This is a genomic window from Bacteroides sp. AM07-18 (genome assembly GCF_003602695.1).
GTDB classification, from domain to species: domain Bacteria; phylum Bacteroidota; class Bacteroidia; order Bacteroidales; family Bacteroidaceae; genus Bacteroides; species Bacteroides uniformis.
On the sequence record NZ_QTLM01000009.1, the window covers coordinates 73,187 to 129,985 of the forward strand.

Here is a 56,799-nt window from a genome sequence, read left to right on the forward strand (position 1 = left end):
TTCCCAAGAAGATGAGGAACGGAATGCAGACAAGCAGGAAAATGAAGCTTGTTTTATTGTCTTTCCATGACAGATTCTTGAATTTGAGTGAGAACATTGGAATCTCCGATACAAGCAGCCATGAGAAAAGGCAGACCAGCAGCAACAGATAAACCGGATGGAAATTGCTGCTCACCAGCCAGTCGTGAGCGCCCGTCACCAATGAAGCCCAGAACAAGGCGTTTGCCGGGACGGGAAGTCCTACGAAAGAGCTCGTCTGGCGGGTATCGTTGTTGAACTTGGCAAGCCGCAGTGCAGAGAATACGGACAAAAGAAATGCGAGATAGGGGAAAACGCCGGCCAAGCTTTCCATTGCGCCCGAATAGTCCATTTCCTTGAACAAGGAAAATACAATCAGGGAAGGGGCCACTCCGAAACTGACATCATCTGCCAGAGAATCCAAATCCTTGCCGATAATGGAGTGTGCGTCCAGTGCACGTGCCATCATGCCATCGAAGAAATCGAATACGGCACTGAAGATAATGAAAGCGAGTGCCCATTCATATCTGGCTTCGAATGCCATGACACAAGCAATACACCCGGAGAATAGGTTCAGGCAGGTCAGAGTATTTGGAATATGGCGGGTAATGCAGTTTGCCATTGTTGTTCTTTTATTATTTAAGTTTGGCTATCACAGTCTGATTGCCGGTAGTCAGTTGTCCTAGTTTAACGAATACTTCGGTGCCCAACGGTAGAAAGACATCCACGCGGGATCCGAATTTGATGAAACCCATATGTTCGTCAATATAGCATTCCTCGCCCGGTTCGGCATAGGTCACGATGCGGCGCGCCATGGCTCCGGCTATCTGTCGTGCCATAATCTCCACGCCTTCCGGAGTTTCTATTACTACGGTGGAACGCTCGTTGTCGGTGCTGGCTTTGGGCAGCCAGGCTTTCATGAACTTCCCGTTTTTGTGCCATACCTTCTTTACCGTACCATCTACCGGATACCAGTTGGCGTGTACATTAACCAGACTCATGAATATAGATACCATGATACGGCGGTCGTGGAAGTATTCGTTTTCCTCCACTTCTTCCACCACTACGATTTTACCGTCGGCAGGAGCTACCACGACTTTCTCCGTTTCTTGTCCGAACAAACGGATGGGGCAGCGGAAGAAGTTCACGAGTATGCCATATACTATGAGGCTGATGACCGCTACTACGTAAAAAGGAACTTTGCATTCCAATCCGAAGTAAAGGGCAGTGTTGACAGCCAGAATCAGAACCAGGCTGCCTGCCAATGTATGTGTTCCTTCACGGTGTATGCGTATCTTTTTTAATCTTTTTAATCGACCCATGTATATCGTATTTGCTAATTTAGATAGAAATTATCTGCAAAAATAGGCTTATTTTGAAAATCTAACAAGGATTTGGAGAGAGAAATGTGCATGTTGATAACTTTTTGGGAAATATTTTTGTTAGCTGTGATAGAGGTTGTAATTTTAGGCTCTCAATAGAAAGGATATATATGCAAGATTTTGTTCATTTACATGTCCATACCCAATACTCTCTTCTGGATGGTCAGGCAAGTGTCAGCAGGCTGGTTGACAAGGCCATGAAGGATGGTATGAAAGGCATTGCCGTGACCGACCATGGAAATATGTTCGGTATCAAGGAGTTCACCAACTATGTCAACAAGAAGAACAGCGGGCCAAAGGGGGAGATAAAGGACCTCAAGAAAAGGATTGCCGGTATTGAAAGCGGTGAGATAGAGTGTGAAGACAAGGAAGCGGAGATTGCCGATTGTCGTGCCAAGATGGCAGAAGCGGAAAGCAAGCTGTTCAAGCCGATTGTAGGCTGTGAAATGTATGTGGCCCGCCGAACCATGGATAAGAAGGAGGGGAAGCCGGACCAGAGTGGCTATCACCTGATTGTGCTGGCAAAGAATGAGAAGGGGTATCACAATCTGATAAAACTTGTATCGCATGCCTGGACAAGGGGATACTATATGCGTCCGCGTACAGACCGCAGTGAACTGGAAAAGTACCATGAGGGGCTGATTGTCTGCTCGGCTTGTATCGGTGGCGAGGTTCCTAAGAAGATTATCAATGACCAGCTGGAAGAGGCAGAAGAAGCTGTACGCTGGTATAAGAATCTGTTTGGCGATGATTACTATCTGGAGCTTCAGCGCCATAAAGCCACTGTTCCCCGTGCCAACCACGAAGCCTATCCGCTTCAGCAGAAGGCGAATGCCAAGTTGCTGGAGCTTGCCCGGAAATATGACATTAAGGTTATCTGCTCCAATGACGTCCACTTTGTGGATGAAGAGAATGCAGAAGCGCACGACCGCCTGATTTGTCTGAGCACGGGTAAAGATCTGGATGACCCTACCCGAATGCTTTATACCAAGCAGGAATGGATGAAGACAAAGGCTGAGATGAACGCCTTGTTTGAGGATGTTCCCGAAGCCTTGTCCAATACCTTGGAGATTTTGGACAAGGTGGAATATTATTCCATCGACCACGCTCCTATTATGCCTACGTTTGCTATTCCGGAAGATTTCGGAACGGAAGAGGGCTATCGGCAGAAATATACCGAAAAGGACTTATTTGATGAGTTTACCCAGGATGAAAACGGCAAGGTGGTGCTGGATGAGGATGCCGCCAATGCCAAGATAAAGCGTCTGGGGGGCTACGACAAGCTGTACCGTATCAAGCTGGAAGCCGACTATCTGGCAAAGTTGACATTCGACGGTGCCAAGAAGTTGTACGGTGACCCCTTGTCCGACGAGGTGAAGGAGCGTCTGGTCTTTGAGCTGTACATCATGAAGACGATGGGGTTCCCGGGATACTTCTTGATTGTGCAGGACTTTATCAATGCCGCCCGCACACAGCTGGGCGTTTCGGTAGGACCGGGACGTGGCTCGGCTGCCGGATCGGCGGTGGCCTATTGCTTGGGCATCACGAAAATAGACCCGATTCAATACGACCTTCTGTTCGAGCGTTTCTTGAATCCCGACCGTATCTCTTTGCCTGATATCGATGTGGACTTCGATGATGACGGGCGTGGAGAAGTGCTCCGCTGGGTGACGGAGAAGTACGGGCAAGAGAAGGTGGCGCACATCATTACATATGGCACGATGGCGACCAAGATGGCCATCAAGGACGTGGCGCGCGTGCAGAAACTGCCTTTGAGCGAATCGGACCGTCTGTGCAAGCTCGTGCCGGATAAGATTCCCGACAAGAAACTCAACCTGCCCAATGCCATTGCCTACGTGCCCGAATTGCAGGCTGCGGAGGCTTCGCCCGATCCCCTGGTGCGCGATACGATGAAATATGCCAAGATGCTGGAAGGTAATGTACGCGGTACGGGTGTGCATGCCTGCGGTACTATTATTTGCCGTGACGACATCACGGATTGGGTACCCGTCAGCACGGCGGATGATAAGGAGACGGGCGAGAAGATGCTCGTTACCCAATACGAAGGTTCCGTCATCGAAGATACGGGACTTATCAAGATGGACTTCCTCGGACTGAAAACCTTGTCCATCATTAAGGAAGCCGTTGCCAATGTACGTCTGCACCGCGGCTTGGAACTCGACATCGACAAGATATCCATTTCCGACCCTGCTACCTATAAACTCTATTGCGACGGCCGCACCATCGGTACGTTCCAGTTTGAATCGGCCGGTATGCAGAAATATCTGCGTGAGTTGCAACCGAGCACTTTCGAGGACTTGATTGCCATGAACGCCCTCTACCGTCCGGGACCTATGGATTATATCCCCGACTTCATCGACCGTAAGTGGGGACGCAAGCCCATCGAGTATGATATCCCCATCATGGAGAAGTATCTGAAGGATACCTACGGCATTACGGTCTACCAGGAGCAGGTCATGCTTCTGTCTCGTTTGCTGGCAGACTTCACCCGTGGTGAGTCCGATGCCTTACGTAAGGCGATGGGTAAGAAACTGCGTGACAAGCTGGACCACATGAAGCCGAAATTCATTTCAGGCGGACAAAAGAACGGCCATGACCCGAAAGTGCTCGAGAAAATCTGGGCCGACTGGGAAAAGTTTGCATCCTATGCCTTCAACAAGTCACATGCCACTTGCTATTCGTGGGTGGCCTATCAGACGGCTTTCCTCAAGGCCAACTATCCGGCCGAATACATGGCGGCGGTCATGAGCCGAAGTTTGGCGAATATTACCGATATAACCAAACTGATGGACGAATGCAAGGCAATGGGCATCAATACATTGGGGCCGGATGTGAATGAAAGTAACCTGAAGTTCACCGTGAACAAGGAAGGCAATATCCGTTTTGGTCTTGGCGCGGTGAAAGGGGTAGGCGAGGGTGCTGTGCAGAGCATCATGGAGGAACGCGAGAAGAATGGTCCTTTCAAGGGTATATTTGATTTTGTGCAGCGTGTCAATCTGACAGCCTGCAACAAGAAGAACCTGGAATGTCTTGCTTTGGCGGGCGGGTTCGACAGCTTCCCGGAGCTGAAGCGAGAGCAGTATTTTGCCGTAAATTCCAAGAACGAGGTCTTCCTCGAAACCTTGGTGCGGTATGGTAACCGTTACCAGGCCGACCAGGCTGCGGCTGCAAACTCCTTGTTCGGCGGTGAGAATGTGGTGGATATCGCCACTCCGGAAATACCGGTAGCGGAACGTTGGAGCGACCTCGACCGTTTGAACCGGGAGCGCGATTTGGTAGGTATCTATCTGTCCGCACACCCGTTGGATGAGTATTCCGTAGTTCTGGAGCATGTTTGCAACACTCACATGGCAGAGCTGGAAGATAAGACGGCACTTGTGGGACGCGAAATAACAATGGGTGGCATCGTGACCGCCGTGCGTCGCGGTATCAGTAAAAATGGAAATCCTTACGGCATAGCCAAGATTGAAGACTATTCCGGTTCGGCAGAGCTTCCTTTCTTCGGAAATGATTGGGTGACCTATCAGGGGTATCTGGGTGAACGTACCTTCTTGTTCATCAAAGCCCGTTGCCAGCCCAAGCAATGGCGGCAGGATGAGTTGGAGCTGAAGATAACCTCCATGGAACTGTTGCCTGACGTCAAGGAGAAACTGATTGAGAAGATCACCATTCTCATTCCGCTGAGTGTGCTGAACAAGGCTTTGATAACTGAACTGGCGGAACTGACCAAGGAACGTCCGGGCAGTACGGAGCTTTATTTCAAAGTCAGAGATGAGGATAGCAAGATGACGGTCGATTTGATTTCCCGTCCCGTGAAGCTTTCCGTGGGGCGTGAACTGATTACTTATTTAAAAGAGCGTCCAGACCTTGAGTTCAGGATTAATTAGTTATCTTTGTTGGAAAACGAAGATAGGCTGCACCTCGGCATAAAAAATGAACAAGTTCATTTTGTTTTGCATTCGGTTTGCACTATCTTTGCTTCGAAAGCGAAGGTTGATAAAACGCAATTGACAGTAAATTAATAATTATAGTTGACATTTAATATTAAAAGAAATGGCTTTAGAAATTACAGACAGCAATTTTCAAGAAATCCTGGCAGAGGGAAAGCCGGTCGTTATGGATTTCTGGGCACCTTGGTGCGGCCCTTGTAAGATGGTGGGACCAATCATCGATGAATTGGCTACTGAATATGAAGGAAAGGTGATTATTGGCAAATGTGACGTGGATGAGAACGGTGATGTGGCTGCCGAATATGGCATACGCAACATCCCTACAGTCTTGTTCTTCAAGAATGGAGAGCTGGTGGACAAGCAGGTAGGTTCTGCTCCGAAATCTGCTTACGTGGCCAAGATAGAAGCGATATTATAAGGTACTATTTGACGATTTACGATTTACCCTTTCGGCATCATGGCGCCGCCAAATAGTAAATAGTAAATCGTCAAATAGTCAATAACATTAACCCTTTAAGCAATAGTAAGTATGGGAATGGAAGACGATTTTTTGCAGAATGATGTCGATGATGAAAAGACCATCGAGTACATCAAGAATTATTTGCCGCAGGAGTTGAAAGAGAAGTTCTCTGACGACGAGTTCTATTATTTTCTCGATTTGATTGACGAGTACTATTCCGAGAGCGGCATCCTTGATGCACAGCCGGATGCGGATGGGTACATCGAGATTGATTTGGGGAAAATCGTGAACTATATTGTCAAGGAAGCCCATAAGGATGAGATGGGTGACTATGATCCGGAAGAAATCCTTTTCATCGTACAAGGTGAGATGGAATATACGGAATCTTTGGACGAAGAATAGTCTGTATCAAAAGTATAGTAAAATCGCGGATGAGCATGGCTTCATCCGCGATTTCTTGTTTTTATGTGACCGGTGGCGTATTCAGAAAAAAGAAGATGGACGTGCCGATGAGAATGACACCCAATACACCGTAGAACAGGCGAGCTTGTCGCCGCCCTACATTTTGTACGATAAACTGGGTGTTTCGGGCAGTAAAGAACCAGTTCCAGTCCAATATGGCTGCCAGCAAGGCGATGATGCCTGCGACGGCGAAAATCCCTTGAACGATGTATTGGCTCATCAGAAATAAGAATTAAGAATTAAAAATTAAAGCGGGGGAAAAGCATGCCTTATTCAAAGCTCTCTAACGTGACTTCCCGCTCTCCGTTCTCCACTTCTTCGATGGTGACCTTGATGGTGTTGCCCGGCAAGAGTTCCTCTACCAGCTCCGGCCATTCTATGAAGCAGAGGGCGCCGCTGTAGAAGTAATCTTCGTAACCCATGTCATACACTTCTTCCAGTTTCTTGATGCGGTAGAAGTCGAAATGGTAAATCAGTTCGCCGGCAGTGTCGGAACGGTATTCGTTGACAATGGCGAAGGTAGGGGAGGTGATGACGTCGGAAACGCCCAACTCCTCGCAAACGGCTTTGATGAAAGTTGTCTTGCCCGCCCCCATTTTTCCGTAAAGAGCGAAGACGGTATTATCACCCATTTCAGCGATGAACTGGCGGGCGGCTTCGTGAATCTGGTCTAATGACTGAATTTTGATTTCCATTGTGTCTTTTGATTTAGCGTTGCAAATATAGCCAAAAACTTTTTCCTGTCTTGCAAATGGCATAGATAATGATGGAAAAGAATATGATGGATGCACCCGAGGGGACATTCAAGTAGAAAGAAATCATCAGCCCGCCCAGGCAACTGAGGTAACCGATGCCGATGGAAAGCCAGATGATGCGGTGGAACCGGTGCGAGAACAAGTTGGCGGTCATCTGCGGAACGGTGAGCAGCGAAATGACCAGCACGATGCCCACCATGCGCAGGCATGCCACGATGGTCAGCGCAATGAACATCATCAGTACATATTCGAATACCTGCACCGGAATACCTTGCGAGCGGGCAAACTCCCGGTCGAAGGCTACGTAGATGATGGGATGGAGATACAGCGCGAAAAACAGTATCAGCAGCAGGGCAAGCCCTCCCAATAGAGCGATGTCGCTCCAGGTAATCGTGAGAATGTTGCCGAAGAGATAGGCGGACAAGTCGGGTGCGAATCCCGGCGAGAGGAAAGTGAACATGATGCCCAGTGCCATGCCCAATGTCCAGAATACGGCAATGGCGGAGTCTTCCCGCATGTCCTTCCGTTTGCTGAGCCACTCTACACCGAAAGCGGACAAGACTGCAAACAAGGCTGCCGACAGAATGGGGGAAATGCCGGTATACAATCCCAGGCCGATACCGCCAAAAGATGCATGCGTCAATCCGCCGCTGATGAACACTAGTCTCCGGGTAACGATGTACGTGCCTATCAGCCCGCAAGCAATGCTTGCCAGCAGACTGCCGATGAGGGCATGTTGGAAAAAAGTGTATTGCAGTAGCTCCATTTATTCAATTAAAAATTAAGAATTAAAAATTAAAAGTTGGATGTGGAGTGTTAGGAATGGGGGGTGAGACGGCGTTCGCCGATGATGAGGAACACTTCATCCTTGATGTTATCCGGCAAGGCTATGCCACGCAGTTGCAGGCTGCGCACCCATCCGGCTACGTCCGTGTCTTGCATGGTGTAGAACACGTCGCGGAACTCGTCTTCCTGCTCGGGAGTATAGGCATCGGGAGCGGTGCCGATGTATTTGTCCAGTTCTTCGTCATCGTAATATTCTATTTGCTTGCTGACGGCTGCCAGCAGGCTGTCACGTTCGCAGATTTCATGCTGTCCGCAGCACTCGGCATCCACTTCCTGCACTTCGGGCATGGCGTCCAGTTCGCCGCGGTCTATCTTCTTCTGCAGTTTCCGGTTGCGTATAATTCCGGCTGTGGCTGCCACGAGGGCAAGGACAATCAGGCTAATAATCAATATCCACATGGGCTTCCTTTTCTTGAAAAACATGTTCCATTAATAGAACGGACAAAGATACACATTGTTTTGTACACGACAAAATAATGAGTCAGATTGCAGGTAGGCAGATTACTTCCACCCGACGCAGGCATTACTTGCCTGGAACGCAGTATAAAACTACTTTGGATGCATCCTAATCTTAGAATGTATCCTTTATTCCTAAGAATAAAGGTTATATTCTTAAGAATAAAGGCTGTATTTCTAAGAATAAAAGCTTTATTCTAAGATTGCATTGCATCTTGGCAGACTTTAAATCCCGCCTTTTGCAAGTCTTCCCAGTAAGCAGGGTAAGATTTGGTAACGACCTGTGGTTCATTTATCCGTATTTGGGGCAGTACAAGGCAGGCGGGGGCAAATGCCATGGCCATACGGTGGTCTTCGTAGGTGGCGATGACGGGGTCAGCGTCTGCCGGGCAGCGTTCGCCATCCCACAACAAGATGCTGTCTTGCTCGGAGCGCACGACGTAACCCAGTTTACGCAGTTCCGTAATGAGGGCGGTGATACGGTCGGTCTCCTTTATTTTGAGGCTTTGCAGTCCAGTGAAGCGGAAAGGGATGTCCATCAGGCAGCAGGTGACGACAAAGGTCTGCGCCAGGTCCGGGATGTCCACCATGTCTTCGTCGAGACGGGTGGCGGGAGTACCCTTACGGATCAGTTTTACTCCCCGGTCTGTATATTCGGTATGGACGCCGAGGCGGGCAAAGACTTCCGCGCCGCGGCTGTCGCCTTGATAGCTGTGGGCGAAGAGACCGAGCAGTTCGATTTCTGCCGTATGCGCTTCTTCCTTCGTGCTGTCTTCACTTTCTTTCGCGCTACTTCTGTCTCCCCCTTTCATTTTTATTTTTTCATTTTTAATTCCTTCTATTGCCATCATCTGATACCAGTAAGAGGCGGCGCTCCAATCGCTTTCCACGGTGAAAGGAGTATCTGTGTATCCGCCGGGGCTGACGGTGATACAATCTTTGGAGGCCCAGTCGGTTTGGGCACCGAAGTCGCGCATCAGTTGCAGGGTCAGGTTGATGTAAGGGCGGGAGATGATGTCGCCCGTTAGGTGCAGGCGTAATCCTTGGGGGAGTACGGCGCCAATCATCAGCAGGGCGGATATATATTGGGAACTTACATTTCCGGCAAGGGATATTTCTTCGCCTTTCAATGCTGTGCCGGTGATGCGTAGTGGGGGGAAACCTTCGTTCCCGACGTATTCAATCTGAGCACCGAGTTCGCGCAAGGCGTCTACCAGTATGCGGATGGGGCGTTGCTGCATGCGTTGTGTACCGGTGATGATGCGGGTGCCCGGAGTTACGCTGAGGTAGGCGGTGAGGAAACGCATGGCGGTGCCGGCGGCAAGGATATCTATATGTCCGGGATTTCCGTCGAGGGCGCGAGTCATCACTATGGTGTCGTCACAATCGCTCAGATTGCGGGGCAGGATATTGCCGTGGGCAAGGGAGTGGAGGATGAGTGCCCGGTTACTGATACTTTTGGATGCCGGGAGCTGTATGGCTGCGTGCAGTGAGGCAGGAGCGGAAACGGTATATCGCATGGTCGTATTTGTTAAGTTACGGTGGTAAGGAGTTTTTTTATTGTCACTGCAAAAGTAGGATAAATCTTTGGGAAATGGAAAAAAGGAAACTTGTTTCTGTGGTTTCAATCTTTCGTTTATCTTTGCGGAGGTAAGTCCTGCTATCGGGACGGATAGATATAATTAAGCATCATTCTTATGGAAATAGATTTAACCACCCCCGCCTTGCTGTTTTCGGCCATATCGCTGATTATGCTGGCCTATACCAACCGTTTCTTGTCCTATGCCCAACTGGTGCGCACCTTGAAGGAACAGTACATGGAGAACCCGTCTTCGGTGAAGGCGGCGCAGATTGCCAACCTGAGGAAGCGGCTCTACCTGACGCGTGCCATGCAGGTGGCGGGCATCGGCAGCCTGCTGCTGTGCGTGGTCAGCATGTTCTTTGTCTATATCCGTCTCCATCTGCTTTCGGCCTATATCTTCGGTTTGGCGCTGATATTGCTGATTATTTCGCTGGCCATATCGGTGTACGAAATATATATATCGGTGAAGTCTTTGGAGATACATCTCAACGATATGCACGAGTAGAGGCTCTACGGGATGATGTTCCGTACGGGGAGTTCCAGTTCTCCCCAGTCAATCATGGCATTGAACAGCCTGACAGTAGAGAATGAAGGCAAGTCTTCCGGTCTGATATCTTTTTCCTGCAAGATTCCTTCTTCCAGCAAGGCTGCCCGTTTGGTCCCTTTCAGCAGGGGATGTGCCGGCGTGTACCAGTGGGTACCGTCGGAAAGGGCGATGTTGGCGATGGAGGTGTCTGTCAGCAGGCCTTGTTTCACAATCAGAATGTCGTCGCATGCGCCGCGCAGGGCAAAGAGGCAGTTCAGCGGTTCGCGTCCGGCGCTTTTGTAGGTGTAGTCGATGGTATCGGCCTGCATCAGTGCCAGCGAATGCACGTGCCGCACGGCGTAGGGGGAGTAGCTGAGGTCTTCAATACCTTTTTCACCATACACTACGCGTGCCTTGACGATGCCCGCCCCGGTGATGCCTGCTCCACAGCCGGGAGACGACAGATAATCGGACAGTTGCAGCGGTGTGCTTTCCGGCCAGAAGTGGGCGCGGGTATCGTTCAGCCTTCGGTTGTGGCGGGAAAGGTTGCAGACCCTTCCGTGGTCGATGCGTATGGTTTCAATAAATAGGCACATATATTTTCTGTATTACTTCGTTGTATTCGCTTTCCCACCGGCTTTTGGCGGTGATGCCGCCTCCTGCCTTGAAGTGGAGCTGGCCGTTTTCCTGCTCGATGAAGCGTATCATGACAGCGCTGTCCAGCTGTCCGTCGGCATAATGCCCCATGATGCCGGTGTAGAAGCCCCGGCGGTAGTCTTCGGCCTGGGCGATGATTTCTACGGTTTTGGGCTTGGGGGCGCCGGTGATGGAGCCGGCAGGAAGCAGGCGGAAGATGATGTCGCCCAGGTGTGCGGTGTAGTCTTCGGGCAGGGTGCCGCATATCTCGGAGCTGGTCTGGAGGATGGGGCCCTTATTGGTTTGCAGGCGGTCTATATAGCGGTAGGAGGTCACTTCGACGTGTTCCGAAACCATGCTGAGGTCGTTGCGTATCAGGTCGACGATGGTGGCGTGCTCGGCTGCCTCTTTGGTGTCCTGCATCAAGAGCTGTTCCGCATCGGGCAGGGTAGCGTCGATGGTGCCTTTCATGGGGAAGGACTTTATCTTGCCCTTCTCTATGCGGACAAAGATTTCGGGGGAGAAGCAGACGAACCGGTCTTTCAGCCACAGCTTGTACAAGGCTTCGGAGTGGAGGAATATTTCTTCCAGTGTCAGATTGGTGGTGACGGGTACCCGGCAAGTGAGGTTCGTCAGGTAGCTGTTGCCTGCCAGCAGGTTTTGCTTCACGAGGTCGAACGAATGTCTGTATGCGGCGGGGGAAGGGGGAGTGATGTCCCACTGGATAGGGCCGGCGCATCGGGCGGCTGTGCTTCTGGCAAGGGCTGTTGCAGCCGCCCCCGCGTTGCCTGCCTTCGGGAATTGGAAAAGGCAGGTGGCGGGGTCTATCCGGTCGAGGGGCTCGATGTGCGACTGCTCTTGCGCGTAGTCTACGATGAAGAGGAAGGGCACATTGGCTCCGGCCAGTGCGTTCATGCGGGCGATGGTTTCTGTCCGGCTGTACGTCTTCATGCGTCAATAGACTGCGGAGGCTATCACCTGGATTATCAGAATGAGGAACACCATGGCAATGGGATATACCGTGGCATAGGCCACGCTCGGTATGTTGCTGTCCGTCATGGAGTCGGCGGCGGCAAGGCCGGGCGTACTGGTCATGCCGCCGGTGATGGTGCCCAGCAGGTCGAGAATGTTTATCTTGAACACGAACAGGCCTACGCATACTGCCACCAGCATGGGCACCAGCGTGATGGCGGCGCCTACGCCGAACAAGAGCCAGCCGCTTTCCTGGAACGTGGCCATCAGATTCCGTCCTGCCGATGTCCCTACTTCGGCAAGGAAGAGCAGCAGTCCCAGCTGGCGCAGCAGTTGGTTGGCAGGGCCGGACATGGACCACAGAATGGGGCCGGTCTTTCCGATGGCGCTCAGGAACAAGGCGACCATCAGGATGCCTCCCGTCAGTCCCGGAGAGAACGACAGACTGTCCGAGAAGGAGATGTTGAGCTTGCCGAAGAGCACGCCCAGCACGATGCCCAGGGCGATGGGGAAGAAGTCGGTGTCGGACAGTTGCTTGGTGTCGTTGCCCAGCAGGCGTGCCACTCCCTTGATGCCGTCCTTCTCGCCCACCACCATCAGCTTGTCGCCGAATTTCAGGGCGAGGTCGGGCGAGGGGGAGAGGTCGATGCCGCTTCGGCGGATGCGGGTGACGGTGCAGCCGAAGTTCTTCATCAGGTTGAGGTCGCCCAGCTGCTTGTTTATCATATCCTTCTTGGTGAGCAGCAGGGATTCAATCTCCTGCATGTCTACGAGTGGCAGTTCGCCTTCTTCGCGTTCGCCCACGAGGACGGCGAGCTGGTTTAAGGCCTCTTCGCTACCCACGGCTTGTATGTAGTCTCCCTCGTGCAGGATGGTCTGGGCGGTGGGGATGGCTATCTGCTCGTTGTGCTTGTGGCGTGAGATGACGGCTCCGGTCATGGCGCGCGCATTGATTTGCATCAGGCTCCGGTCGAAGACGGCGGGGTTGGTTACGCGGAACAGACAGGTTGTCAGTTCCGGGAACTGGCTGCGGCGTTCCTTCTCCAACCGGCGCGCCTCCTTGTCGAGGTCGATGCGCATGATACGGGGCAGCAGCTTAACGAAGAGAATCACGCCGATAACGCCGAAAGGATAGGCAATACCGTAAGCGATGGATGCCAGTGGGGAATGGGTGCTGTCAATGGCAACGGCGAGTCCCGGCGTACTGGTCAGGGCACCGGCTATCAGTCCCACGACACTGGGAGTATCGATGTCGAAGGCATATTTCAGTCCTACTGCCGTCAGGGCGGCGGAGCAGATGATGAGCAGGGTGATGATGATAAGCGTCTTGCCCTTGCTCCGGAAGGAGTCGAAAAATCCGGGACCGGCCTGGATGCCGATGGTGAAGATGAAGAGCACCAGTCCGAAGTTTCCTAATTCTTTGGGGATGATGACACCGAAGTGTCCGAACAGCAGGGCAATGAAGATGACGGCGGAGACGTCGAGCGAAAGCCCTTTAATCTTGATTCTTCCCAACATGAAGCCTAAAGCCACAATGAGAAAGAGCGCGAAATAGGAGGAGTTTAACAAGTCAGCAAACATAATCAGTTAAAGAGTTAGGAATTTATGTCACAAAGATAGTGCAAAAAAGTGAGATAGAAAAAGTCTTGCTTCCTTGTGGCATATAAAAAAAGATGATGTGCCATCAACCGTTTTGACACATCATCTTAATATATATATCGGCCTATATGACCGGTATTCCTGCGTGGGGCAGGGCGGTACTTATTTTTCGAGTTCCTTCAGCAGTTCCTCTACGGCAGCTTTCAGCTGTGTGTCTTCTCCCTTCACGATGGTCTCGGGTGAATTGGCTACTTTGATGTCCGGCTCCAGCTGCGAGTTCTCCAGATAGCTGCCGTCCGGTAGGCGGTAGCCCACGACGGGGATGCCGAATACCAATGACGGGTCTTGCAGGCGCTCCCACGACACGCTGGTCATGGTTCCCGGCACGGGCATGCCTACCAGCTTGCCCAGTCCGCGGTGGCTGTAAACCCACGGCGTGCCGTGCGCATTGGAGTAGTTGGCCTCGCACATCACCATGATGGAGGGTTTGTTCCAGCGGCGGCTGGGCATGTCGCACGTCTCGCGACCGCGCACCACTTGGGTGAAGTATTTTTGTCCACTGAAAAGTATTTCTATATCCTCGTGCAAGCGTCCACCGCCATTGAAACGGGTGTCGATGACGATGCCTTCGCGGTTGTTGTATTTTCCCAGGATGTCCGAGTAGACGGAACGGAAACTGTCGTCTCCCATAGACTCGATGTGCACGTAACCCAATCGGCCACCCGACCATCGGTCAACGTCTGCCGCACGCTGTTTCACCCAGCGGCTGTAGAGTAAATCGCTGAACGCACCGTTCGTAATGGGGATAATGACCTCTTCCCAGTGCTCCTTGGTCTGCGGGTCGAAGAGAGAAACAAGTGTTTTCTTCCGTGCCTTGTTGTTGAGCAGCGTGTAATAGTCCGCATCGGGGGTGATTTCCACGCCGTCTATCTTTTCGATGACTGTGCCGGCTTTCACCCGGGTGTTGGCTGTGTCGAAGGGGCCTTTCTCCACTACTTCGGCAATGAGCATGCCCTTGCCCGTGTAGTTCCAGTCGAAGAACAGTCCCAGGCTGGCAGTAGGTTCGGATTGCCCTTTGGGATAGAAACGGCCGCCGGTGTGAGATACGTTCAGCTCGCCCAGCCATTCGCTCAGCAGTTCGGCAAAGTCATAATTGTTGTCGATATGGGGCAGGAAGCGGCGATAGGCGGCGGTCATCTTGTCCCAGTCCACTCCGTGCATATTGGTATTGTAGAATCGCTTCTGCTGTTGGCGGTACACGTGGTCGAACATGTATTCGCGCTCCGCAGCCAGGTCCATCTTGGCATCTACCTGGAAGGTGATGGGGGTCAGCGCGTCGGATGAAGTGTCCATTTTCTGCATCTTGTGGCTACCCAGCAGGAAGAGGCTCTTGCCGTCCTTGTCCAGCTGCATGTCCGCCCATCCGGCATCCATCTTGTGCAGCAGGCGGGTCTCTTTCTTGCGCAGATTCATCTTCCAGAGGTCGTAGCCGCCTTCGAAGGCTGCCAGGTAGTAGAGTGTCTCGCCATCCTTGGAGATGATGGTGCTGCCCATGTCGGAAGAATTCGGGGTGAGGCGCACCACACGGTCTTCGATGCCTTTCAGCTCTACGACGATGTCTTTCGGCTGGTCATCTTTTTCGTCAGCATTGCTGTCTTTCTTGTCGTCTTTCTTCTTTTTATCCTTGTTTTTGTCTTGGGGGGTGTCTTTTCCGGCAGACTTTTTCTGTTCCTTCTCCAGCTCCTTGCGCAGTTCGTAGTCTTCCTTGCTCAGGCAGTATTTGTCGTAGGCGTCTTGGTTGAGGAAGACGAGCATGGCGTCGTTCAGCGAGCCCCATGAGGCGTGGGCACGCATGCCGTAGCGTTCGGTGGTGAAGAGGATGGCGTTGCCGTCCAGCGCAAAGCGGGGATAGCCGCTCATGTAGCCGCTATTGGTGAGGTTGATGATGTCTTTGCCTCCCTCTGCGCTGACCAGGCCGATGTCGGAGTAGGGGTCGTGCTTGTTGCCGGTGAACTCAAGTGTAAACCACTTGCCGTCCGGTGACCATGCGTAGTCAAATCCTCCGCCGGTGCTGTACCAGGTGGAGCCGTCCGTAATCTGGCGCACCTTCTTCGTCTCCAGATTGAGCACCATCAGCCGGATGCGGTCTTCGATAAAGGCGAGTTCCTTGCCGTCGGGCGAGAATTGCGGATAGGCACGTTCCACGGTGGTGGAGGGCAGCAGCACTTCTTCTTCAATCAGCGTGGCGTTCGGGAAGTTAGGGTCTTCCTTGCGGGCTATCTTGGCAAGGTAGAGCTGCCAGTTGCCGCCTCGCTCGCTGGCGTAGGCCAGGGTGCGGTTGTCCGTCGCAAAGGAGAGGCCCGCTTCGCGTGCCGGTGTGTGCGTCACCTGCTTGGTAGTGGCATAGTCTGCCGAAGTGACAAAGACTTCTCCGCGCAGCGTGAAGGCAATCTGTTTTCCGTCCGGGGACACAACGGCAGAGGTGGCTCCGTCGGAAGACTGCAGGTTGGCGAATTGCGGCCGGTCATCGCGCACCAGTTCTATGGCGACTTTCTTCGGGGTGGCATCCGGCTGCTGGGTATAGATTTCGCCGTCGTAACTGTAGCACAACGTCCCGCCGTCACTCATGGAGAGGAAGCGCACGGGATGTGTCTTGAAGCTGGTGATGGGCTTCACCTCTCGGGGCTGTGCCAGCGGGAAGGCATACACGTTGAATGAGCCGCCGTTTCTCTCACTCAGAAAGTAAACCGTTCTTCCATCGGGTGACAACACCGGGTTGCGGTCTTCGCCCGCGCGGTCGGTGAGGTTGGTATGGGTACCCGTCTTTGCATCATACAGCCAGATGTCGCGGGTGATGGAGGAGATGTGATGCTTTCTCCATTCATCTTCAAATCCCTTGCGGTCTTGGTAGAGGAACTGATGGCCCGCCTTGTCGAAGCAGACCGCTTCGGCAGGGGTGCCCAGCACTTGCTCCGTACGCCCTCCCGTTGCAGGTACTTTGTAAAGCTCGGTCATGGCCGAAGTGGGGAAAAGAGCGCTGCTTGCCGGGTCCTGGATGGATGCGGAAAACAAGATATACTTTCCGTCCGGAGTGAATGTGGAGGGTATCTCACCGGTGGAGTGGGTAGTGAGCCGTTGGGCGGTTCCGCCGTCTGCCGGCATCACGAATACGTCGAAGTTGCCGTATCTGTCGCTGGCAAAGGCTATTTGTTTGCCGTCCGGCGACCATATGGGGGTACATTCGTAGCTCTCTTGGGTAGTAAGCTGTGTGGCGGTTCCACCTTTGGCCGGCACCTTGTAGATGTCTCCTTTGTAGCAGAATGCGATTTCCGTACCGTCGGGAGAGATTTGCACATCGCGCATCCAGAGCGGCGTGGCGGCATGTCCGGCAATGGCAGTAAGGCCTAGTGCAAGGATTGCAAGGGTTTTCTTCATAAGTGTGTGGGTTGATGTTAATATAGAATGTTTATAAACGTCATGATGCTGTCCACAAGGCAAGGAGCGAGGTACGTCATTTCATACCTCGTGCCTTGTATATCTGTTCTTTGGCATTGTTGATGCTTTGGAACTTCTCTTCTGCGGCTTTCTTGATGTCTTCGCCCAGTGTTGCCACCCGGTCGGGATGGTGTTTCAAGGCTAGGCGGCGGTAAGCGGCACGCACTTCGTCATTGGTGGCAGTGGGTTCAAGTTCAAGTACTTTGTAGGCCTCGTTCAGTGAGCTACCGCCCAGGTTGAGCATGGATTCCACTTCCTTGACGGATAGTCCCATGTACATGGCCACTTCTTTCAAGGCTTCTATCTCTTCGTTGCAGACGTGTCCGTCGCTTTTGGCAATTTCTACCAAGAATACCAGCAGTTGCAAGCGTTCCTCGTATGTCAGGTTGGCGGCAATCTGCGTTCCGCAGTCACGGATGGTGTTTTTAAATGCCAGTGGGTTTTGTCTGTCCATCTGCTTGCGCTGTTCGAAGAGGTTGAGTAATATCCGTTCTCCCTCGCCCACGGCAGCCTCACCGAATGTGCTTCTCAGAAAGCGGCGGACGAATTCCATTTCACTATGCATGATGCGCCCGTCTGCACGGATAATGTACGAAGCCATCACGAGCATGGAGAAGAGGAAACTGTTCCGTTGCCCGGTATAGGTAGTGCCGTGCGTTGGTTCTTCTCCATAATAACTGCCTGCGTCACTTGAATCGGTGTCGAACAGTGAACCGAATACAAAACCTGCCAAGGCTCCCAGCGGTCCTCCGGCCATGAAGCCGATGATGCCGCCTATCCATTTAGCTGCTCCCATAATTTTTCTTGTTTAAAGTGCAAAAATAGAGATTTCTTACGAGAATTCCAGTAATTTGATGAGCTATTCCCGCTGAAGCGAATAGGCACCGTCTTCTTTTTGTACATATTCAGCATATTTATGGCAGCAAGTCTGTCATTAAAAAATACTATAAAAATTAAGGAGTTAAGTCTTAGACTTAACTCCTTAATGCTCAACAGTCGGGATGACAAGATTCGAACTTGCGACCACACGCCCCCCAGACGCGTACTCTACCGGGCTGAGCTACATCCCGAATTGCGGGTGCAAATGTACGGCTTTATTTTAAAATAGCAAATATTTATAGTGCTTTTTTTATTGAATGAACCTATATTTTGCAGTTTCAAGGCTTTCGGTCAACGTGTCCTGCTCTCTTTTTACTTGTATGCCTGCTTCGCAAGGCAATGGCTTTGAGCGGGCAGGCATACTTTGAATGAAGTTATTGCAGGTTTAGGCTGTTTCTTACGGAAGTGATAGCCGGACTTTCGGGCGTTACGGATTTCCGGGTACAATAATCGAATTCCGCAGATTTTTCGCCGCTAAATGATTTCCACTTCAGTTTCAATTTAACGGTCTTGCCTTCTGTATCAGGCAGGGCATCCAACTTGAAAGCAACCAGTCCGTCCGCATACCTGCCGTAAATGTCGCCCTTGGCATTGTGGCGGAATTCTACTTCATACGGGTTTTCCGGATTCTCGCTCAGCAGCAGATTGACAAAGTGCTTTGTTTGATAGTCTCCTTGCTGAGTTCTAAAGCGAAGGGTCAGATAACCGTCTTCTGCGATGGTTACCCAATCGTTCACTATTTCCACCGGGTCGGTGCCGTATACGGTATCGTTCTCTTCACCCAAATCCGGGGCGATGGGTTTGGTAAGGATACTGTCTATCCAGTTTATATGTACAGCTTGGGTGTAGATATCGCTGGGCTCGTCCACTTCCTTGTAGTTTACCAAAGCGCGGACTTCCTTCTCGCCGTAGGGAGATTTTGTCATGTTGGTAGGCAGCAGAGTGGTCTTGTCATCCAATTGCAGAAAGACTGTCTGGTCTGCATCGGTCTTTACCGTTACCAGGGCATTGGGGAATCTCATGGCATAATTATCATCGTCGTCCAGGCACGATTGGAGGCTTAAGGAGCTGATGGTTGCAATAGCGATTAAAATTTTCTTGTTAAAGATTGACTTCATTTTCATAGTGTACTCTTTTAAATTAAACATTTGGAATAGGTCTTGCTTTTATAGAAATAGCATATTTGCGAAAACCCTGCATGCAGCATTGTTAATTAATGATAAGAGCCGGAGTAAGCTGGTGCGGAATATTATTCCCCGATACATGAAAGATATTTGTATATCAGGTGGAATATGATTACCTTTGCTGTATGAGATGCACATCTCGCGTGTGTTGAGATGTATGTCTCGAACTGCATGAGATGTGCATCTCGCGTGTGTTGAGATGTATGTCTCGAACTGCATGAGATGTGCATCTCGTGCATGTTGGGGAATAGCTGTCCGGCCGTATGGAAACTGGCTTTCTGTTTAGGGGAAGTAACCTTCGGGTGGGGTGTCAGCAGTCTGGTTGCAGTAAGAAACATTATGTTCATTGTGAAAAGAGTATGAGTATAGTCTATTTGGTTCGAAAGAAGGTTTTCCGCACGGCAGAAGGGGTGAAGCAACTCTATTATGCTGTGCAGCGTGTGTTACAGCGGCGTGGAGGTGTGACGGCAGAGCTGCTGGCGCAGCGTATGGCATCCAGAAAAGGGATGAGTTCGGGAGACGTGCAGAGTGTATTGATAGATTTGCCGAAGTTTATAGAGGAAGCGCTGATGGAGGGAGAGTCGGTGACCATTAAGGGGCTGGGTTCCTTCCATGTGGCGGTGACGAGTGACGGGTTTGAGCATCCCGACGATGTGATGCCGGGCAAGGTACGCTTATCCCGTGTCTATTTTCGTCCGGATAAGTCGCTGGTGGCGAGGCTGAACAGCGGGATGGATTTCTACCGTTATCCGCTTAGCCGATATTTCCCTCACGATATGTTGCGACCGGAAACGCTGCGAAAGGAGCGGGCCGAGGGAAAGACGGGAATTCCGGATGAAGACCCAGTTGGGATGGAAAATGATACGGAGGACTTTTCGGGGGAGGAGTGAGCGATGAATGTGGAAGAATTCAGAGAATACTGTCTCTCCTTGCCGGGAGTGCTATGCTCCCATGCACTCCCTATAAAAGTCGAACATTTCGAAGATAGTCTCCTTGTCTGCCGTCTGGTTGAGACAGATGTCACCCACTTCTTTCAATAGGGTGAAGTTGATGACTCCGGCGGTATTCTTCTTGTCATGCTTCATCAGTTCGTACAGCTGGTCGTACTGTTTGCAGTTGAAGGTGAAGCTGCCATAATTCTCTTTGACGAATTGGATGGTCTGGCGCATCTTGTCCTTCGGGAATCCGGTCTTTATATAAGAAAGGTAGAGTTCGCAGACCAGCCCCCATGCCACTGCATAGCCGTGCAGCACCGGACGCCTTTCGGCAAGGGCGAGGCTTTCGAAGGCGTGTCCCACGGTGTGCCCCAGGTTCAAGGCTTTGCGGATGCCATGTTCCAGTGGGTCCTCTTCTACGATGCGTTCCTTTACCTGCACGGAACGTCCTACCATGGACTTCAGCAAGGCATAATCTATCTTCTCCGTATCGAAGGCCAGCAGTTCCGCCAGATGTTCCGGGGTACTGATGAGGCCGTGCTTCAGCATCTCCGCATAGCCGGAGAAGAAGTTATGGGCATCGAGGCTGCGCAGGAACTCGGTTTCCAGCAGCACGCAGGCGGCAGGAGCAAAGACGCCGATTTCATTCTTCAGACCGTTGAAGTTGATGCCCGTCTTGCCTCCCACGGAAGCGTCGACCATGGCGAGCAGCGTAGTGGGAACGTTGATGTAGGCGATGCCCCGCTTGAAGGTGGAAGCGGCAAAACCGCCAAGGTCGGTCACCATGCCACCGCCCAGATTGATGAGCAGGGAGTGGCGGCTGGCCCCTTTCTCACTCAGGGCTTGCCATACGGCAGCCAGCGTTTCCATATTCTTGTGCACATCTTCTGCCCCGATAATAATCTCTTCCGCTTCTTCCAGGGCGGGGATACCGTCCAGATGCGGGCGGCAGAGGCGGTGGGTATGCTCGTCGGTAAGGATGAAAAGCTTGTCATGGGGACACTTCGCTATGGCATGCGTCAGGCTGTTTGCCAGTCCTTCGCAAAGGATTACTTCTTGTTTACTCATCTTGTTAATTACAAATTACGAATTACCAATTACTGATGTTACGGATTATGAAGGAAAGGGAGCCTTCTTCATTATATTGTGGCACAAAGATAGCTCTTTTGGCAATAAAACGTTATCTTTGTCCCGCGAAATTCTATGGGTGGCAAGGTGTTTCCGTCATCTGCCTCCCGCTATTTGTAATTAGTAATTTGTAATTGATTGATAGAAATGAGAGCATTACTTCCCGTTTATTGCCGTCCGTTGGGTTATTTCATCATAGCTCTGGCGTTGTTCCTTCCTTTCATATTCCTATTGTGGGGAAAAGTGACAGATGCCAACTTGCTGTTTTACAAGGAATGCTCCAAACTCCTGATGATGATGGGGGCACTGATGATAATCTTTGCCTTGACGAAGAACGAGAATAAGGAGATAGAGCAGGTGCGCAACAAGTCCACGCGCAATGCCATCTTTCTGACCGTTCTTTTTATCTTCGGCGGTATGCTCTACCGGGTGGCGCAGGGTGACCTCCTTTCGGTCGATTCTTCTTCTTTTCTCATATTTCTTATATTGAATGTGCTTTGCTTGGAATTTGGTATAAAGAAAGCGACAGTTGATAGATTATTTAAGCGGAATAGTCGATAAATAAAGCAAATCGTCATGTGGGGCATTAAACCTTTTGCCCGGAAGTCTGTCAAATGAAACAGTGAATAAAAGGCATTGTTCATTTAGAATAGACAAAGAATAGACACATGAAGAAAATTATCACGGGGATGGCGTTGCTGTTGGTAACAACGCTGTCTGCATTTTCACAGACCAAAAACATTACGGTATCGGGCCGTGTCGTGGAGGACACCAAGGAGCCTGCGATACAAGCTACCGTGCAGTTGCTTTTGTTGCCAGACAGTGTTCAGGCATCGGGTACGGCCACTACGGCACAAGGTTATTTCACTCTTCCCAAAGTCAGTGCGGGTAAATACGTGCTGAAGGTTTCCTACATCGGATTCAAGAGCCAGTACATCCCTTTACACCTTTATGCTACGACAACTGCCAAGAACGTGGGTACACTGACATTGGAAACGGATGCGGTGATGCTGGCCGAGGCTGTGGTTACGGCAGAAGCGCCGCAAGTGCAGGTGGTGGAAGATACACTGGTATATACTTCATCTGCCTATCGTACCCCCGAGGGAGCCATGCTCGAGGAGTTGGTGAAGAAGCTGCCCGGTGCGGAGATTGACGACGAGGGTAATGTGAAAATCAACGGTAAGGACTTGTCGAAGATTATGGTCGACGGCAAGGAGTTCTTCGGTGGAGACGTAAAGACCGGTTTGAAGAACCTGCCGGTAGATATGATAGAGAAGCTGAAAACCTACGATAAGAAGTCCGATTTGGCACGTATCACCGGTATTGACGACGGTGAGGAGGAGACGGTGCTCGACCTGACCGTAAAGAAAGGCATGAACCAGGGTTGGTTCGGTAATGCCGACGTGGCCGGAGGGACGGAAGACCGCTATATGGGCCGCTTTATGCTGAACCGCTTCGTGGACAAAACCCAGGTGTCGGTAGTGGGTTCTGCCAATAACGTGAACGACCAGGGCTTTTCGGGTGGTGGCGGTCCTCCGCGCTGGCGCAGGAACAACGGACTTACTGCAACGAAAATGCTGGGTGTGAACTTCGCTACCCAAACCGATAAGCTGGAACTGGGCGGTAGTGCACGCTACAACTATCAGGATGGGGATATTGCAAGTATCGGTTCTACCGAGGACTTTCTGCCGGACGGCAACTCTTACTCCAACTCGAACAGCAGGCAACGTAACAAAGCCAAGAATTTCAATGCCGATTTCCGTATGGAGTGGAAGCCGGACTCGATGACGAATATCATTTTCCGTCCCAACTTCTCGTACGGCAAAACGGACAATCTCTCCAATTCTGAGAGCGGTACGTTCAATTCCGACCCTTACAGTCTGGTGAGTGACCCCAATAACTGGCTGAATCTGGAGAAGATTCTTAATCCGGACGATGACCCGTTGAGGAGTATCCGTATAAATGCTATCAACAGCGGTTCGCTGAACGACAACAAGAGTGTGTCTACGGATGCAACCTTGCAGTTGAACAGAAAGCTGAATGACAAAGGACGCAATGTCACGTTCCGTGGAAGATTCGGTTATACCAATAATGACAACAACCAGTATACGGAGTCGGAAACACATTACTTCCAGTTACTGAATGCTTTGGGAGGAGACTCCATCTTGGTTCGTAACCAGTACATCACTACTCCTACCAAGAACTACAATTACAGTGCACAGCTGACTTACAGCGAACCGATAGCCCGCGCCACTTTCTTGCAATTCAGCTATCAGTTCCAGTACAAGTATAGCGAGAGCGACAAGACGACGTATGATTTGCAGGGTTTTCCGGATTGGGGATTGTCAACCCAGCTTCCCACGGGATATGAAGAGCATGCGGTGGATAGTCTGGGTAAGTATGCGGAATACCGCTACTACAACCACGATGCATCCGTGTCTTTGCGCTTTATCCGCGAGAAGTATCAGTTGAGCGCAGGTATGTCGTTCCAGCCGCAGCATTCTGTATTGTCCTATAAGCGCGGCGACTATATGATTGATACCACCCGCAATGTGTTCAACTTCGCTCCGAACCTGGACTTGCGCATCCGTTTCTCCAAGGTGAGCCAGTTGCGTATGACATATCGCGGGCGTAGCAGCCAACCGAGTATGGAGAATCTGTTGCCGATTGTGGACAACTCCAATCCGCAGAATGTACGTATCGGTAATCCGGGCTTGAAGCCTTCCTTCACGCACAACATGCGATTCTTCTATAATACGTATAATGCCGAAAAGCAGCGCGGTATTATGTCACACGTCAACTTCTCGGCAACGCAGAATAGCATCAGCAATAGCCGTGTGTACAATTCGGAGACTGGTGGATGGACTACAACTCCGAAAAATATCAACGGTAATTGGAATGCGTTCGGCATGTTTGGCTTCAATACGGCACTGCCCAATAAGAAGTATACCATCAACTCCTTCTCCAATGCCAACTATCAGAACAATGTGGCTTATCTGACGTCCGGTAAGGGAGCAGATGCCGTGGAACGGAAGAATACAACCACCAACCTGACGCTGGGCGAACGTCTGAATGCCGCCTATCGTAATGACTGGTTTGAATTCGGCTTGAACGGAAGCATCTCCTATTCAATAGAGAAGGATAAACTGACGCCTGACAATAATCAGGAGCCCTATACCTTCTCCTACGGTGCCAATACGCAGATTTCCATGCCGTGGAACATGACGCTCTCTACCAACATTGCCAACCAGAGCCGTCGAGGATATACGGACAGCAGTATGAACCGTAACGAGCTTATCTGGAATGCACAGTTGTCGCAGACTTTCCTGAAAGGGAATGCCACCGTCAGCTTCGAGATGTACGACATTCTGAAGAAGCAGAGTAACATCAGCCGTTCGCTGACTGCAAGCGGCCGCTCGGTGTACGAATATAACGGCGTGAACAGCTATTGCATGCTTCACTTCATCTATCGTCTGAATATTTTCGGCAGCAAGGCCGCCCGCGATAAGATGCAGGGCAGACGCGGCTTCGGCGGTCCGGGCTTCGGTCCGGGGCATGGTCCTGGCGGTTTCGGAGGACGCAGGCCGTTCTAAAGCGGAGGGGATCACCCCCCTAATCAGCTTGTCATTCTGATACACTCTCAATTCTGTGGCAGGTTTCTTTTTGATTATTTTTCAGACGCGGATGACGCAGATAAGAATATTAAAAATCTGCGTCATCTGCGTCATCCGCGTCAAAGCGATAGCAAGTATAAGTTTTCAGACAAGTTGGGGGAAGAGGGACTTTTATGTTAATCTCTGTAATCTTCGGTGAAAGTTTCTGTGTTTTTCCTACATTTGTTTCACACTTAATTGTCTGTGAACATGCTTGATTGGAACTTCATTGCCAGCCAGATTGCTACGATAGCCTTCGACATTGTTTATTTCGGTGCCATCATCGGAACGATTGTCGTCATTATCCTCGACAACCGCAATCCGGTGAAAACCATGGCATGGATACTGATACTGATGTTCCTTCCCATCGTGGGGCTGGTGTTTTACTTCTTCTTCGGGCGTAGTCAGCGCCGTGTGCGCATGATAGGGAAGAAGAGTTACAGCCGCTTGTTGAAGAAACCTATGGCGGAATATCTGGCGCAGGACTCATGTGCGCTTCCCATCAATTACAGTCGTCTCATATCCTTGTTCCGTAATACCAACCAGGCTTTCCCCTTCGATGGAAACCGGGTGGAAGCCTATACCCTGGGGCTCTCCATGCTGCAATCCCTGCTGCGCGAACTGGGGAAAGCAACGAAGCATATCCACATGGAATTCTATATCTTTGAGGACGATGCCATTGGGCGCTTGGTACGTGATGTCCTGATGGAAAAGGCGCGTGCCGGGGTAGAGGTACGTGTGATTTATGATGATGTGGGTTGCTGGCATGTTCCCAACCGTTTTTTTGAAGAGATGCGCGAGGCCGGTATCGAGGTACGCAGCTTTCTGAAGGTACGTTTTCCGCTTTTCACCAGTAAGGTGAACTATCGTAATCATCGGAAAATAGTTGTCATTGACGGGCGCATCGGCTTTGTGGGGGGTATGAATCTTGCCGAACGCTATATGCGCGGATTCTCATGGGGCATCTGGCGGGACACACATCTGCTGTTGGAGGGCAAGGCTGTTCACGGATTGCAGACCGCCTTCCTACTCGATTGGTACTTTGTGGACCGTACACTGATTACGTCTACCCGCTATTTCTCGAAAATAGAAAACTGCGGTACTTCCTTGGCGCAGATTGTAACGAGTGAGCCCGTAGGCCCATGGAAAGACATTATGCAGGGACTTGTCATATCCATTTCCAGCGCAAAGAAATATTTCTATATCCAGACTCCCTACTTCCTGCCCACCGAAGCCGTACTTGTTGCTATGCAGACAGCCGCCTTGTCAGGTGTCGATGTGCGTCTGATGTTGCCCATGCGTGCTGATAACCGCTTGACGCATCTGGGTTCCTGCTCTTATCTGACAGATGTGCTCTATTCGGGAGTCAAGGTCTATTTCTATAAGAAAGGCTTCCTGCACTCCAAACTGATGGTTTCGGATGATGAGTTGTCCACGGTAGGCTCTACGAATGTGGATTTCCGCAGTTTTGAACATAACTTTGAGGTGAATGCCTTCATCTATGACACAGAAACAGCGCTTCAGATGCGCGAAATCTTCCTTCAAGACCAGCGCGACTGCGTACAAGTATTCTTGAAGAACTGGGTGAAGCGCCCCTGGTATCGTAAGGCCGCAGAGAGTGTGGTGCGGCTGATGGCGCCGCTGTTATAATGAAGAATGATGAATGAAGAATTTCTTGAAGTGTATTCATATCGTACCATTCTTCATTCATCATTTAAATATCGTGAAGTTCACGCTTCCGTATACCCTTCTCTCCACAAAGTGCGGATGTTCCTCGAAACTGTTTTTCTTCCCGTGTTCCAAGACGAAGAGTCCGTCTTCTTTCAGCAAGTTGTTCTCGAAGATGAGATCGGGCAAGGTTTCCAGCCCGGCAAGCTCGTAGGGAGGGTCGGCAAAGATAAAGTCGAACTGCTCGCGTCCGCTTTTGAGGTATTTGAATACGTCACCGCGTATGGGTAGGCACTTGTCCGTCTTTAATTCTTGCATAATCTTGCAGATGAAGGCATAGTGGTCGCGGTCTTTTTCCACGCTGATTACTTGGTCGCAGCCTCTGGACACAAGCTCGATGCTGATGCTGCCCGTACCGGCAAATAGGTCGAGGGCACGGATGCCGTCCTCAAAGTCCATGTAGTTGGAGAGCACATTGAACAGATTCTCTTTGGCAAAGTCTGTGGTGGGGCGTGCCTTGAAGGAGTGGGGCACGTCGAAACGTCTTCTTTTGTATATTCCGCTGATTACTCGCATAGGGTTATGGCTTGCAGGTCAAGATTAGTGGCGGGATTCATGATGAATACCTGCCGGATGAATTTTCGCAGTTCGGGCAGTAGCAGTTCTTTGTCGTTTAGGTCACCGGTCAGGTGCAGCTCATCGCGTTCCTGCTCGAAGCCGAGTTGTTTCCATATATATAATAGGTAGTAGACACGGTCGGGTGTGCTTCTGCATTCAAAGGAATTGGCAAGAAGGAGGCGTCCGCGCTCGTAGCCGTATACGTCTACGGCATCTTTTCGCAAGTGTGCATACATCTTCCGGTTGTTGCCCAAGCGGCTCTTTGAGGAGAAGAACTCAATGAAGGGGCTGGCTTGGGAATAGAACTTGACATCGGGATACTGTTCGCGAAGGAAGGAGCAGGCACTCTTATCCATGCCGAACAGTACGACAGTGCTGTTCTTATGCAGTATGTTGTATTGTACGGTTTCGTTTTCCCGTTTAGGATGGTTGTGATAGAAAATGATTTCCGTTTGTTCGTCCTCGAAGAACTCCAGGGGAATGAACGTGAAGCGTTTGTCTGCCATGAGCACATTGACACGGCGGAAGGGGCGTTCCAGCCATGCCAGTTCGCGGAAGGTCTGTTTCAGATTGGCAGTGAGGGAGAGGGACTCGTCCACTGCACGGTCGTAGTAAGAGAACTCACCGTCGCCCAGAGGGTTGAACACAGAAAAAGAAAATCCATCCGTACTGAGACGGATGGATAATGTATACTGTTCCGATTTATTAAAATCAGTCGTTTCTATCATACGTTTGTCGGGGTGAGATTATTCCCAGTTACCGGCGTTGTTGTTAGCTGTTTCCAAGCTACCAATCATCAGACCGCAGTACTTGCCAAGTTTGGTTTGTACGTCCTTGATGTTGGCAATTTCTTGTGCATCCAGACCGTTCAAATAAACTTCGTACGGAGTCTTCACTTCGAGCAGACAGAAAGGAGCACCGGATTTAGCTGTATCGTTCTTGATGGCCATTTCGAACTGTGCACCGTTTCCGAAGGGAACATATCTCATTGAATCGGGGTTGAAGCCCTTCGGGAAGATAGTGTCCAATACGGCTACCCACAAGGTGTCACGTTTGAAGTTTTCCAATCCCCATTTCTTGACGTCAGCATAGTTACCTGTCTTCTTTGCCTTATTGATGATGTTGATGGCTTTCTTTTCAGTCAGACCGTCTTCCAGCTGCTTATCGTTCAGTTCTCCTTGCTTGAAGATGAACGGAAGTTTCTGGTTTTTAACAAAGTCAATCAGAGAGTCGAAGCTTGCAGTATATTGCTGGTCATGTAAAGTACGATATTCCAATTGTGCTTTACGGATGTCAATCAGACGTGCAATGACGGCTGCGTCTCTGTGCTTCTTTGCTTTTTCAAAGTTGATAGGACCCATAATGCTGGTGTAACAAATATAAATTAGCACCAAAGCACATAAGCCTAAAATGACATTAAATACTGTTTTCATGATAAATATGTTTTTTAGTTGTTATATTCGCACCGCAAAAATAAAAGAAATTAATTTAAAAACGATAGTTCCCTTTACTTTTTTCTGTTACAAAAATGATAAATAACTATTTAGAAAGGCAAATTAAGGAAAATTTTCCTTACCAACCAACTCCTGAGCAAGAAATTGCTGTAAAATCTTTATCGGAGTTCCTTCTGTCACCCCGTAGCGAGGTGGCTTTTATGCTTCGTGGTTATGCGGGGACGGGTAAAACATCGTTGGTCGGTGCCTTGGTGCGGACGTTGGATAAGTTGCAACAAAAGTCGGTATTGCTGGCACCGACCGGACGGGCGGCAAAAGTTTTCTCGGCGTATGCGGGGCATCCGGCGTTTACAATTCATAAAAAAATTTATAGACAGCAATCTTTCTCCAATGAGCTGAGCAATTTTTCTGTGAACGATAATTTGACAACTCACACTTTATATATAGTGGATGAGGCCTCAATGATTTCCAATGAGGGACTGTCCGGTTCCATGTTCGGCACGGGCAGGTTGCTGGACGACCTGGTGCAGTTTGTCTATTCCGGCCAGGGATGCCGCCTGCTGCTGATGGGCGATACGGCACAGCTGCCGCCGGTGGGGGAGGAGCAGAGCCCTGCCCTCTTTGCCGATGCCTTGAAAGGCTACGGGCTGGAAGTGGTGGAGGTGGACTTGACGCAGGTGGTGCGCCAGGAGCAGCAGTCGGGCATTTTGTGGAATGCCACCCGCCTGAGGCAGTTGATAGCGGAAGACGATTGCTACAGCCTGCCAAAGATAAAGGTTTCGGGGTTTGCCGACATTAAAGTTCTGCCCGGAAATGAGCTGATAGAAACGCTGAGCTCTTGCTACGACCATGACGGGCTGGATGAAACTATCGTGGTGTGCCGCTCCAACAAGAGGGCGAACATCTACAACAAAGGCATCCGTGCGCAGATTCTCTGGCGTGAGGATGAATTAAACACCGGTGATTTGTTGATGGTGGCGAAAAATAACTACTTCTGGACGGAAAAGGAGAAGGAGATGGATTTCATTGCCAACGGTGAGACTGCCGTGGTGCGCCGCGTGCGCCGTACGCGAGAGCTGTATGGCTTCCGCTTTGCAGACGTGACGCTGGTCTTTCCCGACTATAACGACTTTGAACTGGAAGTGAACATGCTGCTCGATACGCTGCATACCGACTCGCCTGCGCTGCCCAAGGCAGAAAACGACCGGCTTTTCTACTCCGTCCTCGAAGATTATGCCGACATCACCGTGAAGCGCGAGCGGATGAAGAAGATGAAGGCAGACCCGTACTACAACGCCTTGCAAGTGAAGTATGCCTATGCCGTGACTTGCCACAAGGCGCAGGGCGGGCAATGGAAGAATGTCTTTCTGGACCAGGGGTATATGACGGATGAATATCTGACACCCGATTATTTCCGTTGGCTCTACACCGCCTTTACCCGTGCCACGGGAACGCTCTACTTGGTGAACTATCCGGAAGAACAAATAGTTTGAAAAAGAGAGGGGTACCGATGCAGTATTCCGGCATTTTTTGTATTTTTGTAGATAGAACAACTATAACTGAACAAGTATGAAGAAGCTATACTCTCTCTTTGCTTTGATAGCACTGCTGTTTACCGCTTCCGGTTGCGAGGACGATTACCGAAGCATGGTACTTTTCGAAGGTGTGGAGCCTATCTACCAGATTGGGACATGTGACAATCTGGTGTCCAATCTTTCTTATTATCTTTCTGAAACAAACGAAGATACAGTGCTGGGCATTGACGGCGGCGACGGTTCCTATAATGTGATTAACGAGCACGAGTCGGTGGCTTCCGTGACTTTTACCGATGATGTCAACGGGTATCAGCGTATCAAGATTCATCCGCTGGCAGAGGGGGAGACGATTGTGAAGGTGATGGATGGTTCCGGTGAGGAAACACAACTGCGCATCACGGTGAAAGGTCGTAGGCAATATACGTTGACGAAAATGGGCTTCGAGTATGGTATCAGTAGTGGTGCACCGACGGAACTGCTGGGTGATGTTTCTAAGGCACTTGCCGAGCGTCCTTGGGTGAAGGATGGCGGGTATTATGTGCTGGTGCCCGAAGATTTCTCCAATAGTATGTGGAAAGGTGTATTGGAAATCTATCCGACGGGAAAAGAGGAGGAACCGCTAATGGGGATATACGAGACAGTTCCAGTGGAAGATGAGAACGGAGATACATATGCATTGTGGCAGTTTACTTATAATGGAGAGAAGAGGCTCTTTACGCGGACGGTCTCGGGAAATGGTAAATGTGTACTTGCGGAAAATGTAACTCCTTTCTGTCCTTCCGGTTTGCTGCCCGAAGGTGCACTGGTGGTTTATCGCGAAATGTTTATACTTCGGATGGAATAAGGTTTTAGTGGAAATCTTGTCAAGAGCAGATTTACGAAAGATTAACAGACGGGAGGCTTAGGCTTCCCGTTTTTGTTTCTGTTGCGCATCATCTGTCTGTTCTGTATGCATCATTCGTTTGCTTCGAATGCATTGTCTGTTTGTTTTGGACTAATCATCCGTTCCCTCCACTTCACTGTCCCAAACCTTAGGGCTTTTCACGGAAACCCCAGGGCTTTGGAGGGTAAATGCCAGCCATTTCACTTGCTAAGGTGTGGCATTTAGGATGGTAAGGTGTGGAGTTTGGGGAGCCGGCATGTGGCATTTCAAATGGAATACCGTGGAGGATAAAAAGAAAAGGAGAAGCAATGCTCCTCCTTTCCCGGTAGTTTAGTTTTGAAATATCTAAAAAATGACATTACAAATATACAACATCGCAGAGGCGATGTCAAGTGTTTCGCCAATTATTTTCGATTATAATCCTGCCAATTCCAAAACTTTGTCAATGGCAGCGTTCAGTCCGTCAGCATTCTTGCCGCCGGCAGTTGCAAAGTGGGGCTGGCCACCGCCACCGCCTTGGATAAGCTTGGCGGCCTCTTTCACCAGGTTTCCGGCTTTCAGTCCGCCTGCCACGAGGTTGTCGCTCAGCATGACGGTCAGCATCGGCTTGCCTTCGGCTTCAGTTCCTGCCACGAAGAACAGGTTTTCCGTAATCTGGCCACGCAGCTGGAAGGCGATGTTTTTCACTGTTTCTGCCGGCAGGGGAGCACAGAACTTGATGACTTTAACGCCATTGACTTCCTGCACGTTCTTCAGCAGTCTTTCTTTCAGCTGTGCTTCTTTCTCTTTCATGAAGTCCTCTACCTGCTTCTTCAGTCCGGCGTTTTCGTCAATATACTTACGGATGGTTCCGGCAAGGTCGGGTGCGTTGTTGAAGAGCGCCTTCAAGTCGTGCAGCGTGTCCTCGATGGTGTTCATCAGTTCCTCCACGCGTGCACCCGTGTAGGCTTCGATACGGCGCACACCGGCAGCCACGGAGCTTTCGGAGATAATCTTCACCATACCGATGTTTCCGGTTGCAGCCACGTGCGTACCACCACAGAATTCTACGGAAGAACCGAACTGGATAACGCGTACATGGTCGCCGTACTTCTCACCGAACAGAGCGATGGCGCCCAGTTCTTTGGCTTCTTCGATAGGAATGTTGCGGTATTCCTTCAAAGGTATGTTGGCGCGAATCTTTGCATTAACGATGTGTTCCACCTTGCGGATTTCCTCGTCCGTCACCTTCTGGAAGTGTGAGAAGTCGAAACGCAGGGAGTCCGGTGTAACCAAAGAGCCCTTCTGCTCTACATGCTCGCCCAATACTTCGCGCAGCGCAGCATCCAGCAAGTGGGTAGCAGAGTGGTTGGCGGCACAAGCGGCACGCTTGTCGGTATCCACGCATGCCATCATCGGAGCTTCCATGTGTTCGGGCAGCTTCTTGGTGATGTGGATAGGCAGGTTGTTCTCCTTCTTGGTGTCTACCACTTCGATGGTCTCAAACTCGTTCACCAATACACCGGTGTCACCTACCTGACCGCCGCTTTCGGCATAGAACGGAGTCTTGTCCAGTACAATCTGATACAAGGTTTGGTTCTTCTGCTTCACTTGGCGGTAGCGCAGAATGGATGTTTCGTATTCCGTATAGTCATATCCTACGAATTCGGTAGTACCCTCCTTTAGCGTAATCCAGTCACCGGTCTCTATGGCGGCGGCATTGCGGGCACGCTGTTTCTGCTGCTGCATTTCGGCGTCAAACTCCTTGATGTCGGCAGTCATGCCGTTTTCGCGGAGAATCAGTTCCGTCAAGTCGAGCGGGAAACCGAAGGTATCATATAAGGTAAAGGCATCCTTTCCGCTGATTTCGTTCTTGCCGGTGGATTTGGCGTCTGCCATGGTCTTTTCCAGCAGGCGGATACCCGTCTCCAGGGTGCGGAGGAAGGAGTCTTCTTCTTCCTTGATAACTTTGGCAATCAGTTCCTTCTGTGCATCCAGTTCGGGATAAGCGGCGCCCATGTTCTCGATGAGTACGGGGAGGAGCTTGTACATGAATGCCTGCTTCTGTCCGAGGAACGTGTAACCGTAGCGCACGGCACGGCGGAGGATACGACGGATGACGTAACCTGCCTTGGCATTGCTCGGAAGCTGTCCGTCGGTGATGGAGAAGGCGATGGTGCGGATGTGGTCGGCAATTACACGCATGGCGATGTCCGACTTCTCATCTTCGCCATACTTCTTGCCTGCCATGTCTCCGATGGCTTTCAGTATCGGTTGGAATACGTCGGTGTCGTAGTTGGAGGTCTTTCCTTGCAGTGTGCGCACCAGTCGCTCGAAGCCCATGCCGGTGTCGATAACCTTGGCGGGAAGTCCTTCCAGGCTGCCGTCCGCCTTGCGGTTGAACTGCATGAACACGAGGTTCCAGATTTCAATCACCTGCGGGTGGTCTTTGTTCACCAGCTGGCTGCCGGGTACTTTGGCCTTCTCTTCTTCCGAACGGGAGTCCACATGGATTTCCGAACACGGACCGCACGGTCCCGTATCACCCATTTCCCAGAAGTTATCGTGTTTGTTGCCATTCAGAATGTGGTCTTTCGGCAAGAACTGCTCCCAGTAAGAAGCGGCTTCGTTGTCGCGTTCCAGTCCTTCTTCGGCGCTACCTTCGAATACGGTGGCGTAGAGGTCTTTGGGGTTGAGTTTCAGTACATCCACCAGATACTCCCATGCCCAGGAGATGGCTTCCTTCTTGAAGTAGTCGCCAAACGACCAGTTGCCCAGCATCTCGAACATGGTGTGGTGGTAGGTATCGTGACCCACTTCCTCCAGGTCGTTGTGCTTTCCGCTTACGCGAAGGCATTTCTGCGAGTCAGCAACTCTTTTGTATTTCGCCGGGTGGTTGCCCAAAATGATATCTTTAAACTGGTTCATTCCCGCATTGGTGAACATCAACGTGGGGTCATCCTTAATCACCATCGGGGCCGAAGGCACTATCTGGTGACCTTTACTTTCGAAGAAACTCTTGAAAGAGTCTCTGATTTCGTTTGCAGTCAACATACTCTCTATTGATTTATCTGATTCTAATTTGATTTATCTTCTTCTGTCGTTTTTTGTCCGTTTCTTACTACTAACTACTTGCTACTTAGTCTTAATATTCTTGAAAAAACTGTGCAAAGATAGCTTGTTTTTATGATATAGCAAAGCTTTATTTCAATATATTCTGGAAGGGGTGATAATGTGGAAATACCTATGCAAATAGTCTCATTAATAACCAAATGTAATAACCGATTTTAATAACGTTTGGCAATAAACAGTGATGAATGAACAAGTGTTTCTTGAATTTACTCTAAATTTCAATCTAAGGCAGACTAGGTTGAATAAACCGACTATTATTTATGCTCTATTTTCATTTAGGGGAAAGCAGTATAAGGTAAATATTGGAGTGAAAGTTTATCCTTCGCAATGGAATAAGCGGAAACAAATTGCTACTATTAGTAATGGGCAAACTAGATTGGATAATAGGAATAATGAAATTGTTAATAAAAGAATAAGGTCTATACTTGCTTCTTTTGAAGAGAATAAGAATTATCTTTGTGAAGATATGGAAAGAATCAACTTCCTTTTTGAAGAAATGAAGCAAATTATTAATCCTAATTTGAAGCAACGTAATGCTATGGGAGAAAAAGAAAAATTATCTGCAACTTTTATTTTAAGGCAGATGGTAGAGAAGTATATCGATGGAGAAAATAGTAAGAACATATATATGGGATATGTTAGGTCTTTTGAGAACTTTTTGAAAACTAGAGATATTCTTAATAGTGTATCTTATATTAATGGAGATACTATGGAAGATTATCAGCAGTATTTATTGTCGCTTAATTCTAAGATTGCAACGATTTTAAATAAACTCAATGGAATTAAAACATTGATTAATCATGCTAACAAAGACAAGGAAATAAAAGCTGGTATAGACATAATATCTTTCACTCCTATTAAGGATAGGCGAACTAAAGAACAAAAAAAGAGTAAGCAAATTCCATTAACAGAAAAACAACTTTTAGCTATTTATGGTTACTCAAATCTTAAACCAAAAGAAGAAGAGGCTAGAGATTTGTTTATCTCCCAGTGCTTACTAGGACAACGCATATCTGATTTGCCTAAGATTTTTAAAGGTGAATATACTGTTACGAAGTTAGAAGGTAATGTTGAGGTTATTTCTTTTGTTGTTCAAAAGACTGGAGAACAAGCTACAGTGTATTTATTTCCCTTGGTAAAAGAGATTTTGAATAAATATAAAGAAAAGGGGTTCGAGCATATCAATTTATTGGGAGAAGATGCTAACGTTGTAAGAAATAATGAGGCTAAATTAAATAGAGTAATTAAAAATGTATGCAAGAAGGTTGGACTAGATAGTGATGTAATTTATACAGAACAAATAGGTGAGGAGGTTATTAATAAAAAAAAGAAATTATATGAGTTAATTCATACTCATATTGCTAGGCATACATTTATTACTTTGATGTGCCGTTCTGGGATTCCTAAAGAAGATGTAATAATAGCAACTGCGCATACAGACACCACAATGATAGACGATGTTTATTTGCATGAAACTGTAAACGATAAAGGAACAAGGCTTATTAATTCTTTAAAGAAAATCAAAAACAGTAGATTATTCAAGGTTGAAGGGACTGATAATATGGTAGATGCTACAATGAATAAACAAGAAACGGTCAAGAAGCCAATTTCAAGGGCGAGCGTGGCTGACAATATAACCTTTGAAACCTTGTTAGACACTCAATTTTTTGCATCCAAAATCAATAAGGCTGTTGAACTACAATCACAAGTAGGTCACTTGAAAGATGGGAAACTATGTAGCTATGACAATGAAATTGCGTCCCTTATAAGCGAGATAGAAAAGTTCTCCCAATCTTCCACTTCAGATTCTGATGTGGCAAAGCAATATGTGAAACAGTTATCTGTTGGGAAGCTGTCAGACTTGTATGACTGTTTTAGGGAAATGATTATCAAGTGCGTTAAGATTGGTATCAGTAAGGATGCAATTATGCAGTTTATCAATAAGGCTTTGGAAATAGGCTTGTTGGATAATGCAAGATTCACCAATATAAAAGAAATCACTACAGCCTTATTGGATAAAAGAAATCAAGACTGACAAGTTTTTTAGGAAATTAGGGTTTCTGGTAAGGCTGAACAGCATATTCTCCCCGAACAGCTCCGGTTATGGGGAGAATTTTTGCTTTATTGCCCCCTCAACTCAAATATTCCACAATTTCTACTTGTCGTTTGGTGATGCAGTCGGGACTTTATACCTTTGCACTGTGATTGAAAGTCAGAAATGACCGAGTTCCTCGTCACCCAGATTCACCACTACAAACCTAAATCCACTTCAAATGAAAGAACTGACCTACGCTGACATTCGTAAAATGGCACTGGAGCACGGTATCAAGGACACAAGGCTGCACATTGGGCTTTGGGCTTCTGACCAATACATCAAGAAACGAAAAATGATTCAAGGCAAGATGTACATGGTTTACCTGCCGTATCACAAACCGGAGCAGGAATAGTTTTCAAGTTCCAAACTTACTTCCAAGCTATCAGAAGAGGACATATCCTCACTCCATGAAGCTCCCTACACGAAGTTTTAAGAAAGTTGTCAAAGTGTTTTGGCACCTCACCAAAGTGCAGTATCTTTGCAACATCAACATGAGATAAGGGCGGTATCACTGAAACCACTGAATTACCGACTTGAGGCACATCTGAAATTGAATTGTCTGAATTTACCTGCCATTTCAATCCACCTTATCTTGCCAGATTATCTATTTAATAATTATTTATGGGACTAAGAATGAATGGAGAAACAGAACTTACATTCAAGCAACTACGTGAGCTTGCACTAGCCCACCATGTAAAGGACAGCAAGACTGTTATTGGAATATGGGCTAAGCTGAACGGCTATTCCAAGAGACGCAAGCAGAAAGATAACAAGGTTTACACCGTTTACATCAAGATGAGCAATGATAAATCCAATAAAACCAATAACTATGAGAAAGCATAGACTACCAGAATTAATCAAGTACATTGACGTTAGAGGCGTTAACAAATCAATAATTGAATTTAATGCAAATCTAGACAAACTGAACGACTTCTTTAGTATATTTCCCAAGTGGGGAATTTCTGTAACAATTAAACTGCTTAAAGAGTTAAAGAATGATTCTGAAGCCATGTGTAACAAATATTTCAGTATCATATCAGAAAGAATCTTGAATGAACTTTCTGCACGACCAGACGGTCTGGATGTTGAGAGCTACAAGAAAGAGGCTAGCCAATTAAAGATACATTTCAATCGCATTAAACTGTGCATGCGAGATACAGATTTCAGATTCTTCATTCATGAAGGATTGAACGAGGACATGTTTCATGTCTCAAATAATAAAGTTTATGGAAACCTAAACACAATGTACTTCTATATCAACGAAAATTCACGCTATGCAGAATGTGGAGATGAATCTTTTATTTTAAACAAATTGCAGGACATCTGTCACGAACTGAACGAACTCAGACAGTATGACATTTTGAATGCGTTACCAAAATTGATAAAGGATAGTCCCAACGAGGGATATGTAGTTGACTCAAACGCTTTCGACGAATGTATGGATAAGCTATTGTATAAGAGATGACAATAAAATGTATAAGGGAGGACTGTGCAAACGGTTCTCCCTTTTCGTGTTCATACCCACCAGACATATATCCCCAACTGTATATGCAACCAAGTTCAATAGCCTGCCGCCATGCGAGCCAAGAACAGAAGTGATAAATACAGATGTACATCTAGTCTGGAATTTACCTATTCCCTATTTTGAGACTCCAATAAGTATTCCCGATTTTAATACTGGGACACTCCCTAAAATGATACCCTAGTAACATACCTATTATATAACATACCTTATATATGAAAAATGAAGTTCCTACGGAACTACAATTTTCTGGAACGGGAGTTACAGATAATTCCATTAATCAGATGAATGACAACCAATCAATTCTAACGCTAAAGCAGTATGATATGGTATAAACCAGACAACATTATTTTTAAGAACAGAAAGGAAGCCAAGAAGTATTTTGGAACTAATAAATATTACAAGATTGAACGGGAGAAGAAAGATATAATATTTATAGACGACCACAAATCCATAGCTACTAATGGGGGCAATCAGACAGACATTGATAAGTAAGGATATTATCAGTTTCAAGAAGACACTGAACGCTTATATCTACTCCATTATAAAAATGAACAGCAATTATTATAACGGGGTGTCAGAAATCACCTATCCTAAAATAGCTGGACTGTCAGATATATCAGAGGGCATTATAAAGACACATCTAAGTGAGAAGGATGAGAAGGGGAAGTTTGTTTTTAAGGACAATCCACTATTTCTAGGCTGGGAATATTTCTATGTTAACAGTAAAACCCATATCAGATATAAAATGAATACCAAGCCAGAGAACTATTTCATATTGAGGAATGACTTTATTCTGGATAAGAATCTAACCCCTAAAGAAAAAGACTTCTTGCTAAAGTTCATGGCTATTTGTACTAATAATACACATTACTTAAAAGCAAGCAAACAAGACATTAAAGATAAAATAGGAGTAGGTAAAAACAGCACTGTAATTGACAGCCTCATCAATAAAGGGTATATAGTTCTTATTAATGGATATTATATTGCCAGATGCAAAGACATGCCATTATCCAGAGACTTGGAAAGAGCCAATATCTACCAGACAATAGAGGACTTCTGTATAGGACACGGAGTTATACCACCAGCCTATGACAGAAAGAAAATAAATCTTATTCTTACTAAATACACTACTGTTGGCAAAAGCAACCGTCAAGACTTCAAACAGACACTAATTAAGAAATGCAAGCATATAGAGCAAGGGAATTATCAGTATTTATTAACTGCACTAGGTCTATATAAGAAGGAGATTAAACCATATCCCCAACCAGAAAAATTTGAAATCATATTATAGGGGAAAGCTCCAGACTGGCAGATAAGGTCTGGGGCTTTTTGTGTATCTAATATGGTGGTAATTCAAATTAGCGAGTTTAGCTTTCATTGTTAGATATGTTGTTTAATGTTTTTAGGATAATGTTTCAAATAAAGTATTACATTTGCATAATTAATAATCACTACCTATGGAAGAAGAAAAGAAAAAATGTTTTGTGATAATGCCAATTAGCGATGCTGATGGTTATGAGAAAGGACATTTTACCAGAGTATATGAACACTTAATCAAACCAGCTGTTATAGAAGCAGGTTTTGAACCAGTTCGAGCAGATGATACATCTAAAGCTAATTTCATTGTAGTGGATATATTACAACAGATACTTAAATGCGACATAGCTATATGTGATTTAAGTTCCAGAAATCCGAATGTTTTCTATGAATTAGGTATCAGACAAGCCTTTAATCTTAGAACCATCCTCATTAAGGATAATAGGACAGCTATGCCATTTGATATATCTGGTATCAGAACATTAACATATAATGAAAGTCTCAGAATAGATGAGGTGAAGAAAACTACACCAGAGATGGCTAAGTGTATTAAAGATACTTACGAAGCGGACATTAAAGAAGTTAATTCTTTGTTACAACTATTATCAATAGAGAAGCCTGCCACTCTACCTGCTAAAGTAACTCTCTCTCAAGATTCTAACATGATTCTAACCGCTATTAATGATTTAAGTAAAAAGGTTAATATATTAAGTAGAGAATATAATTCAGACCTTGAAAATATAATAGATGGACAATTTATTACTTTACCAGATGGGAAAATGATTACTTATGGTACAAATTTGTATTATGATAATAATTTTCTTGGCAAATTCATAAGTAAAGATGACGATTACATAATGGTAAAACGTCAAGATGGAAATAGCTATCAAATACTAAAATATAGATTAAATGATGATTTGTTAAATAAGCTGTCCACCTCTGGTATTGGTGCAACATTTTTACCTTTTTAGATTTTAATAAAGGGTTAGCGTGCCCATTAAACACAGACATTAAGTTGCTAAAATTAGAAACTTTTATATTAATATCTTTACCTATTATAATTTGCTTTCAGAATTAGCTCAGTTGGATTCTTTTTTACTTCTATAAATGGAACTTGTGAAAGTATTAACACAACTCCAGAAGAAGCCCTACCCACATAGTTCTGGTTAATTTCATCACGGGTTATATGTCCTTCTTTTAATAATGTATTGATGGTTTGCTTGAAAATCTCAATCTTAATAGTTCCTATCCTTCCAGTAGAAGTTATCCTTGTTATTTTAGTCCAATTCACATCTAATATTTTATTCTTCAATCTATCACATTTAATGGTCTTGCCTTTTAATGGCATTATGTATTTATCCCATATATAATCAAACGAATAAATATCTGTGGAATTATTTGTAATAGATGGAGTTGCTCTATTGTAGTTAATTGACTTTACTAACTCTTCATTAGAAAAAAAATATAGAATTTCAATATTTAATTTTTCCGCTACTTGAATCGCATCTGGTAATACTTCTCCATTAGTCACAAGAATCGCCTTAGTACAATCGAAATAATCTTTGGCACCATGTAATTCCATTATCATCTGGCGATTAACTTTACGAGTAGATGCTCCATACATTTTAGCTTGAATAGCTAACATCTCTTCTCCTTTAACAGCAAATACATCTATGCCGTAATCTCCACTACAAGCAGTACAATTCGCCTTATAACCTTGTTTACGAAAATATAAACATATTAGTTCTTCATAATCTCTAGGTGTCATATCTCTTGTCTTTGGGTTTTATTATCTCTATATATATTTCTCAAATATAGTGATTATCTACAAAAATTGAAAGATAGATATGATAAAATATAGGTACTTAAAATCATACCCCTCCCCCTTTAGTTCTGGGAAGTGTTTCCATATAAGGTACAGAGCCATATAGGGTGGAATTACTGGCAGTAGAAAAACGGTTGGCATGTATATCCGTATCTGGTGTATGTCTTAAGCGCTTCTGTTGTGTTACCCCTAACTCCCCTCACCGTATCTTTAGGGGAAATGAACACCAGATGCGAAATCACCTTCCAGTCCCAAACGCTTGAAATTCTGTAACAGCCATTACGGGCAAATACAGATTTATTACAGAAATGCACATGCGTACAAGGCTGGAAGGCTTTTTGTTTCTGGTTATCATTCCCTTTTAATTCACTCATTACTAACCAATAAATTATCGCTTATGGAAGATTTAAAGGCAATTCTGACGGTTGGTGCAATATTTATTGTACCGTTCATTGCAGCCCCAAAGGTAATGTTTGCCATAGTGCTGTACATTATCGTTTATATGGCATTCAGATGGAGAAATTTCTAATTATCAACTTAATAATTTACAGATTATGGAAGCATTACAGATTATGCCAGCCATGGCACAGAGAAGTAACAGCAATTTAGGAGAATTTGCAGAGGATGCAACGGTAGTTGTGGAAGAAACAGCAAAACCAAGTATTACTTTCTTGGAAGCCAATACAGATTCTATTACACTGGAAGAACTTGCAAACAAATGTGTTGTGCCTACTTGGGCAAACCAGGAATTAACCGTTGCACACCAAGACTTTGTTTCTTGTGTGCATGAGGCTGCAAGCTCATTCTATGCAGGTGAAAAGGTGAACTTTCCAGAAATAAGAGTTTCACATATAGTACGTGGCAGAATACCGTCCGCACTAGGCAAGAAAGCAAGTGAACTGTTAGAATGTGAAAAGACACAATTCTATCAAAGACTTGCTTTTGCCTTTACCGTTCCAACCATTTTTGAAACGATAAGAGGGCAAAGGCTTGAACTGTGTATAGGTGGGGTAAGGAATTACAGTGATTTGAATTTGTACCGTTCTTCCAAAGGCTTGGAAAAGTTTTCCGTCTTTATTGGCTGGAGAATGAAAATCTGTTCCAATCAGATTCTTACTGGTGAAGGTGTGAGGTTCAACATGGAAGTAACCAATATCAGTGAGCTTTACAGAAATGTACTGGAATTGTTTAACAGCTTCAATGCCGCCAAAGAAATACATTTGATGCAGACATTATCAGATATTTATCTGTCTGAAACACAGTTTGCACAAGTGATAGGCAGAATGCGAATGTACCAAGCTCTTTCACCTGCGAGACAGAAAGCAATACCAAGACTTTTAATCACTGACAGCCAGATAAACAGTGTTTGTCGCGAGTATTACACGAATGAAGTGTTTGGAGTGAAGGATAATGCTATATCAATGTTCGATTTCCATAACCTTTTGACACAAGCAAACAAAATGAGTTATGTGGACGCTTATCTGCAACGGGCTGTAAATGCTACAGAACTGGCAACGGGCATTGCATCCGCTCTGCATGGTGATGAAAGATACAGCTGGTTTCTTTCTTAGCTGTATCTGGAATTATATCCTATTACTGGTTTCTCAAAACTGGAGATTATGCTACGGAATTTATTCTACGTGTTACTGGCTACTTTGGTATTCTTCATTGCAATGGCATTATTCCCACTTATAGCGGTGGGATATATCCTGCTGCTGGGCTACGCCATTGTTAAAGGATAGCTTGGTATGGAGGACATCTATATAATAAGGTATAGGTGTCCTTTTTATTTATAAACCTCTTAAATATTAAATGATATGGTAATAGAAGACAGTCGCGAATACAAGGCAGCGCAAGAACTTGAAAGAGCCTTGAACGATTATAGTTGGAATCCTAAAAGGTTTGCAGAGAGTACAAGATATTATCACCGTACACTACAGCAAGAACTTATGAGAACCATTGTGGCAATCATTCAAATGGTTGGTGATGAAAGCTATGGTACAGACCTTAGAAATCAAGCCTCACATGAACTTTGTAAAAAGATTATTGAGAGCGGTGCATTGGATGAAGCCTATTTGCCGTTCATATAGGCTTGAACGTAACAAAGGACATCATTAACTTGGTGTCCTTTTTTATTATATTCACTTCTTCACAAAGTGAATGTTTCTTTGATTATCAGCAAGTTGGATATTCCAACTTAAAAATGACATTCACTTTTATTCATTTACATACAAAACTGAACATTATGAGTTTAAAATATTCAAGCACTACAGCAGATTATCTGCAATGGAGCGAGGCAATGAACTTGATAAGAAAACTGGCTAAAGATGGAAATTACAGAATTTCCCTTCTTATATCTTTGGGCTGTTTCACTGGCTTAAGAATATCTGACATTCTGGCTTTACACTGGAAGCAGATACTAAATACCAGTGAATTTACAGTGATAGAGAAAAAGACAGATAAGGTAAGAACTATTAGGATAAACACCCAACTTGGGCAGCACATTAAAGAGTGCTATGAACAGATAAAGCCTATAGGGATTAACGCACCTATTTTAGTGAGCCAGAAAGGGACTGTTTTCACTATCCAAAGAATCAATGTGATACTGAAAGAGGTGAAAAAGAAGTATAAATTAAAGGTTAAGAACTTTAGTTGTCATTCACTTAGAAAGACTTTTGGCAGACAAGTTTATAATATGAACAGTGATAATTCAGAGCTTGCCCTAGTAAAACTCATGGAACTGTTCAATCATAGTTCTGTAACCATTACTAAAAGATACTTAGGTTTGAGGCAGGAAGAACTACTAAATACCTATGACTGTCTTAGTTTTTAACACATTATTTTTGTTGTAAATACAATACCTTTCGTTATCTTTGTGGCAATTCTAACAGCCTAATGCGTTGGGAAGTTGGAAGGACATAGTTAACGAAAGGTGTTATTGAAATTATCTTCTAAAGTCAAACTTCGCAACTTTGATAAATAGCATGAAGATGATGGCAATAGCACCACATCATTTGATATATACCTGCCTTATATCTCATATAAGGTCTTTAGATATTATCAAACTGGTGTGGGCTATTGTTTTATCCATGCTATTGGTAATGCGAAGACCAGACTTTGGGATAAAACAGTAAGTTCCCACACCTTATTTTTTTAATCTGCTTTCATCTGGGAATTAGTTGGCACAACATTTTATACCATGATATTTACAAATCAAGAACTTGGCGCTATTCTGAAAATGGCTACAGTTATGGCTGATGCTGATGGTAAGGTAACTAATGAAGAAACAGCATTAATGTTTGTTGAACTTGTGCGTTTTGGCGTTGTTAGTGAAGATAAAGTAAAAATTGTTATTAATGAGTCAAGCAAACTCACTTCAACAGAAGCATGTAGCATCATTTCCAAAATGACAAATGAAGAAAAGAAGTATGTAACAGCATATTTAGGTGCAATAATTTGCGCTGATGGAAAGATTGAAGATTCAGAAATCAAAGCATGGTCTTTGATTTCTAGTATTTGTGATTTGCCAAGAATGTCAATAAAAGAAGCACTTGAAATTATAAATAAACTGTAATATGTTATGGCTATAAATAATATTTCTTTTGAAATACTTGAACGCTTATTGAGGAAAAGTAGTATATCAACCAATGACCGTTGCCAGATTGATTCTTTTGTGTATGCTTCATTAGCTGATTTTTGCAATGATATAAAACCCAATGAGATAGAGAAAGTTCACATTTTAGAGGAAAGGAATCTTTACAGATATATGAATGCGGCTTGTACTGTTTTAGGTATATATGGTAAAGATGCCTTTGATAAGTTACTTACGACTTCTCCATTTAATAGAATGTATTCTGAACTTGCATTGGAATACAGAGGTAAAGAACTTCAAAAAAACTTTATCATCATTATGATAAAGATGCTTTTGGCTTTAGGCGGTAACGGTGGAAATCAGATAGCCACTCCTATCTTTGAAGGTGAGATGCCACAAAAGTTGATGTCATTCAGAAACCAAACAGCCAAAGATTGGTTTGGGAAATTGGTTACAACAAAAGCTTATATCTTAGCGAATATCTATGAAAAAGCATCATGGGAAGAAACTAAAGCACATTTATTTGTAAGTATAGCTTACCAATTACAGCATAGTAACCCCATTAAGTATGGTATAGATGCAAATGTGCCAATGAATGATGCTCTGATGAATATTATGAGAAAGTTTATTGATGAGCAAGGTGGAAATCCGTCTGTAATTTACAGCAATAGCGGAGAAGTGTTGAGCAAAGTTTTATAACCATGTCTATCAAAGATTTCTTCAATAATCTGTTTAATTCTCTGTTAGATGGTTCTTTTGAACGAATGAGGATTATAAATGTAATGAATCAAAGTTTTAGAGAATTTTTCTATTCTGGAGAACTAAACAGATTGTGTAAAGTATCCATATCTCAAGGAGATAGGGAATTCTCCCATGAAATGAGTTCGCTTTGGTTCAGAAGTGGATTTAAAATATCAATCGAAAATGATATAAATCTTCTTGATTCTGAAATTATGGAAATTTCAAAGTATGTATTATCAAATACAGCTTTCATTCGTCAGTTAATGGCTATGGGATTTGACACTCTTATTGTTGTTGGTGCAACAAGCGGAAAGGGTAGAAAGTTCTCGCTGAAAGGTTATGCTAATTTGAATAATTATTATATCTAACAGTATGTTTGCATGGATTAAAAGAATGATTCAATCATTTAGTGGCAGGAAAGAACGATTAAATGAAAGCAATAATGTCGTGGAAAGTATTGCCAAATCTAAAATGCTTTATAAAGAACTTATAAAAAAGTCACATCCAGACAAGCATCCGCAAAAGGAAAAATTAGCTAAAGAAATTGCAGCCTTAGTGAATGATAATAGGTATAATTATCGGGAATTGCTTAAATTGAAGGAACGTATTGAAAATGAGTTATAGGAAATTGGCTATTCTGTTTCTTGTTTTCATTTTGAGCCCGATTTAACAAATCATTCATCTGATTATGAGTGTAATTATGGAAGAGGACAAGGAGGTAAATAACTAAAATCGTAATTAATATGGGAATGTTTGGAAATTCTGATAGGGAAAAGCATATTGCAGCCATTCAACAAGAGGCAAAGGTGCTAACAACCGTAATGATGAAGCTAACAGAAATGATAGATGAAGGAAGAAGTTATTGTTCTATCCATTCAGAAGAAATTATCGAATTAACACAAAAGATTAATTCGCATAATGAGACATTGAACTTTCATGTCAATTGTCTCCCACAAAGTACTGTAGCTACAATACAAGTTCCGTGGGGAGAAACTGGAAGGTCAGGGGAGTTTGCAGTATGGGCTATGTTTATAGAAAATATAATTCATACCGCAGGAGGACAATTACAAGAATGGGGATTATGATATGACTACAATAGAGAAAGTTGTAATCTGTAAAAAAATTAAAACCTCTATTGTATATGTATCCTTTCATGCTATTATCCAGAGAACTAATTCATGAAATTTACAAATATGATGTACATTAAATTTTCAAGTAAAGATACTACAGCCATTATTAATGCTACAGATAAATTAATAAACTGTAATCCTGCTAAAAGTTGGAAAGTAAAGTCTATTTCACCGGAACTTAAAGAGATTTGTAGGATAGTCAGAGGACAATTAAGAAGTATGGGATATATGGAATACAAAGTGAATTATCTGCATCCTTTAATTGAGGTAATGAACTTGTTTGGTTCATTTTTCAACTTCTCTACGGCAGATACTATACAGAGAGCTATATCATTATATCCTTCCTATGCTTCTGGTTCAAGAGTTATTCGCTATAAGACAGAACAAGGTGATAATTTAGTTTATGCTGATGATTGATTATGGGATTCTGGGATAAAGTAAAACAAAATGCGCACTTTGCAGGAGAGAAGAGGCAATGTACTCTTTGTTTACAACAAGTATTAATGATGTTGGAAGATGAAGCCTATGCAAATTTCACTACTGCGGAGGCTGCCAGTTTTTGTAAGGAACTAAAGATTGCCTATACTAACTTTGCTTATCGTGTGCAAGAATATAAATTCACATCCTTGACAATAAAAGATAAAGAGTATAATGTCAAAGAATACGATGCTATTATTCAAACTAAAATACGGTATATCTATAAAAAATATGGTATCATTGACGCAAGGTTTAAGTAGCAAGTTTTTGTGTTTATTTGGAATACTAATTTGTTCCTGCCAATCCAAACAGCAGGCTACAGAGGCAGTTTCCAGTATAGACACTACATTACAGACCAGTGCTACTGCCATACTGGAAAGCAAGTTGTCTGAACTTAATGCCCAATCTGGGCAGGTAATTGTTATGGAAGTCCAGAGTGGGCAAATAAAGGCTCTGGTTGGACTTGAAAGGAAAGACAATGCAGACTACCAACCATGCGAGAACTTCTCTGTACAACAGCCTACTGGCTTGATGCAGGGTGTCTCGTTATTGGCTGCACTGGAAACTGGAAAGGTGAAAATGAGTGATAGGGTGAATGCTGGCAATGGTATTTATGTCTGTAAGGGAGATACAGTTTTCGACCATAACTGGCATAGAGGCGGCTATGGTGAAATTACGGTAAAGCAAGGACTGGCTAGTGGCTCAAACATTGCTACAGTCAAGACTATGGAGAATGCTTTTGGTAACAATGCACAAGCATACTTTGATGTATTGTCAAAAATGAGCTATGGCAAGCCAGACAGTATCAATGGCATTCTGCAACCTTATAGGATTACAGAAAAAAATATCACTTGGAACTGCATAGGATATGGACTGTCTGTTTCTCCTATTCAAGTCCTTACATTCTACAATGCTATCGCCAATGATGGGAAAATGGTGCAGCCTCAACTATACAAGGACAGTGTAGTGGTTATCAATCCCCAGATAGCAGATAAGGCTAATATCGACAGCTTGAAACTGGCACTGGCATATAATGTAACAGACGGACTGGGGCAACCTGCCAAGTCAGATAAGACTACCGTAGCAGGAAAACAAGGCACTATCATAGTCTCTACAGATAATGGCAATACGATGTATGCAGTGGAGTTCTGTGGTTACTTCCCTACTGGCAATCCCAAGTATAGTATTATTGTTTCCATTAACAAGACTGGTTTGCCTGCTAGTGGTGGACTGATGGCAGGTGACGTGTTTAAGAAGATAGTTAACAGTGTGGTATTTGAATAATAACAAGATATAATATGGAAGGTTGGATAGTTTTGGGCATAATACTTATAGTTGCTGCTTATTTCTTTGGTAGGATTGGCTATTCATTTAATGACGAAGACCAAGAACAGTCTGGCTATACTAAAATGAATGAGGCTGTAGATGCGGCTATTGATGCAGAAGATAATAAAACAAGAAATTTGGTTATTAAGACCTTGAAAGAAATTGGATGTCGTTCAGAAGAAAATAAAGAAACGAGAAGGATAAGATTTATATATCAAGGAGAATATTTTTCTATTGATGCAGAGAATGAATCTCCATTTATTACAATTTGGGATACATACTGGGCAAGAATAAGTTTAGCAAATCTGGAAATAAATAAACTAAAAGATGCTATTAATGAAACGAATATTAGTATGAGACCCACAATCTTTTATTCTGTTGAAAAAGAAGAAAGTGAAGTTTGTTTACATTGTAAATATGTTATGCCATTTATTATAGGAATACCCAATATTGCCAGTTACCTTCAAGCTAATTTAGACAATTTCTTCATTGCTTACCGATGTCTACAAGAGGAGTTCAAGAATTTGAATGGAGAGCAAGAATTACAAAAGACTAAAGAACGAATCATTATAAAGGGGTTTAATACCAAACGTGATGATGCATAAGAAGAAAGGCAGCATTTGAAGTTTATTCGTTGTTAGTTTTCTGTTATTGGCATGGAAGTGATTGATTGTATAATTCTTAGTAATAGAATATCATGGAAGCAATTTTAGTAATAGTAATCACTGCAATCCTTTTCTACTTTCTTATAAAGCAAGGGAATGCTGCCGCTAGTAAGCAAGATAATAATATTAGTAAATATATAGTACCTAATAAGAATATACCCAGTGAGAAGGATGGTGTTGTGAGAGCCATTTGTGTTAACAATTATGATGGCTGGCTTGAACAGAAACACAAGAATCTGAAGATTGGTAAACAATACACTATAGAATACGCTATAATAGGAAGTTCGACAAGCCGTGTTTACTTAAGTGAATTAAAGGAACAACTGTTTGGCTATAGCCTTTTCAATTGTTATATAAACGGACAAGAAATAGGCTTGATAGAGGATGCACGAATATTTTGGAATGTATCACAACAAGATATGCCAACAAGAAGTACGCGTATCCTACAATATCGTGGAGCAACAAAAGAAGGACTTAAATACATAAGGAATTTTTTTCCTAATGTTCCCATTATTGACCGTTCTAATATGAATAAGCTAACTTTACCTCCAATACCAGACATTAAAGAGATAAAACAATTTGCAATCAATGGTTGGACGCTTGGAGAAATTCATGGTTTGTCACATTGGCAAAGAGTAGAGCGTAATGGCATTTTATTGAGTTTAATCATGTGTAATGGTGAACTATGTTTCCGTAAAGAGGTGAATATAAAAGTGGTATGCTTATTTGCCTATCTACACGATAAATGCAGGTTGAATAATGAAACAGACTTAAAGCATGGCGAGAGGGCAGCAGATATGCTTTATACAATGAGAGATACCTTGCTAAAAGATTTGGACAATAAGGAGTTCTCTTTATTGGAACAAGCTTGCAGACTGCATACAACAATACATAAAACGGGCAATCCAACTATTGATATTTGTTTTGACGCAGACCGTTTGGATTTAAAGCGGGTTGGTATAACTCCATGTCCAGACAAAATGGCAACATCTTGTGGAGAATATTATGCAATGGACACACTCCGTTTTATGGCATTAGATATGAATATTCCACCAATTACCACTGATGTTTGATTACAAAGTTAGTTATATAGATGAGGTGTGATATTGTCAAATACTTTACAGATTGGAAAACTGCATATCTTATTTGGATAGTATGCAGTTGGTTGCTTACTAATAAACCGTCACCCAACTATTACGGTTATCTATTTGAGGAATACGAGTTGGCATGGTGGATTATTGGTTGTATTATCACACTGATTGCGGTCTGGCATTTATACAAAAGAAACTGGATGCAGGCAACCTTATTGTTTTTGCTATTTGCAGTGCCTAAGTTCCTTGTGTATATAGGTAATATGGAAATAGTAAGTGAATCCATCTTTGAAGTATTGGGTATATGAAATATCTAAAACAGATAGAATATTCTATACTGGCTGCCATGACATTCAGTTTGATTAGAACGTTTGTTCACAGTCTGATAAGCGAACAGAATAGATACAGTCGTATATACCAAGCTGTTTTTAAAAGACGGTTAGACTATATTGACAACCTTGAAACTTGGATTTGTGCTGCTAGTATGATGATACTTCTTGTACCATTGATTTACAAATTGGTAAATAAGGAATGGAAGGATGCAGGGGTGCTGCTGTTATTTTCATTGCTACTTATACCGTGGGTATTTAATACCTACTGCATTAAATAAAAAAATATGGGGGAATTAAAGCAATATGAATGTACTAAATGTGGCTACACAACACCGGTACTGCATTTTGGTTGTGGGTTCAGAGACTATTATGAAGTTTATATTTGTAAGGCTTGTCAAACAATACAGAGTTCTTTGGTTGCAACAGAGGATTGTATGTCTGAGTTTGATGAAGAAAGTGAACTTGATAATGTTAACCTAGTAACAGTCTATGGTGAGGATTACAACAATAAGGAATTGGTAGAATATAGCAAAAGAGAGAAAGCTAAAAAGTGCAATCACTGTTCATCACAGGTTATTTCTGAAATTCCGTATCAAATAGAAATAGACTTTCAGAATATGACAGATGTTGACAAGAGATTACCACACATGAAGTACTATACAACTTCAAAAGACATTGTTAGAATGATAAGAAGAGGTAAGAAGCAAATTATTCATTGTAATGATTGTAACAATGATGTGACTTATAATAGTTTTGTGGATGATTTCAATATCAAATGTGTTCATTGTGGTAGTATTCAATTAGAAGTTTGGGATGAAAAGCATTGTCCTAAATGTGGTGAAAAAATGGTATGGGGTGGAGACTGGGGAAGGAATATACTTGAAGCATTTTGGGATTAATATTAACAGATAAATATCTCATATATCCATTAATAGGAACTACACTAATAGGAGGAATGAACTATGAGAAAGGTGACAATGAATGAATACATAGAACTTATAGATGAGCTTTGTGCTAAATGTAATTCTGGGGAATTAACAGAAGAGGGAGTGAACGATATATTAGCGGAGATAACTATTGGTGAATGGAAGTCAGACCCATGTATACCGCATGATGCACCAGATGATTATATACTGCCAGATAACAATACTATATATTAATTTAGTTATCTGATAATTGATACATTTTTTCATATAAAATGGCATAAGTGGAATTATGAAACGTGAATTTAAAAGCGGTGAAGTAGTATTGGAAGTATATGATGCGTCTCTTAGAATTGTAATGGACCATTTACTTCCACCATACGAAGAAAATGGAGAATGTAGCTATACTATTAATATAGCAGGTAACGAGAACTTTGGAGGGGGATTTCCACGTAAGTATGTGGAAAAGCAAGTAAATGAATATCTAGATACAATAAGAGACTTCATTATAGAAGGATTAATTAGTAAAGGTAATCTTAAATGAATTAATATGAATAATGAACTATCAGAACTAATTTATGAGGATTATGGTAAATTCCAAGTTCTGAATGAAGCTAACATTATACGTACTGACGAAGAGATAAAAGAATTGTTTAATTGTAAAGGAGAATGGGAAGTTACAGATGGAGTTACAGATATGCGCTTCTAGTTATTAATATATTCATCCATAGGAGGAACGACTTATGAACTTAATGGAAGAAATGTGGATAAGCAAACCACAAAAAAGAATAACTAAATTATCTGATTTATCAGACGGAGTTATAGCAAGAATAAAGTTTTATAATGCTAATAAGGAATATACAGTGGATAGCTTTAAGTTAATGTTTGAAGATTATAAGAAATCTATCTATTGTTGTCAAGACTTTATAAAATTATGCCAAATCATTAACGATTATGACTACATAGTAAACTATATTAATCAATCTCATTTTAAGAATGAATTGGATATATTTACCCCAGAATTTGATAAAAAACGTACTCACCATATGACATCTTATAGGTCAAATGAAGATGTATTACAAGTAAGAGTAATTTCCAATGAAGGAGTTATAAAGAGCTATGATATGTCTGCAATAGGAATTACATTTAAAGATATATTTCACATTATAGATAAAGAACGTAATAACTAATAAATCTAATGAATTAATATGGCTGGTAAACTAATGCCCAATAAACAACCGGAGTTTTTCACTCCCAATGCTCCAATTAAATACGCAATGGCAGGAGGAAGAGGAGTAATGATAGGTTGCGGAATTATGACAACCTTATATGTCATAGGCGTAATTGTAGGGTTGTGTTTGTGCTATGGTTGGAGTAGCCTTTTTCTACCTTTCCTGCCATTTATCATCATAGGTGTTATGGTGGAATTTCCATGCTGTATATGGAAAGGCTTTAAGAAGTTCTACAATCTGGGATATGATAAGGAACGGAGAATATAAAAATGTTTTTCTCATGTTAGACTGATAAATAGGTAAAACAATGAGATATATGAGAAAGAAACTAATTATTGAATATCTTTTTGTTTTGTTAAATAATTTCGTAAATTTGTAATAATGCAGTAAGATTACTATATTTGCCAAAAAGATAAGATGCAAGTGTATGGTTAGAATGTCGTCAAAAGAAGATTTAAATGTTCCTACCTATCTGATTGAGCATTTATTGGCTATCATTAAGATTACTAATGAATCCCCCAATTTATTGCAAACGCAAGCGGACTGTTCAACCATTTTTGAGACGATTGAAGATGTGAGAGCATATATTTGTAAATGTGCTCAAGAATATGAAATCATAGAAGAGTTTACTTCTAAAAAATTTGAGGACTTAATTAATTGTTTTGATTTCCTTATTTGTGACCATAAACTAATTCGTCTCTGTAATTTATTGTTGTTATTTAAAAAGGCACAAGAGATTAAACTCGTATCTGATACCAATGAGCGTAAAACCTTAGAAGCTGACGAGCAGAAAATTATAGAAACAGCTATACAGAACGAATTATTTGAGCACTTGAAGATAAGCCATAAGTTGGAAGAATATGCCCCATTAATAGTCTGGAACCGTTCCAATCCTCCCACCAGTTTTATTTATGAGAAAAAGGAGGGTATATACACCTATGCTGCTAGTAATCCACGACCTATTTCTATTGACAAAAGTGCTCTTAAGCAAATGAAGAATAAAGAGGCTGAAATTTTAAAATCGCAAACTTACATTACTAACCACTTATATAAAAGATTGATACAAAAAGGATTTGTTCTTCCTTCTCCATCACGTACAAAACTAAAGACTAAACCTGCATGTTTCATTTATGATACTTTGATGTTTTTGGGGTATTTCTCTAATGATTATTCCATTATGAATAACAAATATCGAATCAATAAGGCTAAGAGAGACCGTATAAAAGAGATTATAATATTCACAAAATGAAGGTTATCCAATCCATTTAAAATTGGGGGAATCATTAACACGACATCTCATGTTATCCCCCCCTAGGACAAATTCTTATGTCCCGTTTTTTATCGACCTTTGCCACCAGAAAGGAACGAGAGTAGAAATGTTTCTACTGGGATGTCCTATTTTTATTATGAACCAAAAAAATGAGCTGGCACTTCAAGTTTTAACACTAGCGGTGCTAGCCAGTAAAGGACTCAAGATAGCTAGGCTATCAGGTAATCGTAACTTTGACGAAAAGGTGGTTAAAGCCAAAATGAAGTCCATGAAGGCAAATGGAATGTTAGTTCCTGCTATCATAGTGTATGCAACGAAGGTTATAGAAGCCGGATTGGAAATTGTAGATTTTGAAACGGGAGAAATCATTAGCGCAGCTGATGCAGCCCGGTACGTTGTGTTAGTGGATGCAAACCACCGTTACAAAGGTCATCTGAATCTTCTGGAAGCTAACAAGGACTTAAAAGATGAAGAAAAGTACAAAGGTGAGTTCTATCTTATCTTTGCTTTGAATGAAGAAATTGCAATCTCGAGAATGTTTTCAGAAATTAACATTTGTACAAATCCCTGGAAGGGAGGCGACTTTCCTAAGGGGGCTAAAATGGCGTGCAAAGAGAAACTTCCGCTACTTGATTTTATCGTGAAGCTTACTGAACAAGGTTATCCATTACCAACTGCCTCAAAATGGGGAACGTTTAAAGCGAGTATTACTAAAGAGATAATGGCAGATGCAATGGCAGGTAAGATAAGTGATAAATTACGGAAAACTAATGGATTGGAAAGAGGTGAGAAATTATTAAAAGCAGCAGCAGAACACCTCTCTAAAGAGGTTCTCAAAAGTCGAACTCTCGTTGATTGGGTTATCAATAAATACGATGAAGCAGACGATGAACAAAAAGTTAGTGTGATTGACAATCTGTTTGCCTTCTTTTCAAGTTTGAGCAAAGAGAAAGCAGAGCAGATAGAGAAAGCCAAAGGACAACGAGGTGGCGATACCAAAGAGACCATTATAAATCGTCTTCTTAACAAATTCTACGAGCAGTTCAAACAATCTCAAAGAACTTCTACTGATGAGTAAAATTAAAAGCCAGTTATCGAGATGATAGCTGGCTTTTTTATCTCTATTACAAGTGATGCCAGGAAATTATATCGTGAACCAACTAGTCATTGTTATGTTGGAAGAATGTCGTATAGAATATTCTGATAGGATAAATGTTTTATTTTAATTGCTTTCTTTTCTTAAATAATTGGCTGTTATGGCTAGAAGATGTATTTTTGTAGCGGTTGAGGTGAGATATTTGTTACGGAATTTAATAACCATATGTTTAATCGCTTGGTAATCAGTATGGGTAATAAAGATAGCTTGTTTTTATTACTTTTGTCGCATTGACAAGCGAAATATTTCCTAAGATGCGCAAAGTTTACTACATTTATAATCCCCAGACGCAGACGTACGACCGTATTTATCCTACCGTGAGGCAGCGGGCGCTGAGCATTCTCCGCCGTTTGTTCATCGGTATGGGGCTGGGTGCGGGAAGTTTCATCGTATTGCTGCTTATCTTCGGCTCTCCGTCGGAGAAGGAGTTGCGAAAGGAGAACAGCAAACTGCAGGCGCAGTACAACGTCCTCTCCCGCCGGCTGGACGAGGCTATGGGAGTGCTGCAAGACATACAGCAGCGTGATGACAATCTGTACCGGGTGATTTTCATGGCCGACCCTATTCCTTCTGCCATCCGTCAGGCTGGATACGGCGGTACCAACCGCTATGAGCATCTGATGGATATGGCTAACTCCGACTTGGTTATCAATACCACGCAGAAAATGGATATGATTAGCAAGCAACTCTATATCCAGTCCCGCTCCTTTGACGATGTGGTGGAGATGTGCAAGAATCATGATGAAATGCTGCGCTGCATTCCTGCCATACAGCCGGTTTCCAATAAAGACCTCCGTAAGACCGCTTCGGGTTACGGTACGCGTATCGACCCCATTTATGGTACCAGCAAGTTCCATGAGGGTATGGACTTTTCGGCTCCCCAGGGCACGGATGTCTATGCCACGGGAGATGGCACCGTGGTGCAGATGGGCTGGCAATCGGGCTATGGCAACAGAATTGTGATAGACCACGGCTTCGGTTATCAGACGGTGTATGCACACTTGCGCGATTTCCGGACGAAGTTGGGCAAGAAAGTGGTACGTGGTGAGGTCATTGGCGGGGTAGGCAGTACGGGCAAGAGTACTGGTCCGCACTTGCACTACGAAGTACACGTTAAGGGAAAAGTTGTGAATCCCGTCAACTACTACTTCATGGATCTCAGTGCCGAGGATTATGACCGCATGATACAGATTGCGGCGAACCATGGTAAGGTGCTTGATTGACGGATGATTTATAGAGAAAGGATTACATCATGCTGAATACAGATAAGAATTTAAAGTTATATTACTCCATCAGCGAGGTGGCTGCCATGTTCGATGTCAACGAATCGCTGCTCCGTTTCTGGGAAAAGGAGTTTCCGCAACTCAATCCGAAGAAGGGGGGGCGGGGAATACGCCAGTACCGTAAGGAGGACATTGAGACAGTGAAACTTATCTATCATCTGGTGAAGGAGCGCGGAATGACCTTGCCCGGCGCCCGCCAACGGATGAAAGACAATAAAGAAGCTACGATACGCAACTTTGAAATCGTAGATCGCCTGAGAGCTATCCGCGAAGAACTGGTAGGCATGAAACTGGCATTGGATGAGTTTACTTACGAGGATGTGGAGAGCTTGAAGGAAAATATTCAAGGACTGAAGTAGAATAAATACCACTCCGTTTATTCCTCTACTCTCGTCACTTGTTTTATATTCTGTATCTGCTTCAGGTTATTGCAGATAGTGCGCACGTCGTCCACATCGTGTACATAGAGTTGTATCTTTCCTTCGAAGATACCATCGTTGGTTTCGATGGTCAGTTTACGGATATTCACGTTGAGCTGGCGGGAGATGACTTGAGTTACTTCGTTCAGCAATCCCATGCTGTCTATACCTTTTATATATATGGTGACGAGG

General features: G+C 44.6%; 60 protein-coding genes and 1 tRNA gene (2 of these 61 only partly in view). 40 read left to right on the forward strand and 21 right to left on the reverse strand.

Going from position 1 to position 56,799, the window contains the following annotated elements; translation table 11 throughout:
• A protein-coding gene (pssA, locus tag DW096_RS12200; RefSeq protein ID WP_005835110.1) for a CDP-diacylglycerol--serine O-phosphatidyltransferase crosses the window boundary here: on the reverse strand, window positions 1–640 show its 5' portion. 68 nt of this gene lie to the left of the window's left edge; 640 of the gene's 708 nt are visible here — the first part of the coding sequence; it begins with the start codon at window positions 638–640; its stop codon lies off the left edge, out of view.
• A 13-nt stretch (window positions 641–653) separates the two neighbouring features.
• Window positions 654–1,340, reverse strand: coding sequence for a phosphatidylserine decarboxylase family protein (locus DW096_RS12205; RefSeq protein WP_005824199.1), 687 nt, complete (start codon window positions 1,338–1,340; stop codon window positions 654–656).
• Between the two features lie 170 nt (window positions 1,341–1,510).
• Here DW096_RS12205 and dnaE point away from each other — a divergent pair, with 170 nt between their 5' ends.
• The 3 genes from dnaE to DW096_RS12220 all read left to right on the forward strand — a co-directional run bounded on the left by dnaE (window position 1,511) and on the right by DW096_RS12220 (window position 6,233).
• A complete protein-coding gene (gene dnaE / locus DW096_RS12210) occupies window positions 1,511–5,308 on the forward strand; it encodes a DNA polymerase III subunit alpha (RefSeq protein WP_117958602.1) in 3,798 nt (1,265 codons plus the stop codon).
• Window positions 5,309–5,474: 166 nt separating this feature from the next.
• Window positions 5,475–5,789 carry a thioredoxin gene (trxA, locus tag DW096_RS12215; RefSeq protein ID WP_005824191.1) on the forward strand — a complete coding sequence of 105 codons (315 nt, stop codon included), beginning with the start codon at window positions 5,475–5,477 and terminating at the stop codon, window positions 5,787–5,789.
• A 111-nt stretch (window positions 5,790–5,900) separates the two neighbouring features.
• Window positions 5,901–6,233 carry a hypothetical protein gene (locus DW096_RS12220; protein WP_118931054.1) on the forward strand — a complete coding sequence of 111 codons (333 nt, stop codon included), beginning with the start codon at window positions 5,901–5,903 and terminating at the stop codon, window positions 6,231–6,233.
• Between the two features lie 61 nt (window positions 6,234–6,294).
• Here the strand turns inward: DW096_RS12220 and DW096_RS12225 are convergent, their stop codons facing one another.
• From DW096_RS12225 to DW096_RS12245, 5 genes are all read right to left on the reverse strand, one after another.
• Window positions 6,295–6,513: an immunity 17 family protein gene (locus DW096_RS12225; RefSeq protein ID WP_005835118.1), complete on the reverse strand. Its 219-nt coding sequence runs from the start codon at window positions 6,511–6,513 to the stop codon at window positions 6,295–6,297.
• Between the two features lie 49 nt (window positions 6,514–6,562).
• Window positions 6,563–6,988 carry a tRNA (adenosine(37)-N6)-threonylcarbamoyltransferase complex ATPase subunit type 1 TsaE gene (gene tsaE, locus DW096_RS12230; RefSeq protein ID WP_016274159.1) on the reverse strand — a complete coding sequence of 142 codons (426 nt, stop codon included), beginning with the start codon at window positions 6,986–6,988 and terminating at the stop codon, window positions 6,563–6,565.
• 13 nt (window positions 6,989–7,001) lie between these two features.
• Window positions 7,002–7,814 (reverse strand): metal ABC transporter permease, encoded by an 813-nt coding sequence (locus DW096_RS12235; RefSeq protein ID WP_016274158.1) that lies wholly within the window; start codon window positions 7,812–7,814, stop codon window positions 7,002–7,004.
• A 50-nt stretch (window positions 7,815–7,864) separates the two neighbouring features.
• Window positions 7,865–8,293: a phospholipase gene (locus DW096_RS12240; RefSeq protein ID WP_117588708.1), complete on the reverse strand. Its 429-nt coding sequence runs from the start codon at window positions 8,291–8,293 to the stop codon at window positions 7,865–7,867.
• A gap of 254 nt (window positions 8,294–8,547) precedes the next feature.
• Window positions 8,548–9,870 (reverse strand): 3-phosphoshikimate 1-carboxyvinyltransferase, encoded by a 1,323-nt coding sequence (locus DW096_RS12245; RefSeq protein WP_117958601.1) that lies wholly within the window; start codon window positions 9,868–9,870, stop codon window positions 8,548–8,550.
• A 177-nt stretch (window positions 9,871–10,047) separates the two neighbouring features.
• Between DW096_RS12245 and DW096_RS12250 the strand changes: the two genes are divergently transcribed.
• The gene (locus DW096_RS12250) at window positions 10,048–10,437 is read left to right on the forward strand and encodes a DUF2721 domain-containing protein (protein ID WP_005824170.1); all 390 of its coding nucleotides are present in this window, start codon (window positions 10,048–10,050) and stop codon (window positions 10,435–10,437) included.
• Between the two features lie 5 nt (window positions 10,438–10,442).
• Here DW096_RS12250 and DW096_RS12255 read toward each other — a convergent pair whose 3' ends face one another.
• From DW096_RS12255 to DW096_RS12285, 7 genes are all read right to left on the reverse strand, one after another.
• Window positions 10,443–11,054 (reverse strand): aminotransferase class IV family protein, encoded by a 612-nt coding sequence (locus DW096_RS12255; RefSeq protein ID WP_005824168.1) that lies wholly within the window; start codon window positions 11,052–11,054, stop codon window positions 10,443–10,445.
• Window positions 11,038–12,045 carry an aminodeoxychorismate synthase component I gene (locus DW096_RS12260; RefSeq protein WP_117588678.1) on the reverse strand — a complete coding sequence of 336 codons (1,008 nt, stop codon included), beginning with the start codon at window positions 12,043–12,045 and terminating at the stop codon, window positions 11,038–11,040. Before DW096_RS12260 ends, DW096_RS12255 begins: the two co-directional genes overlap by 17 nt.
• A 3-nt stretch (window positions 12,046–12,048) precedes the next feature.
• Entirely contained in the window at window positions 12,049–13,647 is a 1,599-nt protein-coding gene (locus DW096_RS12265; protein WP_005824164.1) for an aspartate:alanine exchanger family transporter, read from the reverse strand.
• A gap of 180 nt (window positions 13,648–13,827) precedes the next feature.
• A complete protein-coding gene (locus DW096_RS12270) occupies window positions 13,828–17,100 on the reverse strand; it encodes a S41 family peptidase (protein WP_120028770.1) in 3,273 nt (1,090 codons plus the stop codon).
• Between the two features lie 76 nt (window positions 17,101–17,176).
• Complete coding sequence (locus DW096_RS12275) at window positions 17,177–17,956, reverse strand: DnaJ domain-containing protein (RefSeq protein ID WP_009037189.1); 780 nt, start codon at window positions 17,954–17,956, stop codon at window positions 17,177–17,179.
• 200 nt (window positions 17,957–18,156) lie between these two features.
• Window positions 18,157–18,230: transfer RNA gene (locus DW096_RS12280), tRNA-Pro, on the reverse strand.
• Between the two features lie 183 nt (window positions 18,231–18,413).
• Window positions 18,414–19,163 carry a NigD-like protein gene (locus DW096_RS12285; protein WP_008665687.1) on the reverse strand — a complete coding sequence of 250 codons (750 nt, stop codon included), beginning with the start codon at window positions 19,161–19,163 and terminating at the stop codon, window positions 18,414–18,416.
• A gap of 419 nt (window positions 19,164–19,582) precedes the next feature.
• Here DW096_RS12285 and DW096_RS12295 point away from each other — a divergent pair, with 419 nt between their 5' ends.
• Window positions 19,583–20,113 carry an HU family DNA-binding protein gene (locus tag DW096_RS12295; protein ID WP_008665685.1) on the forward strand — a complete coding sequence of 177 codons (531 nt, stop codon included), beginning with the start codon at window positions 19,583–19,585 and terminating at the stop codon, window positions 20,111–20,113.
• Between the two features lie 51 nt (window positions 20,114–20,164).
• Here the strand turns inward: DW096_RS12295 and aroB are convergent, their stop codons facing one another.
• The gene (gene aroB / locus DW096_RS12300; RefSeq protein ID WP_005835147.1) at window positions 20,165–21,226 is read right to left on the reverse strand and encodes a 3-dehydroquinate synthase; all 1,062 of its coding nucleotides are present in this window, start codon (window positions 21,224–21,226) and stop codon (window positions 20,165–20,167) included.
• Between the two features lie 207 nt (window positions 21,227–21,433).
• Here aroB and DW096_RS12305 point away from each other — a divergent pair, with 207 nt between their 5' ends.
• The 3 genes from DW096_RS12305 (at window position 21,434) to cls (ending at window position 26,589) form a co-directional block, all read left to right on the forward strand.
• A complete protein-coding gene (locus DW096_RS12305; protein ID WP_005824079.1) occupies window positions 21,434–21,847 on the forward strand; it encodes a hypothetical protein in 414 nt (137 codons plus the stop codon).
• Window positions 21,848–21,954: 107 nt separating this feature from the next.
• On the forward strand, window positions 21,955–24,879 hold the full coding sequence (locus tag DW096_RS12310) for a TonB-dependent receptor (RefSeq protein ID WP_034523096.1): 2,925 nt from the start codon (window positions 21,955–21,957) through the stop codon (window positions 24,877–24,879).
• A 270-nt stretch (window positions 24,880–25,149) separates the two neighbouring features.
• Entirely contained in the window at window positions 25,150–26,589 is a 1,440-nt protein-coding gene (gene cls / locus DW096_RS12315) for a cardiolipin synthase (RefSeq protein WP_120028776.1), read from the forward strand.
• Between the two features lie 60 nt (window positions 26,590–26,649).
• On the opposite strand, the gene rsmD is transcribed toward cls, so the two are convergent.
• The 3 genes from rsmD to DW096_RS12330 are packed head-to-tail and all read right to left on the reverse strand — an operon-like array spanning window position 26,650 to window position 28,658.
• Entirely contained in the window at window positions 26,650–27,183 is a 534-nt protein-coding gene (gene rsmD / locus DW096_RS12320; RefSeq protein ID WP_005824070.1) for a 16S rRNA (guanine(966)-N(2))-methyltransferase RsmD, read from the reverse strand.
• Entirely contained in the window at window positions 27,174–27,953 is a 780-nt protein-coding gene (locus DW096_RS12325; protein WP_117951630.1) for a DUF3822 family protein, read from the reverse strand. The genes rsmD and DW096_RS12325 overlap by 10 nt, the downstream gene beginning before the upstream one ends.
• 18 nt (window positions 27,954–27,971) lie before the next feature.
• Complete coding sequence (locus DW096_RS12330; protein ID WP_044468034.1) at window positions 27,972–28,658, reverse strand: hypothetical protein; 687 nt, start codon at window positions 28,656–28,658, stop codon at window positions 27,972–27,974.
• Window positions 28,659–28,753: 95 nt separating this feature from the next.
• Here DW096_RS12330 and DW096_RS12335 point away from each other — a divergent pair, with 95 nt between their 5' ends.
• Entirely contained in the window at window positions 28,754–30,172 is a 1,419-nt protein-coding gene (locus tag DW096_RS12335; RefSeq protein WP_120028768.1) for an ATP-dependent RecD-like DNA helicase, read from the forward strand.
• A gap of 76 nt (window positions 30,173–30,248) precedes the next feature.
• Complete coding sequence (locus tag DW096_RS12340) at window positions 30,249–31,058, forward strand: hypothetical protein (protein WP_005835166.1); 810 nt, start codon at window positions 30,249–30,251, stop codon at window positions 31,056–31,058.
• A 453-nt stretch (window positions 31,059–31,511) separates the two neighbouring features.
• On the opposite strand, the gene alaS is transcribed toward DW096_RS12340, so the two are convergent.
• Complete coding sequence (alaS, locus tag DW096_RS12345) at window positions 31,512–34,130, reverse strand: alanine--tRNA ligase (RefSeq protein ID WP_057088593.1); 2,619 nt, start codon at window positions 34,128–34,130, stop codon at window positions 31,512–31,514.
• A 259-nt stretch (window positions 34,131–34,389) separates the two neighbouring features.
• On the opposite strand from alaS, the gene DW096_RS12350 reads away from it, so the two are divergent.
• From DW096_RS12350 to DW096_RS12370, 6 genes are all read left to right on the forward strand, one after another.
• On the forward strand, window positions 34,390–36,243 hold the full coding sequence (locus DW096_RS12350; protein WP_118931056.1) for a tyrosine-type recombinase/integrase: 1,854 nt from the start codon (window positions 34,390–34,392) through the stop codon (window positions 36,241–36,243).
• A 238-nt stretch (window positions 36,244–36,481) separates the two neighbouring features.
• Window positions 36,482–36,655, forward strand: a complete 174-nt coding sequence (locus tag DW096_RS19435; RefSeq protein ID WP_165853724.1) for a hypothetical protein — start codon at window positions 36,482–36,484, stop codon at window positions 36,653–36,655.
• Window positions 36,656–36,924: 269 nt separating this feature from the next.
• On the forward strand, window positions 36,925–37,146 hold the full coding sequence (locus DW096_RS12355; RefSeq protein WP_057254474.1) for a hypothetical protein: 222 nt from the start codon (window positions 36,925–36,927) through the stop codon (window positions 37,144–37,146).
• Window positions 37,133–37,768 carry a hypothetical protein gene (locus DW096_RS12360; RefSeq protein ID WP_118931057.1) on the forward strand — a complete coding sequence of 212 codons (636 nt, stop codon included), beginning with the start codon at window positions 37,133–37,135 and terminating at the stop codon, window positions 37,766–37,768. Before DW096_RS12355 ends, DW096_RS12360 begins: the two co-directional genes overlap by 14 nt.
• 520 nt (window positions 37,769–38,288) lie before the next feature.
• On the forward strand, window positions 38,289–39,119 hold the full coding sequence (locus DW096_RS12365; protein ID WP_158589299.1) for a hypothetical protein: 831 nt from the start codon (window positions 38,289–38,291) through the stop codon (window positions 39,117–39,119).
• 166 nt (window positions 39,120–39,285) lie between these two features.
• Window positions 39,286–40,116: a hypothetical protein gene (locus DW096_RS12370; RefSeq protein WP_181986311.1), complete on the forward strand. Its 831-nt coding sequence runs from the start codon at window positions 39,286–39,288 to the stop codon at window positions 40,114–40,116.
• Window positions 40,117–40,193: 77 nt separating this feature from the next.
• On the opposite strand, the gene DW096_RS12375 is transcribed toward DW096_RS12370, so the two are convergent.
• Complete coding sequence (locus DW096_RS12375; RefSeq protein ID WP_118931059.1) at window positions 40,194–40,913, reverse strand: restriction endonuclease; 720 nt, start codon at window positions 40,911–40,913, stop codon at window positions 40,194–40,196.
• A 611-nt stretch (window positions 40,914–41,524) separates the two neighbouring features.
• Between DW096_RS12375 and DW096_RS12385 the strand changes: the two genes are divergently transcribed.
• From DW096_RS12385 to DW096_RS12500, 24 genes are all read left to right on the forward strand, one after another.
• On the forward strand, window positions 41,525–42,541 hold the full coding sequence (locus DW096_RS12385; protein WP_118931061.1) for a DUF3871 family protein: 1,017 nt from the start codon (window positions 41,525–41,527) through the stop codon (window positions 42,539–42,541).
• Between the two features lie 48 nt (window positions 42,542–42,589).
• Window positions 42,590–42,712 carry a hypothetical protein gene (locus tag DW096_RS19670; protein WP_255421214.1) on the forward strand — a complete coding sequence of 41 codons (123 nt, stop codon included), beginning with the start codon at window positions 42,590–42,592 and terminating at the stop codon, window positions 42,710–42,712.
• A 75-nt stretch (window positions 42,713–42,787) separates the two neighbouring features.
• A complete protein-coding gene (locus DW096_RS12390; RefSeq protein ID WP_009037602.1) occupies window positions 42,788–43,060 on the forward strand; it encodes a hypothetical protein in 273 nt (90 codons plus the stop codon).
• 155 nt (window positions 43,061–43,215) lie between these two features.
• A complete protein-coding gene (locus tag DW096_RS12395) occupies window positions 43,216–43,803 on the forward strand; it encodes a tyrosine-type recombinase/integrase (protein ID WP_117867088.1) in 588 nt (195 codons plus the stop codon).
• A 366-nt stretch (window positions 43,804–44,169) separates the two neighbouring features.
• The gene (locus tag DW096_RS12400; protein ID WP_117867063.1) at window positions 44,170–44,544 is read left to right on the forward strand and encodes a TerB family tellurite resistance protein; all 375 of its coding nucleotides are present in this window, start codon (window positions 44,170–44,172) and stop codon (window positions 44,542–44,544) included.
• A 6-nt stretch (window positions 44,545–44,550) separates the two neighbouring features.
• Window positions 44,551–45,261 (forward strand): hypothetical protein, encoded by a 711-nt coding sequence (locus DW096_RS12405; protein WP_118931062.1) that lies wholly within the window; start codon window positions 44,551–44,553, stop codon window positions 45,259–45,261.
• A gap of 2 nt (window positions 45,262–45,263) precedes the next feature.
• Window positions 45,264–45,671, forward strand: a complete 408-nt coding sequence (locus DW096_RS12410; RefSeq protein ID WP_117867065.1) for a hypothetical protein — start codon at window positions 45,264–45,266, stop codon at window positions 45,669–45,671.
• A gap of 4 nt (window positions 45,672–45,675) precedes the next feature.
• Window positions 45,676–45,927, forward strand: coding sequence for a hypothetical protein (locus tag DW096_RS12415; RefSeq protein ID WP_233555718.1), 252 nt, complete (start codon window positions 45,676–45,678; stop codon window positions 45,925–45,927).
• Between the two features lie 119 nt (window positions 45,928–46,046).
• Entirely contained in the window at window positions 46,047–46,388 is a 342-nt protein-coding gene (locus DW096_RS12420) for a hypothetical protein (RefSeq protein WP_117867066.1), read from the forward strand.
• Window positions 46,389–46,496: 108 nt separating this feature from the next.
• Window positions 46,497–46,850, forward strand: a complete 354-nt coding sequence (locus tag DW096_RS12425; RefSeq protein ID WP_118931063.1) for a hypothetical protein — start codon at window positions 46,497–46,499, stop codon at window positions 46,848–46,850.
• Between the two features lie 2 nt (window positions 46,851–46,852).
• Entirely contained in the window at window positions 46,853–47,170 is a 318-nt protein-coding gene (locus tag DW096_RS12430) for a hypothetical protein (RefSeq protein ID WP_117867068.1), read from the forward strand.
• A complete protein-coding gene (locus tag DW096_RS12435; protein WP_120136876.1) occupies window positions 47,142–48,194 on the forward strand; it encodes a penicillin-binding transpeptidase domain-containing protein in 1,053 nt (350 codons plus the stop codon). The genes DW096_RS12430 and DW096_RS12435 overlap by 29 nt, the downstream gene beginning before the upstream one ends.
• Window positions 48,195–48,208: 14 nt before the next feature.
• The gene (locus tag DW096_RS12440) at window positions 48,209–48,841 is read left to right on the forward strand and encodes a hypothetical protein (RefSeq protein WP_117867070.1); all 633 of its coding nucleotides are present in this window, start codon (window positions 48,209–48,211) and stop codon (window positions 48,839–48,841) included.
• Between the two features lie 92 nt (window positions 48,842–48,933).
• Window positions 48,934–49,974, forward strand: a complete 1,041-nt coding sequence (locus DW096_RS19580; protein ID WP_233555719.1) for a hypothetical protein — start codon at window positions 48,934–48,936, stop codon at window positions 49,972–49,974.
• Window positions 49,975–50,608: 634 nt separating this feature from the next.
• Entirely contained in the window at window positions 50,609–51,223 is a 615-nt protein-coding gene (locus DW096_RS12460) for a hypothetical protein (protein ID WP_118931064.1), read from the forward strand.
• A gap of 63 nt (window positions 51,224–51,286) precedes the next feature.
• A complete protein-coding gene (locus DW096_RS12465) occupies window positions 51,287–51,484 on the forward strand; it encodes a hypothetical protein (protein WP_118931065.1) in 198 nt (65 codons plus the stop codon).
• A gap of 55 nt (window positions 51,485–51,539) precedes the next feature.
• Window positions 51,540–51,791 carry a hypothetical protein gene (locus tag DW096_RS12470; RefSeq protein ID WP_118931066.1) on the forward strand — a complete coding sequence of 84 codons (252 nt, stop codon included), beginning with the start codon at window positions 51,540–51,542 and terminating at the stop codon, window positions 51,789–51,791.
• Window positions 51,792–51,797: 6 nt separating this feature from the next.
• On the forward strand, window positions 51,798–51,956 hold the full coding sequence (locus DW096_RS19290; protein WP_158589300.1) for a hypothetical protein: 159 nt from the start codon (window positions 51,798–51,800) through the stop codon (window positions 51,954–51,956).
• 34 nt (window positions 51,957–51,990) lie between these two features.
• Window positions 51,991–52,437, forward strand: coding sequence for a hypothetical protein (locus DW096_RS12475; protein WP_118931067.1), 447 nt, complete (start codon window positions 51,991–51,993; stop codon window positions 52,435–52,437).
• Window positions 52,438–52,455: 18 nt separating this feature from the next.
• Window positions 52,456–52,746, forward strand: a complete 291-nt coding sequence (locus DW096_RS12480; protein ID WP_195433559.1) for a hypothetical protein — start codon at window positions 52,456–52,458, stop codon at window positions 52,744–52,746.
• A gap of 160 nt (window positions 52,747–52,906) precedes the next feature.
• Window positions 52,907–53,728 carry a hypothetical protein gene (locus tag DW096_RS12485; RefSeq protein ID WP_118931068.1) on the forward strand — a complete coding sequence of 274 codons (822 nt, stop codon included), beginning with the start codon at window positions 52,907–52,909 and terminating at the stop codon, window positions 53,726–53,728.
• A gap of 157 nt (window positions 53,729–53,885) precedes the next feature.
• A complete protein-coding gene (locus DW096_RS12490; RefSeq protein WP_118931073.1) occupies window positions 53,886–54,827 on the forward strand; it encodes a hypothetical protein in 942 nt (313 codons plus the stop codon).
• A gap of 332 nt (window positions 54,828–55,159) precedes the next feature.
• Entirely contained in the window at window positions 55,160–56,128 is a 969-nt protein-coding gene (locus DW096_RS12495; RefSeq protein WP_005824061.1) for a M23 family metallopeptidase, read from the forward strand.
• 29 nt (window positions 56,129–56,157) lie between these two features.
• A complete protein-coding gene (locus tag DW096_RS12500) occupies window positions 56,158–56,547 on the forward strand; it encodes a MerR family transcriptional regulator (protein ID WP_005824060.1) in 390 nt (129 codons plus the stop codon).
• A 17-nt stretch (window positions 56,548–56,564) separates the two neighbouring features.
• On the opposite strand, the gene DW096_RS12505 is transcribed toward DW096_RS12500, so the two are convergent.
• Window positions 56,565–56,799 carry the final stretch of a bifunctional (p)ppGpp synthetase/guanosine-3',5'-bis(diphosphate) 3'-pyrophosphohydrolase gene (locus DW096_RS12505; protein WP_118931069.1) on the reverse strand. It continues 2,024 nt past the right edge of the window, so 235 of the gene's 2,259 nt are visible here — the last part of the coding sequence; the start codon falls outside the window, past its right edge — the gene reads right to left on this strand; its stop codon occupies window positions 56,565–56,567.

Excerpts from the sequence above, each read along its gene's own strand:
- DW096_RS12205 (WP_005824199.1), bottom strand. The coding sequence starts at position 1,340 with ATGGGTCGATTAAAAAGATTAAAAAAGATACGCATACACCGTGAAGGA.
- dnaE (WP_117958602.1), top strand. The coding sequence starts at position 1,511 with ATGCAAGATTTTGTTCATTTACATGTCCATACCCAATACTCTCTTCTG.
- trxA (WP_005824191.1), top strand. The coding sequence starts at position 5,475 with ATGGCTTTAGAAATTACAGACAGCAATTTTCAAGAAATCCTGGCAGAG.
- DW096_RS12220 (WP_118931054.1), top strand. The coding sequence starts at position 5,901 with ATGGGAATGGAAGACGATTTTTTGCAGAATGATGTCGATGATGAAAAG.
- DW096_RS12225 (WP_005835118.1), bottom strand. The coding sequence starts at position 6,513 with ATGAGCCAATACATCGTTCAAGGGATTTTCGCCGTCGCAGGCATCATC.
- tsaE (WP_016274159.1), bottom strand. The coding sequence starts at position 6,988 with ATGGAAATCAAAATTCAGTCATTAGACCAGATTCACGAAGCCGCCCGC.
- DW096_RS12235 (WP_016274158.1), bottom strand. The coding sequence starts at position 7,814 with ATGGAGCTACTGCAATACACTTTTTTCCAACATGCCCTCATCGGCAGT.
- DW096_RS12240 (WP_117588708.1), bottom strand. The coding sequence starts at position 8,293 with ATGTGGATATTGATTATTAGCCTGATTGTCCTTGCCCTCGTGGCAGCC.
- DW096_RS12245 (WP_117958601.1), bottom strand. The coding sequence starts at position 9,870 with ATGCGATATACCGTTTCCGCTCCTGCCTCACTGCACGCAGCCATACAG.
- DW096_RS12250 (WP_005824170.1), top strand. The coding sequence starts at position 10,048 with ATGGAAATAGATTTAACCACCCCCGCCTTGCTGTTTTCGGCCATATCG.
- DW096_RS12255 (WP_005824168.1), bottom strand. The coding sequence starts at position 11,054 with ATGTGCCTATTTATTGAAACCATACGCATCGACCACGGAAGGGTCTGC.
- DW096_RS12260 (WP_117588678.1), bottom strand. The coding sequence starts at position 12,045 with ATGAAGACGTACAGCCGGACAGAAACCATCGCCCGCATGAACGCACTG.
- DW096_RS12265 (WP_005824164.1), bottom strand. The coding sequence starts at position 13,647 with ATGTTTGCTGACTTGTTAAACTCCTCCTATTTCGCGCTCTTTCTCATT.
- DW096_RS12270 (WP_120028770.1), bottom strand. The coding sequence starts at position 17,100 with ATGAAGAAAACCCTTGCAATCCTTGCACTAGGCCTTACTGCCATTGCC.
- DW096_RS12275 (WP_009037189.1), bottom strand. The coding sequence starts at position 17,956 with ATGGGAGCAGCTAAATGGATAGGCGGCATCATCGGCTTCATGGCCGGA.
- DW096_RS12285 (WP_008665687.1), bottom strand. The coding sequence starts at position 19,163 with ATGAAAATGAAGTCAATCTTTAACAAGAAAATTTTAATCGCTATTGCA.
- DW096_RS12295 (WP_008665685.1), top strand. The coding sequence starts at position 19,583 with ATGAGTATAGTCTATTTGGTTCGAAAGAAGGTTTTCCGCACGGCAGAA.
- aroB (WP_005835147.1), bottom strand. The coding sequence starts at position 21,226 with ATGAGTAAACAAGAAGTAATCCTTTGCGAAGGACTGGCAAACAGCCTG.
- DW096_RS12305 (WP_005824079.1), top strand. The coding sequence starts at position 21,434 with ATGAGAGCATTACTTCCCGTTTATTGCCGTCCGTTGGGTTATTTCATC.
- DW096_RS12310 (WP_034523096.1), top strand. The coding sequence starts at position 21,955 with ATGAAGAAAATTATCACGGGGATGGCGTTGCTGTTGGTAACAACGCTG.
- cls (WP_120028776.1), top strand. The coding sequence starts at position 25,150 with ATGCTTGATTGGAACTTCATTGCCAGCCAGATTGCTACGATAGCCTTC.
- rsmD (WP_005824070.1), bottom strand. The coding sequence starts at position 27,183 with ATGCGAGTAATCAGCGGAATATACAAAAGAAGACGTTTCGACGTGCCC.
- DW096_RS12325 (WP_117951630.1), bottom strand. The coding sequence starts at position 27,953 with ATGATAGAAACGACTGATTTTAATAAATCGGAACAGTATACATTATCC.
- DW096_RS12330 (WP_044468034.1), bottom strand. The coding sequence starts at position 28,658 with ATGAAAACAGTATTTAATGTCATTTTAGGCTTATGTGCTTTGGTGCTA.
- DW096_RS12335 (WP_120028768.1), top strand. The coding sequence starts at position 28,754 with ATGATAAATAACTATTTAGAAAGGCAAATTAAGGAAAATTTTCCTTAC.
- DW096_RS12340 (WP_005835166.1), top strand. The coding sequence starts at position 30,249 with ATGAAGAAGCTATACTCTCTCTTTGCTTTGATAGCACTGCTGTTTACC.
- alaS (WP_057088593.1), bottom strand. The coding sequence starts at position 34,130 with ATGTTGACTGCAAACGAAATCAGAGACTCTTTCAAGAGTTTCTTCGAA.
- DW096_RS12350 (WP_118931056.1), top strand. The coding sequence starts at position 34,390 with ATGAATGAACAAGTGTTTCTTGAATTTACTCTAAATTTCAATCTAAGG.
- DW096_RS19435 (WP_165853724.1), top strand. The coding sequence starts at position 36,482 with ATGAAAGAACTGACCTACGCTGACATTCGTAAAATGGCACTGGAGCAC.
- DW096_RS12355 (WP_057254474.1), top strand. The coding sequence starts at position 36,925 with ATGGGACTAAGAATGAATGGAGAAACAGAACTTACATTCAAGCAACTA.
- DW096_RS12360 (WP_118931057.1), top strand. The coding sequence starts at position 37,133 with ATGAGAAAGCATAGACTACCAGAATTAATCAAGTACATTGACGTTAGA.
- DW096_RS12365 (WP_158589299.1), top strand. The coding sequence starts at position 38,289 with ATGGGGGCAATCAGACAGACATTGATAAGTAAGGATATTATCAGTTTC.
- DW096_RS12370 (WP_181986311.1), top strand. The coding sequence starts at position 39,286 with ATGGAAGAAGAAAAGAAAAAATGTTTTGTGATAATGCCAATTAGCGAT.
- DW096_RS12375 (WP_118931059.1), bottom strand. The coding sequence starts at position 40,913 with ATGACACCTAGAGATTATGAAGAACTAATATGTTTATATTTTCGTAAA.
- DW096_RS12385 (WP_118931061.1), top strand. The coding sequence starts at position 41,525 with ATGGAAGCATTACAGATTATGCCAGCCATGGCACAGAGAAGTAACAGC.
- DW096_RS19670 (WP_255421214.1), top strand. The coding sequence starts at position 42,590 with ATGCTACGGAATTTATTCTACGTGTTACTGGCTACTTTGGTATTCTTC.
- DW096_RS12390 (WP_009037602.1), top strand. The coding sequence starts at position 42,788 with ATGGTAATAGAAGACAGTCGCGAATACAAGGCAGCGCAAGAACTTGAA.
- DW096_RS12395 (WP_117867088.1), top strand. The coding sequence starts at position 43,216 with ATGAGTTTAAAATATTCAAGCACTACAGCAGATTATCTGCAATGGAGC.
- DW096_RS12400 (WP_117867063.1), top strand. The coding sequence starts at position 44,170 with ATGATATTTACAAATCAAGAACTTGGCGCTATTCTGAAAATGGCTACA.
- DW096_RS12405 (WP_118931062.1), top strand. The coding sequence starts at position 44,551 with ATGGCTATAAATAATATTTCTTTTGAAATACTTGAACGCTTATTGAGG.
- DW096_RS12410 (WP_117867065.1), top strand. The coding sequence starts at position 45,264 with ATGTCTATCAAAGATTTCTTCAATAATCTGTTTAATTCTCTGTTAGAT.
- DW096_RS12415 (WP_233555718.1), top strand. The coding sequence starts at position 45,676 with ATGTTTGCATGGATTAAAAGAATGATTCAATCATTTAGTGGCAGGAAA.
- DW096_RS12420 (WP_117867066.1), top strand. The coding sequence starts at position 46,047 with ATGGGAATGTTTGGAAATTCTGATAGGGAAAAGCATATTGCAGCCATT.
- DW096_RS12425 (WP_118931063.1), top strand. The coding sequence starts at position 46,497 with ATGATGTACATTAAATTTTCAAGTAAAGATACTACAGCCATTATTAAT.
- DW096_RS12430 (WP_117867068.1), top strand. The coding sequence starts at position 46,853 with ATGGGATTCTGGGATAAAGTAAAACAAAATGCGCACTTTGCAGGAGAG.
- DW096_RS12435 (WP_120136876.1), top strand. The coding sequence starts at position 47,142 with ATGGTATCATTGACGCAAGGTTTAAGTAGCAAGTTTTTGTGTTTATTT.
- DW096_RS12440 (WP_117867070.1), top strand. The coding sequence starts at position 48,209 with ATGGAAGGTTGGATAGTTTTGGGCATAATACTTATAGTTGCTGCTTAT.
- DW096_RS19580 (WP_233555719.1), top strand. The coding sequence starts at position 48,934 with ATGGAAGCAATTTTAGTAATAGTAATCACTGCAATCCTTTTCTACTTT.
- DW096_RS12460 (WP_118931064.1), top strand. The coding sequence starts at position 50,609 with ATGGGGGAATTAAAGCAATATGAATGTACTAAATGTGGCTACACAACA.
- DW096_RS12465 (WP_118931065.1), top strand. The coding sequence starts at position 51,287 with ATGAGAAAGGTGACAATGAATGAATACATAGAACTTATAGATGAGCTT.
- DW096_RS12470 (WP_118931066.1), top strand. The coding sequence starts at position 51,540 with ATGAAACGTGAATTTAAAAGCGGTGAAGTAGTATTGGAAGTATATGAT.
- DW096_RS19290 (WP_158589300.1), top strand. The coding sequence starts at position 51,798 with ATGAATAATGAACTATCAGAACTAATTTATGAGGATTATGGTAAATTC.
- DW096_RS12475 (WP_118931067.1), top strand. The coding sequence starts at position 51,991 with ATGAACTTAATGGAAGAAATGTGGATAAGCAAACCACAAAAAAGAATA.
- DW096_RS12480 (WP_195433559.1), top strand. The coding sequence starts at position 52,456 with ATGGCTGGTAAACTAATGCCCAATAAACAACCGGAGTTTTTCACTCCC.
- DW096_RS12485 (WP_118931068.1), top strand. The coding sequence starts at position 52,907 with ATGGTTAGAATGTCGTCAAAAGAAGATTTAAATGTTCCTACCTATCTG.
- DW096_RS12490 (WP_118931073.1), top strand. The coding sequence starts at position 53,886 with ATGAACCAAAAAAATGAGCTGGCACTTCAAGTTTTAACACTAGCGGTG.
- DW096_RS12495 (WP_005824061.1), top strand. The coding sequence starts at position 55,160 with ATGCGCAAAGTTTACTACATTTATAATCCCCAGACGCAGACGTACGAC.
- DW096_RS12500 (WP_005824060.1), top strand. The coding sequence starts at position 56,158 with ATGCTGAATACAGATAAGAATTTAAAGTTATATTACTCCATCAGCGAG.